At 67.6% G+C, this 55,383-nt stretch carries 55 protein-coding genes, 2 tRNA genes, 1 other RNA gene and 1 pseudogene (1 of these 59 only partly in view); 17 read left to right on the top strand and 42 right to left on the bottom strand.

Annotation, left to right across the window (positions count from 1 at the left end; all coding sequences use genetic code 11):
* Positions 1–170 precede the first annotated feature (170 nt).
* The 4 genes from ABT304_RS24260 to nth are packed head-to-tail and all read right to left on the bottom strand — an operon-like array spanning position 171 to position 3,401.
* The gene (locus ABT304_RS24260) at positions 171–1,349 is read right to left on the bottom strand and encodes a MarP family serine protease (RefSeq protein WP_350719140.1); all 1,179 of its coding nucleotides are present in this window, start codon (positions 1,347–1,349) and stop codon (positions 171–173) included.
* On the bottom strand, positions 1,346–2,041 hold the full coding sequence (locus ABT304_RS24265) for an NUDIX hydrolase (RefSeq protein ID WP_350719142.1): 696 nt from the start codon (positions 2,039–2,041) through the stop codon (positions 1,346–1,348). Before ABT304_RS24265 ends, ABT304_RS24260 begins: the two co-directional genes overlap by 4 nt.
* Positions 2,038–2,685: a TlpA family protein disulfide reductase gene (locus ABT304_RS24270; protein WP_350719143.1), complete on the bottom strand. Its 648-nt coding sequence runs from the start codon at positions 2,683–2,685 to the stop codon at positions 2,038–2,040. The genes ABT304_RS24265 and ABT304_RS24270 overlap by 4 nt, the downstream gene beginning before the upstream one ends.
* On the bottom strand, positions 2,685–3,401 hold the full coding sequence (gene nth / locus ABT304_RS24275) for an endonuclease III (RefSeq protein WP_350719145.1): 717 nt from the start codon (positions 3,399–3,401) through the stop codon (positions 2,685–2,687). The genes ABT304_RS24270 and nth overlap by 1 nt, the downstream gene beginning before the upstream one ends.
* A gap of 187 nt (positions 3,402–3,588) precedes the next feature.
* On the opposite strand from nth, the gene ABT304_RS24280 reads away from it, so the two are divergent.
* The 3 genes from ABT304_RS24280 to ABT304_RS24290 all read left to right on the top strand — a co-directional run bounded on the left by ABT304_RS24280 (position 3,589) and on the right by ABT304_RS24290 (position 6,228).
* Complete coding sequence (locus ABT304_RS24280) at positions 3,589–4,266, top strand: Crp/Fnr family transcriptional regulator (protein WP_008356269.1); 678 nt, start codon at positions 3,589–3,591, stop codon at positions 4,264–4,266.
* A 68-nt stretch (positions 4,267–4,334) separates the two neighbouring features.
* The gene (locus ABT304_RS24285) at positions 4,335–4,844 is read left to right on the top strand and encodes a SigE family RNA polymerase sigma factor (RefSeq protein ID WP_350719147.1); all 510 of its coding nucleotides are present in this window, start codon (positions 4,335–4,337) and stop codon (positions 4,842–4,844) included.
* A complete protein-coding gene (locus tag ABT304_RS24290; protein WP_350719149.1) occupies positions 4,837–6,228 on the top strand; it encodes a hypothetical protein in 1,392 nt (463 codons plus the stop codon). Before ABT304_RS24285 ends, ABT304_RS24290 begins: the two co-directional genes overlap by 8 nt.
* Here the strand turns inward: ABT304_RS24290 and ABT304_RS24295 are convergent.
* From ABT304_RS24295 to sp36, 5 genes are all read right to left on the bottom strand, one after another.
* Entirely contained in the window at positions 6,222–6,818 is a 597-nt protein-coding gene (locus tag ABT304_RS24295) for a YdeI/OmpD-associated family protein (RefSeq protein ID WP_350719151.1), read from the bottom strand. The two genes, ABT304_RS24290 and ABT304_RS24295, sit on opposite strands and share 7 nt — an antisense overlap.
* A gap of 17 nt (positions 6,819–6,835) precedes the next feature.
* The gene (locus ABT304_RS24300) at positions 6,836–7,630 is read right to left on the bottom strand and encodes an MBL fold metallo-hydrolase (RefSeq protein WP_350719153.1); all 795 of its coding nucleotides are present in this window, start codon (positions 7,628–7,630) and stop codon (positions 6,836–6,838) included.
* Complete coding sequence (locus ABT304_RS24305; protein WP_350719154.1) at positions 7,627–8,505, bottom strand: NUDIX hydrolase; 879 nt, start codon at positions 8,503–8,505, stop codon at positions 7,627–7,629. The genes ABT304_RS24300 and ABT304_RS24305 overlap by 4 nt, the downstream gene beginning before the upstream one ends.
* Before the next feature lie 73 nt (positions 8,506–8,578).
* On the bottom strand, positions 8,579–9,037 hold the full coding sequence (locus tag ABT304_RS24310; RefSeq protein WP_350719155.1) for a RidA family protein: 459 nt from the start codon (positions 9,035–9,037) through the stop codon (positions 8,579–8,581).
* A complete protein-coding gene (sp36, locus tag ABT304_RS24315; protein ID WP_141791386.1) occupies positions 9,034–9,189 on the bottom strand; it encodes a Sp36 family protein in 156 nt (51 codons plus the stop codon). Before sp36 ends, ABT304_RS24310 begins: the two co-directional genes overlap by 4 nt.
* 93 nt (positions 9,190–9,282) lie before the next feature.
* Here sp36 and ABT304_RS24320 point away from each other — a divergent pair, with 93 nt between their 5' ends.
* The 3 genes from ABT304_RS24320 to bagB are packed head-to-tail and all read left to right on the top strand — an operon-like array spanning position 9,283 to position 12,305.
* Positions 9,283–10,098 (top strand): maleylpyruvate isomerase family mycothiol-dependent enzyme, encoded by an 816-nt coding sequence (locus tag ABT304_RS24320; protein WP_350719157.1) that lies wholly within the window; start codon positions 9,283–9,285, stop codon positions 10,096–10,098.
* Positions 10,099–10,125: 27 nt separating this feature from the next.
* Positions 10,126–11,142: an ATPase BagA gene (gene bagA, locus ABT304_RS24325; protein WP_350719159.1), complete on the top strand. Its 1,017-nt coding sequence runs from the start codon at positions 10,126–10,128 to the stop codon at positions 11,140–11,142.
* Positions 11,139–12,305 carry an ArsA family ATPase gene (bagB, locus tag ABT304_RS24330; RefSeq protein WP_350719161.1) on the top strand — a complete coding sequence of 389 codons (1,167 nt, stop codon included), beginning with the start codon at positions 11,139–11,141 and terminating at the stop codon, positions 12,303–12,305. The genes bagA and bagB overlap by 4 nt, the downstream gene beginning before the upstream one ends.
* A 94-nt stretch (positions 12,306–12,399) precedes the next feature.
* Here the strand turns inward: bagB and ABT304_RS24335 are convergent, their stop codons facing one another.
* Positions 12,400–12,675: a WhiB family transcriptional regulator gene (locus tag ABT304_RS24335; RefSeq protein ID WP_045548985.1), complete on the bottom strand. Its 276-nt coding sequence runs from the start codon at positions 12,673–12,675 to the stop codon at positions 12,400–12,402.
* A gap of 226 nt (positions 12,676–12,901) precedes the next feature.
* Here ABT304_RS24335 and ABT304_RS24340 point away from each other — a divergent pair, with 226 nt between their 5' ends.
* Positions 12,902–15,343 (top strand): transglycosylase domain-containing protein, encoded by a 2,442-nt coding sequence (locus tag ABT304_RS24340; RefSeq protein WP_350719163.1) that lies wholly within the window; start codon positions 12,902–12,904, stop codon positions 15,341–15,343.
* 68 nt (positions 15,344–15,411) lie between these two features.
* On the opposite strand, the gene ABT304_RS24345 is transcribed toward ABT304_RS24340, so the two are convergent.
* A complete protein-coding gene (locus ABT304_RS24345) occupies positions 15,412–15,870 on the bottom strand; it encodes a GatB/YqeY domain-containing protein (RefSeq protein ID WP_201451160.1) in 459 nt (152 codons plus the stop codon).
* Between the two features lie 25 nt (positions 15,871–15,895).
* Here ABT304_RS24345 and ABT304_RS24350 point away from each other — a divergent pair, with 25 nt between their 5' ends.
* The 4 genes from ABT304_RS24350 to ABT304_RS24365 all read left to right on the top strand — a co-directional run bounded on the left by ABT304_RS24350 (position 15,896) and on the right by ABT304_RS24365 (position 18,264).
* On the top strand, positions 15,896–16,816 hold the full coding sequence (locus tag ABT304_RS24350) for a metallophosphoesterase (RefSeq protein WP_350719165.1): 921 nt from the start codon (positions 15,896–15,898) through the stop codon (positions 16,814–16,816).
* Between the two features lie 73 nt (positions 16,817–16,889).
* Positions 16,890–16,963, top strand: a tRNA-Pro gene (locus tag ABT304_RS24355).
* A 73-nt stretch (positions 16,964–17,036) separates the two neighbouring features.
* Positions 17,037–17,495, top strand: a complete 459-nt coding sequence (locus ABT304_RS24360; RefSeq protein WP_350719167.1) for a nitroreductase family deazaflavin-dependent oxidoreductase — start codon at positions 17,037–17,039, stop codon at positions 17,493–17,495.
* A gap of 37 nt (positions 17,496–17,532) precedes the next feature.
* Positions 17,533–18,264: an MFS transporter gene (locus ABT304_RS24365; protein ID WP_350719169.1), complete on the top strand. Its 732-nt coding sequence runs from the start codon at positions 17,533–17,535 to the stop codon at positions 18,262–18,264.
* Between the two features lie 106 nt (positions 18,265–18,370).
* Here ABT304_RS24365 and ABT304_RS24370 read toward each other — a convergent pair whose 3' ends face one another.
* The 7 genes and pseudogenes from ABT304_RS24370 to ABT304_RS24395 form a co-directional block, all read right to left on the bottom strand.
* Complete coding sequence (locus tag ABT304_RS24370; protein WP_350719171.1) at positions 18,371–19,417, bottom strand: aspartate-semialdehyde dehydrogenase; 1,047 nt, start codon at positions 19,415–19,417, stop codon at positions 18,371–18,373.
* Positions 19,414–19,971 (bottom strand): ACT domain-containing protein, encoded by a 558-nt coding sequence (locus ABT304_RS30875; RefSeq protein WP_502890426.1) that lies wholly within the window; start codon positions 19,969–19,971, stop codon positions 19,414–19,416. Before ABT304_RS30875 ends, ABT304_RS24370 begins: the two co-directional genes overlap by 4 nt.
* Positions 19,948–21,252, bottom strand: a pseudogene (locus ABT304_RS24375) (aspartate kinase); the annotation flags it as partial. The gene ABT304_RS30875 and the pseudogene ABT304_RS24375, both read right to left, overlap by 24 nt.
* Before the next feature lie 11 nt (positions 21,253–21,263).
* The gene (locus ABT304_RS24380) at positions 21,264–21,851 is read right to left on the bottom strand and encodes a DUF5063 domain-containing protein (RefSeq protein ID WP_160025786.1); all 588 of its coding nucleotides are present in this window, start codon (positions 21,849–21,851) and stop codon (positions 21,264–21,266) included.
* Positions 21,852–21,952: 101 nt separating this feature from the next.
* Positions 21,953–22,549 carry a recombination mediator RecR gene (gene recR / locus ABT304_RS24385; RefSeq protein ID WP_008356228.1) on the bottom strand — a complete coding sequence of 199 codons (597 nt, stop codon included), beginning with the start codon at positions 22,547–22,549 and terminating at the stop codon, positions 21,953–21,955.
* 33 nt (positions 22,550–22,582) lie between these two features.
* Positions 22,583–22,972 carry a YbaB/EbfC family nucleoid-associated protein gene (locus ABT304_RS24390; protein WP_160025787.1) on the bottom strand — a complete coding sequence of 130 codons (390 nt, stop codon included), beginning with the start codon at positions 22,970–22,972 and terminating at the stop codon, positions 22,583–22,585.
* Between the two features lie 10 nt (positions 22,973–22,982).
* Complete coding sequence (locus tag ABT304_RS24395; protein ID WP_502890427.1) at positions 22,983–25,151, bottom strand: DNA polymerase III subunit gamma and tau; 2,169 nt, start codon at positions 25,149–25,151, stop codon at positions 22,983–22,985.
* Positions 25,152–25,481: 330 nt separating this feature from the next.
* Between ABT304_RS24395 and ABT304_RS24400 the strand changes: the two genes are divergently transcribed.
* A complete protein-coding gene (locus tag ABT304_RS24400; protein ID WP_350719177.1) occupies positions 25,482–25,997 on the top strand; it encodes a DUF4328 domain-containing protein in 516 nt (171 codons plus the stop codon).
* Between the two features lie 11 nt (positions 25,998–26,008).
* On the opposite strand, the gene ffs is transcribed toward ABT304_RS24400, so the two are convergent.
* Positions 26,009–26,099: signal recognition particle sRNA small type (ffs, locus tag ABT304_RS24405), an RNA gene on the bottom strand.
* Between the two features lie 100 nt (positions 26,100–26,199).
* Between ffs and ABT304_RS24410 the strand changes: the two genes are divergently transcribed.
* Positions 26,200–26,287, top strand: a tRNA-Ser gene (locus tag ABT304_RS24410).
* 81 nt (positions 26,288–26,368) lie between these two features.
* Here ABT304_RS24410 and ABT304_RS24415 read toward each other — a convergent pair.
* Positions 26,369–26,779, bottom strand: a complete 411-nt coding sequence (locus ABT304_RS24415; RefSeq protein WP_350719179.1) for a RidA family protein — start codon at positions 26,777–26,779, stop codon at positions 26,369–26,371.
* Positions 26,780–26,856: 77 nt separating this feature from the next.
* On the opposite strand from ABT304_RS24415, the gene ABT304_RS24420 reads away from it, so the two are divergent.
* Positions 26,857–27,219 carry a winged helix-turn-helix transcriptional regulator gene (locus ABT304_RS24420; protein ID WP_350719180.1) on the top strand — a complete coding sequence of 121 codons (363 nt, stop codon included), beginning with the start codon at positions 26,857–26,859 and terminating at the stop codon, positions 27,217–27,219.
* Positions 27,220–27,223: 4 nt separating this feature from the next.
* Here ABT304_RS24420 and ABT304_RS24425 read toward each other — a convergent pair whose 3' ends face one another.
* The 6 genes from ABT304_RS24425 to ABT304_RS24450 form a co-directional block, all read right to left on the bottom strand.
* Positions 27,224–28,255, bottom strand: a complete 1,032-nt coding sequence (locus tag ABT304_RS24425; RefSeq protein ID WP_350719182.1) for a S8 family serine peptidase — start codon at positions 28,253–28,255, stop codon at positions 27,224–27,226.
* Between the two features lie 95 nt (positions 28,256–28,350).
* Positions 28,351–29,760 carry a type VII secretion protein EccB gene (locus tag ABT304_RS24430; RefSeq protein WP_350719184.1) on the bottom strand — a complete coding sequence of 470 codons (1,410 nt, stop codon included), beginning with the start codon at positions 29,758–29,760 and terminating at the stop codon, positions 28,351–28,353.
* A complete protein-coding gene (gene eccD / locus ABT304_RS24435; RefSeq protein ID WP_160025796.1) occupies positions 29,760–31,124 on the bottom strand; it encodes a type VII secretion integral membrane protein EccD in 1,365 nt (454 codons plus the stop codon). The genes ABT304_RS24430 and eccD overlap by 1 nt, the downstream gene beginning before the upstream one ends.
* A gap of 182 nt (positions 31,125–31,306) precedes the next feature.
* On the bottom strand, positions 31,307–31,600 hold the full coding sequence (locus tag ABT304_RS24440) for a WXG100 family type VII secretion target (RefSeq protein WP_160025797.1): 294 nt from the start codon (positions 31,598–31,600) through the stop codon (positions 31,307–31,309).
* 29 nt (positions 31,601–31,629) lie between these two features.
* A complete protein-coding gene (locus tag ABT304_RS24445) occupies positions 31,630–31,959 on the bottom strand; it encodes a WXG100 family type VII secretion target (RefSeq protein WP_160025798.1) in 330 nt (109 codons plus the stop codon).
* Positions 31,960–32,111: 152 nt separating this feature from the next.
* Positions 32,112–33,485: a ubiquitin family protein gene (locus ABT304_RS24450; protein WP_350719186.1), complete on the bottom strand. Its 1,374-nt coding sequence runs from the start codon at positions 33,483–33,485 to the stop codon at positions 32,112–32,114.
* Positions 33,486–33,659: 174 nt separating this feature from the next.
* Between ABT304_RS24450 and eccCa the strand changes: the two genes are divergently transcribed.
* The gene (eccCa, locus tag ABT304_RS24455; protein ID WP_350719188.1) at positions 33,660–37,691 is read left to right on the top strand and encodes a type VII secretion protein EccCa; all 4,032 of its coding nucleotides are present in this window, start codon (positions 33,660–33,662) and stop codon (positions 37,689–37,691) included.
* A gap of 66 nt (positions 37,692–37,757) precedes the next feature.
* On the opposite strand, the gene ABT304_RS24460 is transcribed toward eccCa, so the two are convergent.
* From ABT304_RS24460 to ABT304_RS24480, 5 genes are all read right to left on the bottom strand, one after another.
* A complete protein-coding gene (locus ABT304_RS24460; protein WP_350719189.1) occupies positions 37,758–39,875 on the bottom strand; it encodes a protein kinase domain-containing protein in 2,118 nt (705 codons plus the stop codon).
* A gap of 239 nt (positions 39,876–40,114) precedes the next feature.
* Positions 40,115–42,325, bottom strand: a complete 2,211-nt coding sequence (locus ABT304_RS24465) for a protein kinase domain-containing protein (protein WP_350719191.1) — start codon at positions 42,323–42,325, stop codon at positions 40,115–40,117.
* 57 nt (positions 42,326–42,382) lie between these two features.
* Positions 42,383–43,936 (bottom strand): ABC transporter substrate-binding protein, encoded by a 1,554-nt coding sequence (locus ABT304_RS24470; RefSeq protein ID WP_350719193.1) that lies wholly within the window; start codon positions 43,934–43,936, stop codon positions 42,383–42,385.
* A 270-nt stretch (positions 43,937–44,206) separates the two neighbouring features.
* The gene (locus ABT304_RS24475) at positions 44,207–44,842 is read right to left on the bottom strand and encodes a transcriptional regulator (RefSeq protein ID WP_350719195.1); all 636 of its coding nucleotides are present in this window, start codon (positions 44,840–44,842) and stop codon (positions 44,207–44,209) included.
* Positions 44,843–44,966: 124 nt separating this feature from the next.
* Positions 44,967–46,133 (bottom strand): hypothetical protein, encoded by a 1,167-nt coding sequence (locus ABT304_RS24480; RefSeq protein WP_350719197.1) that lies wholly within the window; start codon positions 46,131–46,133, stop codon positions 44,967–44,969.
* A 216-nt stretch (positions 46,134–46,349) separates the two neighbouring features.
* On the opposite strand from ABT304_RS24480, the gene ABT304_RS24485 reads away from it, so the two are divergent.
* Entirely contained in the window at positions 46,350–46,799 is a 450-nt protein-coding gene (locus ABT304_RS24485) for a DUF3592 domain-containing protein (protein ID WP_350719198.1), read from the top strand.
* On the opposite strand, the gene ABT304_RS24490 is transcribed toward ABT304_RS24485, so the two are convergent.
* The 7 genes from ABT304_RS24490 to ABT304_RS24520 form a co-directional block, all read right to left on the bottom strand.
* Complete coding sequence (locus tag ABT304_RS24490) at positions 46,796–47,635, bottom strand: hypothetical protein (protein ID WP_350719199.1); 840 nt, start codon at positions 47,633–47,635, stop codon at positions 46,796–46,798. The two genes, ABT304_RS24485 and ABT304_RS24490, sit on opposite strands and share 4 nt — an antisense overlap.
* A 34-nt stretch (positions 47,636–47,669) precedes the next feature.
* On the bottom strand, positions 47,670–48,299 hold the full coding sequence (locus tag ABT304_RS24495) for a protein TPRXL (protein WP_350719200.1): 630 nt from the start codon (positions 48,297–48,299) through the stop codon (positions 47,670–47,672).
* Position 48,300: 1 nt separating this feature from the next.
* Entirely contained in the window at positions 48,301–48,984 is a 684-nt protein-coding gene (locus ABT304_RS24500; protein ID WP_350719201.1) for a hypothetical protein, read from the bottom strand.
* Between the two features lie 34 nt (positions 48,985–49,018).
* Positions 49,019–49,651 (bottom strand): hypothetical protein, encoded by a 633-nt coding sequence (locus ABT304_RS24505; protein ID WP_350719203.1) that lies wholly within the window; start codon positions 49,649–49,651, stop codon positions 49,019–49,021.
* A 62-nt stretch (positions 49,652–49,713) separates the two neighbouring features.
* Positions 49,714–50,802 (bottom strand): hypothetical protein, encoded by a 1,089-nt coding sequence (locus ABT304_RS24510; RefSeq protein ID WP_350719205.1) that lies wholly within the window; start codon positions 50,800–50,802, stop codon positions 49,714–49,716.
* 86 nt (positions 50,803–50,888) lie between these two features.
* Positions 50,889–51,185, bottom strand: coding sequence for a flagellar protein FlgN (locus ABT304_RS24515; RefSeq protein ID WP_350719206.1), 297 nt, complete (start codon positions 51,183–51,185; stop codon positions 50,889–50,891).
* A gap of 107 nt (positions 51,186–51,292) precedes the next feature.
* Entirely contained in the window at positions 51,293–51,580 is a 288-nt protein-coding gene (locus ABT304_RS24520; RefSeq protein ID WP_008356172.1) for a WXG100 family type VII secretion target, read from the bottom strand.
* Positions 51,581–52,056: 476 nt separating this feature from the next.
* Here ABT304_RS24520 and ABT304_RS24525 point away from each other — a divergent pair, with 476 nt between their 5' ends.
* The gene (locus tag ABT304_RS24525) at positions 52,057–52,494 is read left to right on the top strand and encodes a DUF3592 domain-containing protein (RefSeq protein ID WP_350719208.1); all 438 of its coding nucleotides are present in this window, start codon (positions 52,057–52,059) and stop codon (positions 52,492–52,494) included.
* Positions 52,495–52,565: 71 nt separating this feature from the next.
* On the opposite strand, the gene ABT304_RS24530 is transcribed toward ABT304_RS24525, so the two are convergent.
* The 4 genes from ABT304_RS24530 to ABT304_RS24545 all read right to left on the bottom strand — a co-directional run.
* Positions 52,566–53,036, bottom strand: coding sequence for a hypothetical protein (locus ABT304_RS24530; RefSeq protein WP_350719209.1), 471 nt, complete (start codon positions 53,034–53,036; stop codon positions 52,566–52,568).
* Positions 53,036–53,656 (bottom strand): hypothetical protein, encoded by a 621-nt coding sequence (locus tag ABT304_RS24535; RefSeq protein ID WP_350719211.1) that lies wholly within the window; start codon positions 53,654–53,656, stop codon positions 53,036–53,038. The genes ABT304_RS24530 and ABT304_RS24535 overlap by 1 nt, the downstream gene beginning before the upstream one ends.
* Positions 53,646–54,179, bottom strand: a complete 534-nt coding sequence (locus ABT304_RS24540) for a hypothetical protein (RefSeq protein WP_350719212.1) — start codon at positions 54,177–54,179, stop codon at positions 53,646–53,648. Before ABT304_RS24540 ends, ABT304_RS24535 begins: the two co-directional genes overlap by 11 nt.
* Positions 54,180–54,311: 132 nt before the next feature.
* On the bottom strand, positions 54,312–55,383 hold the 3' portion of the coding sequence (locus ABT304_RS24545) for a hypothetical protein (protein ID WP_350719214.1). It continues 119 nt past the right edge of the window; the window shows 1,072 of its 1,191 coding nt (coding positions 120–1,191); its start codon lies beyond the right edge, outside the window; the stop codon is at positions 54,312–54,314.

Here is a 55,383-nt window from a genome sequence, read left to right on the forward strand (position 1 = left end):
CCGTTTCTCACCGACCCCCCCCCCCCGCCGCCCCCCCCGCCCCCCCCCCCCGCGGCGGCGCCCCCCCGGTGGGCGGCTTTTCAAAACGCTACGAACCCCGCCCGACGCAGGTGACGTCTCGGCCGACCTAGCCGACGTCTCGGCCGACCTAGCTGACGCCTCGGCGGGGGTCAGCCGGCGCAGGCTCCGGTGTCGACGGTGGCGGTCTGGGAGCGAGCCTCGCGGGCGATCTCGATGACCTGGTCGGTGGTGAGGGCGTAGCCGGTCTCGGAGTCGGTGACCGAGGCAGCGAAGACGACGCCGACGACGTCACCCTCGGAGTCGACGATGGGGCCTCCGGAGTTGCCGGGGCGGATGAGGCTGCGTACGGAGTAGACGTCTCGGATGACGGTGCCGACGCCGTAGATGTCGGGCGAGCGGAGGCGCTGCTCGGCACGGATACGACCGGGCTGTACGTCGAAGGGGCCGTCCTGCGGATAGCCCAGGACGGCGATCGGGTCCTCGGCACCGGCCGTGCGGTCGAACTCGAGGCGCTTGAGGTTGCCGCCACCCTCGAACTTCAGGACCGCGATGTCGATCTCGGGGTCGTAGTGGACGACCTTGGCGTCGTTGGCGCCATCACCGACGATGACGTTGGGGTCGTCGACGCCGGCGACGACGTGGGCGTTGGTCATCAGGTAGCCGCGGCCGATGACGAATCCGGTGCCCTCGACACCCTTGCCGCACTCGTTGGCGCCGCGAATCTTGAGGACCGACTCGCCGGCGCGTACGACATCGGGGTCGGTGAGCATGCGCCGCGGGCCGGGTCCGACCTCGACGATCCGCTCGCGGGCGAACGGCTCCAGGTAGCGCGGGAAGAACGAGGTGCCGACGACGTCGTTGAACGCGCTCAGCGCACGATCGGCAGGCGACGGCATGATCGAGTCGACCTTGGCCAGGATCGCCGAGCCGCGCACCGCGGGCGTGAGCCCGTTGATCTGTGCCCCCGAGACCGCGACCCCGAGAGCCCAGGCGACCACCAGCACGGCCGCGGCACTGAGCAGCGATCCGCCGAGGGCATCGACGATCCGGGCCGGCTGCCAGGTGATCTCGTCCCGCACGCGTACGCCGCCGTATTGCAGCACAGCCTGCCCGATGGACGCACACGCGATCACGACGAACAGGGCGCCGAGGGAGACCCACAACGACGGGGCCGCGCTGCCGAGCACCTTCGGGGCCAGCCAGATGCCGATGAAGCCGCCGAGCAGCAGTCCGCCGGTCGCGAAGGCGCCGGTGATGAAGCCCTGCCAGTAGCCCGAGAGCGCGTAGGCCCCGACGAGGATGATCAGGATCCAGTCAAGAAAGTTCACGGCTGATTCCGTTCGCGTCCCTGGAACATGTATTCGGGCAACTCCTTGATCGGGGCGTCCGGAATCTCCGTGATCCACCCGAGATAGGTGAAGAAACGGCTGATGATTCCACCTGTGAAGCCCCAGAGGATGACATCCTTCTCCGGTCCGATCAAGAACGCGGGCATCAGCCATTCGCTGCGGCCGGGCGCGCCGACCTGGATCCGGTGGGCCGGGTCGATGAGATCCGACAACGGCACCCGGTAGACCGCGTGGACCTCTTCGACCGAGCGCGTGGTGACCGGAGACGGCTCGCGCCACCACGCGATGATAGGCACCACGGCGTGGTTGGAGAACGGGATCCACAGCGCCGGGAGACGGCCGACAACGTCGACACCGGTCGGGTCGAGCCCGGTCTCCTCCCACGCCTCTCGCAGCGCCGCCTCCTCCGCGGTCTCCCCCGGATCGAGTCGGCCGCCGGGGAACGAGACCTGGCCGGGGTGCGAACGCATCGTGTGCGAGCGCTCGGTCAGCAGCAGATCGGGACCCGATGGTCCTTCACCGAAGAGCATCAGCACGGCCGACTCGCGGGCGCTGCCGTCGGCCGGCGGCAGGAACTGTGAAATGTCCTCGCCCTGGATCTGCTGCGCCGCCTCGGCGATCTCGTCGAACCACTCCGGCCGCGTCCCGTTGGCCGCCTGACGATCGCTCACAGCTCGATCCCCAGCTTCTTCTCGACGAGCTCCTTCACCTGGGCCGCACTGGTCATGCCACCCATCTGCAGCAGCTCGACCTCGCCGGAGGAGGACAGGACGTACGTCGCCGGCACCGCGCGCGCCGTGAGCGGCCCGCCTTGCAGCTCACCGCCCGGATCGGCGTACATCGGGAAGGTCACCCCACGCGAGATCGCCTCCTCGAGCGCGACTCCGGGGACCGTGTCCATGACGTCGATGCCGATCACCGGCACCTCGTCGCCGTAGCTCTCGTAGAAGCTCTGCAGCGCAGGCATCTCCTCCTTGCAGGGAGCGCAGAAGCCCTGGAAGAGGTTGATCACCATCGGTCCCTCGAACGACGCCAGGTCGGCCGACGAACCACCGCCGAGGCAGGGCAGCACGATCGACGGCAGCCCGCCGTCGTTGGCAGGCCCTTCCTCGCAGGCCTCCACCTTCGACGCCTTCTTGGCCGCGACCATCTCCGCGGTGGCGACGTTGACCTTGGAGGAGGACGGCTCGTCGGCCAGTGGCGCGCCGGACTGACCGCCCCCGCTCGAGGAGTCGGTGCCGCAACCGGCCAGGACGGCCAGCAGCAGGGCGGCTGCCGACGCGACCCGGGCTCGTCTCCCCAGGGCACGAACCATCAGTTGCGGCCCTCCGTGCGGACCAGCTTGGCCGCGGCAACAGGGTCGGTCGGCCCCTCGCCGTACGCAGGGCACAGCTGTGACACCGGACAGGCACCGCACGCGGGCTTCTGGGCGTGACAGATCCGCCGCCCGTGCCAGATCACATGGTGGGACAGCATGGTCCAGTCCCGCTTCTCGAAGAGCGCGCCGACCTCGTGCTCGACCTTGACCGGGTCCTTCTCGGTCGTCCAACCGAAGCGCCGCGAGAGCCGGCCGAAGTGTGTGTCGACGGTGATCCCCGGCTTGCCGAAGGCGTTGCCGAGCACCACGTTGGCGGTCTTGCGCCCGACACCGGGCAGCTTCACCAGCTGCTCCAGACGGTCAGGCACCTCGCCGTCGTACTCCTCCACCAGCACGGCGCTCAACTTCAACAGCGCGTCGGTCTTGGCGCGGAAGAAGCCGAGCGGCCCGACGAGCTGCTCCAGGTGCTCCCGGGGCGCCGCCGCCATCTCCTTCGCGGACGGGTAGGCCGCGAAGAGGGCGGGCGAGGCCAGGTTGACCCGCTTGTCCGTGGTCTGCGCGCTCAGCACGGTCACGACCAGGCATTCGAACGGATTGGTGAAGTCGAGCTCGGCCTTGGCATCCGGGTAGGTCTCACCGAGGATGCGGTCGATCCGACGGGCACGACGCACCAGACCCAGGCGCGTCTCAGTCGCAAACTTCTGGGCAGGCACGCAGCAAGGCTACGCGGCCGCACCGACAATCCCGATCCGGCCCGGAAGACGGCTAGCACAAACACCGCTCAACACATGCACTTTCTGCGCTTATCGGTGGGGGATGTGCACGTGTGAGACGTTCCACAGATAGGATTCCCGGTGTAATACCCGCGGATGTGGGGAAAATCCAGGAGGAATGGCCGCAATGGACAACGACGTACTCCGTCAGGCACCGCTCTTCAGCGCACTCGATGACGAGTCGATGACGGCCCTGCACGCCTCGATGGCAGAGTCGAAGCTCCGCCGCGGAGAGGTGCTCTTCCACGAGGGCGACTCCGGCGACAAGCTGTACGTCGTGATCGACGGCAAGGTGAAGCTCGGCCGCACCTCGTCCGACGGCCGCGAGAACCTGCTCGCCATCATGGGCCCCGGCCAGATGTTCGGTGAGCTCTCGCTCTTCGACCCCGGCCCCCGCTCGGCCACCGTCACCGCGGTCACCGACTCCGCCTTCGCGAGCCTGTCGCACGAGGACCTCCTCAAGTGGCTCGAGGGCCGTCCGGTTGTCGCCCGCGGTCTGCTCGCCCAGCTGGCCGGCCGCCTCCGCAAGGCCAACGACGTCGTCGCCGACCTCGTCTTCTCCGACGTCCCCGGCCGTGTCGCGAAGGCCCTGCTCGACCTCGCCGACCGCTTCGGCCGCACCGCCGACGACGGCGTCCACGTCCACCACGACCTCACCCAGGAGGAGCTCGCCCAGCTCGTCGGCGCCTCCCGCGAGACGGTCAACAAGGCCCTGGCCGACTTCGCCAGCCGCGGCTGGCTCCGCCTCGAGCCGCGCAGCGTGGTCATCATGGACATCGAGCGCATGGCCCGCCGCGCCCGCTGATTCTTTACCCTCCAACAGGCATCCGGCCTCCTTCCACCTGGCGTAACAGCAGGTGAAAGGAGGCCGAGATGCTTTTCAGATCAGACTCGGGTCAGGCGGAGTTCGATGAGTTCGTACGCTCCCGCGCCCAGGCGCTCTCCCGCACGGCGTACCTGCTGACCGGTGACGCCCACCTCGCCGAGGACCTCCTCCAGCAGGCGCTCCTGTCCGCAGCCAAGGCCTGGCACCGCATCGAAGGCCACCCCGAGCCGTACGTCCGGCGGATCCTCTACACCCAGAACATCTCCTGGTGGCGCCGGCGTCGCTTCGCGGAGACTCCGCTGGACACGCACGAGGCCACCACCGCGGCGCCGGAGACCGACGACCGAGATCTCCGGCTCAGCCTGGAACAGGCCCTTGCCCAGCTGACGCTGAAACAGCGCACGATCCTGGTGCTGCGCTACTTCGAAGACCTCACCGAGGCCCAGACCGCCGACATGCTCGGGCTCCACGTCGGCACCGTGAAGTCGACCGGCCGTAAGGCGCTCGACCGACTGCGCACCCTCGCCCCGCACCTCGAGGAGCTCATCAATGACTGACCAGAAGCTTCACGACGAGCTCTCCCGCATCGCCGACACGACACCCCCTCTTCGGGTTCCTGACGGCTTGTACGCACGCGGTCGCCGCATCCATCGCCGCTCGGTCGCGATCGTCGCGGCCTCCGTCACCGCGGCTGTCGCCCTCATCGTCGTCGGCTTCACCGGGCTCCCTGACCGACAGTCCGATGTCGCCCCGGCCGAGCGCAACGGCGACCTGGGCGTCCCCGAGATGGTCGAGACCGCGCCGGAGTGGTTGACCGAGCTCGACGGGCTCGGCTCGTACGCCCACGCCGACGTCATGGAGGACGACCTCGACCTCGGCGTCGGAGCCGTGGCGTACGTCCGGAGCAGCAGCGACGAGAACGGCAGCGTCCCGGTCGTGGTCGATGCCGCCACGGGCGGCTATCACGTGCTCGACCTGCCGGGGTTCGTCGGCAAGCAGGTGCGCGGCCAGGAGTCACACAGCGCCCTCGCGCTCTCGCCGGAGGGCAGCCACCTCGCCTGGGCATGGGCCGATCCCACCGACAGCGACACCACACCGCGTCCAGCCGGCGTGAAGGTCGCCGACCTGACCACCGGGGACGTACGCACCTGGAACATCTCCGCGCAGCACGACGCCGCGGTCTATGTGCACAACCTCGAGTGGTCCACCAACGGACAGTGGGTGCTGTGGCAGGGCTGGCAGATGCGGAGCTGGCGTGACGAGACCTTCGAGACCGAGACCTCCCGGGCCGGCGGCATCGGGCTCGGGGAGGACGGATTCCTCTTCACCGACGAGAGCTCCGCCGAGGCCGATCAGCAGAACAGGGAGCTCGGGTTGAGCCGGGAGGTCGAGTGGGCCATCTCGGACGACGGCACGATCGCCCGCCTCATCGAGAGCCATGTCGTCATGCAGGCTCCCGGGTCGGAGCCCGAGAACCGCCCGCTCACCCCGGCCGTCAGCGGGGAGTACACAGGCCTGGCCTTCCGAGGCACAGAGCTGTACGTCATCAAGCAGCCTTTCGGAACCGAGGTGCTGCCGGTGGACGGGACCTCACCCGGTCTGAAGACCGATGCGACCGGGTATCCGCGGCTCGTCGGCTGGATCGGCGGGAACCCGATCCTATGGCAGGAGATCGACGACAACCTCACCTCCTTCGACCGGTACCGGCCGACCGACGACATACCGTCGAGCGTCGTCGTGATGCACCGGCCGATAGCGAAGGGGGCGACGATCGCCTACCGGCTGATCGAACCGGGCGAGGTGAGGGCCACCGTCGTCCGCCCCGACCCGACCTGGCCCGAACCGTCCAGCGGCCTGGGCCTGCCGATGATCGGTCTCATCATCGCGGCCCTGTTCGCCCTCGTCCTCGCCCCATTCGTCCTACGGCGGCGCGGCTACTGAGGCCGCCGCTTCTGGGGATGGATCGTCTCGTGACGGGCGAGCATGGCGACGTACTCCTCGATCCTGCGCGCCCGCGCGGCCTCGGTCTTCAGGGAGGTGATGCGGTGGTAGAGGGCGTAGCGGTTCTGCGAGGTGAGGACGTCGTACATCGCCTGCGCCTCGGGCACCGCGGCGATCGCGGCGAGGAGCTCGGGCGGGGTCTCGGCGGTGGCCGGACCGGCGTACGCCGCCTCCCACCGCCCATCCGCCTTCGCCGCCTCCACAGCGGCCCGCCCGGCTGCGGTCATCCGGCCCTCGCGCTCGAGGCGGTCGATGTGCTCGACGTTCCTCAGTGACCAGCGGCTCTTCGGCCCACGCGGGGTGAACCGCTGGAACGACGACTGCTCGTCGCGCCGCCGGGCCTGACCGTCGATCCAGCCGAAGCAGAGCGCTTCGTCGAGCGCGGTCTGCCAGGTCAGCGTGGTCAGCGTGCCGCCCTTCTTGGTCAGAACCAGCCAGACGGCGGACGTGTCGGCATGGTGCTCCTCCAGCCAAGCCCGCCACGCGGGTGGGTCGGGAAGCAGGAGCTCGTCTCCGGACAGGATCGCCATGGGCCGAACAGTAGGCCTCAGCGCTCGGCGAGGTAAGCCAATTGCGCTCGCACCGAGAGCTCGGCGGCACCCCAGAGGACCTGGTCGACGTCGGCGTACACGACCTCGACGATCGCCCGCGGATCCGCGTCGGCAGGGGTGGCGCCGAGCCCGGAGAGTGCTTCCTCGACCTGGCCGAGGCGTTCGCGGCGGTGGGCGATGTAGTAGTCGAGCGCGCCGAGGGCGTTCCCGATGACCGGACCGTGGCCTGGCCAGACGCTGCCGACGCCGTGCTCGGAGGCGAGGGCGTGCAGGCGGTCGAGCGAGTCGAGATAGGCACCCAGCTCGCCGTCGGGATGAGCGACCACGGTCGTCCCACGCCCGAGGACGGTGTCGCCCGTCAGCACCGCCCCGTCGGCGGGCAGCCAGAAGGACAGCGAGTCCGAGGTGTGTCCGGGAGTCCCGACGACGCGGATCTCCAGGCCGTCGACCTCGATGACGTCACCGTCGCCGAGCCCCTCGGTCCCGAGCCGGTATTCAGGATCAAGAGCGCGTACGCCGGCCCCGACCCGCTCGGCGAAGGCCCGTGCCGCCTCGGAGTGGTCGTAGTGATGATGGGTCAGCAGCACCGTCGCCACCTCGCCGGCGGCCTCCGCGACGGCGTCGAGATGCCCCTCGTCGAGAGGCCCGGGGTCGATCACGACGGACCGGCGCGCACCCGGCTCGCGCAGCACCCAGGTGTTGGTGCCGTCGAGCGACATGATCCCGGGGTTGGGCGCGAGGATGCACTGCCCACGCTCGCCGAATGCCCCGCCCGACCAGGACTCGTTCATGAGTGCTTCCTTCCGGCGACGAGGGAGGCGTGCAGGGGCATCATCGACAGGGTGTGGCCGCCGTCGACCTCGGTCACGGTCGGGGTGAACATCGTCAGCACACGCTCCGCGGCGTCAGCGAGGACCTCGTCCTCGGACCCGAGCGAGGTGACCTCGAGACAGTTGAGATAGGTCGGCGGCATCATCGCCAGCTCGCCGGCCTCGACCTGGGCGACCGCCTCGGCGGTGCTCAACCAGAGCACCGACGACGACTCGCTGGACACGTCCCGTGTCACCTGGCCCTCGGGGAGGCGCGCGACGAAGAACCAGGTCGCGAAGCGCTTCGGCTCGAAGACGGGCGTCGTCCAGGCGGCCCATGGCCCGAGCAGGTCCGTACGCAGCACCAGCCCGCGCCGGGTCAGCAGCTCGGTCAACGACAGCGAGCGTGATTCCAGGGCGGCCCGGTCGGCCTCCCAGTCGTCGCCCGAGACGTCGTCGACGACGGAGTCGCCCGAAGCTCCCGCGAGCAGCACTCCGCACTCCTCGAACGTCTCCCGCACCGCCGCGGCGACCAGCGCCCGTGCGCGGGACTCGTCGACCCCGAGCCGGTGCGCCCACTCAGCGGCGGACGGCCCGGCCCAGCAGGAGTCGGGCAGCTCGGCGTCGCGTACGTCCACGCCGCCGCCGGGAAAGACGGCCATCCCGGCGGCGAAACCCATCGTCAGCTGCCGGCGCAGCAGGTAGACCTCGGGGCCAGAGGATCCAGAGCCTGGCCGAAGCAGCAGCACCGTCGCCGCATCGCGCGGCTCGACCGGGGTGCGTACGCCCTGGGCGTACTCCCCGGCCAACGCCACGATGTCGTCACCAAGCCGGACTGGAGGGATCGGGATACGCACGTTCGTCACTGTAGCGACGCTCACACCGGCGCCCTACCCCCATCCGAGCCTCAGACCGAGACCCAGACCAGGCTCAGACCTCGACGATGATCTCCACCTCGACGGGAGCGTCGAGCGGCAGCACGGGCACGCCGACGGCGGACCGGGTATGGCGCCCAGCGTCACCGAAGACCTTGCCGAGCAGCTCGGAGGCACCGTTGGCGATGCCCGGCTGGCCGGTGAAGTCAGGAGTGGAGGCGACGAAGCAGGTCACCTTGACGACCCGCTTGACCAGCGACAGATCGCCGATCTCGGCCTTCACCGCGGCGAGCGCGTTGAGCGCGCACTGCTGCGCAGCCGCCACGCCCTCCTCGGGCGAGACGTCACCACCGAGCTTGCCGGTGGACAGGAGCGCGCCGTCCTTCATCGGCAGCTGCCCCGAGGTGAAGACGTAGTCGCCGGTGCGGAGCGCCGGGATGTAGGCCGCCACCGGCGGCACGACGTCCGGCACGCTCAGCCCGAGCTCGGCCAGGACCTCCTCGGGCCCGCTCACTCCGAGACCGCCCGCTTGAAGAAGCCGACGTAGTTGCCGGTGCCGTTGTCGAGGATGGAGACGAGCTCCCACCCGTCGGCACCGAAGTTGTTGAGGATCTGCGCCGCAGCGTGGTTGAGGATCGGCGCTACCTGGTACTCCCACTTGGTCATATCGGCACCCTACTTCGCGGACCCGTGGACTGGTTTCCCGGCGACTTGGTTGGACCTTCCAACCGAGGTCCCCGGCCCACTATGGTCAGGTCCGTGACTTCCGCAGAGCAGCTGAAGACGTACGTCGACACCTGGTGGTCCTCCGTTCAGGACCTACTCACGCTCCTGGAGGAGCTCTCCGAGACCGACTGGGACCAGCCGACCGACCTCCCCAGCTGGGACGTACGCGCCATCGCCTCCCATGTCGCTCACCTCGAGGGACTCACCGCCGGCGCGCCCCGCGAGGACGCCGCCGTACCCGAGTCGGACCACATCAAGTCGCCGATGGGCCAGTTCACCGAGATCGGCGTGATCACCCGACGCGACGCCGAGCCGGCGAGCATCATCGACGAGATCCGCCGCTACACCGCCGTACGTCACGACGAGCTGCTCGCCTCTCCGCCCGAGGACCCCGCGGCGCCGGCCTCCGGCATCTTCGGTGCGCTCGGGTGGACGACCGGCAAGCTCCTCCGCAACCGGCCGCTCGACCTCTGGCTGCACGAGCAGGACATCCGCCGCGCCACCGGCCGCCCGGGCAACCTCGACACACCCGGCGCCCTCCACACCGCCGACTACCTCCTCGAAGGCGTCGGGTTCGTGCTCGCCAAGAAGGCCGCCTGCGCCCCCGGCACCTCCGTCGTCGTCGAGGTCGAGGGCCACGCGCCCTACGCGTTCACCGTTACCAAGGAGGGCAAGGGAGTCCCGGTGGCCGCCCCTGTCAGCGCCCCCACCGTCACCCTCTCCACTGACCGGGAGACGTACGTCCTCCTCACCGGCGGCCGCGCCTCCGGCGACCCCGCCAAGGTCGAGATCACCGGCGACACCGCGATCGGCACCAAGATCGTCGAGAACCTCAACATCACCCCTTGATGGTGCGACCCCGTTAGAGTCGCTTTCATGAGTTCTGACTGGCCCCATGTGCAGCTGCATGTGGTGACCGGCAAGGGCGGCACGGGCAAGTCGACCGTGGCTGCGGCCCTGGCGCTCGGGCTGGCCTCGCACGGAAAGAACGTCCTGCTGTGCGAGGTCGAGGGCCGCCAGGGGGTGGCCCGGATGTTCGACGTCGACCCGCTGCCCTACGCCGAGACCCGCATCGCAACCGGGCTGCGGCTGCGGGCGCGATCCGGTGCCGACGCCGAGCCGGGCAACGTCTACGCCCTGCATATCGCCCCCGAGGAAGCCCTCCTCGAATACCTCAAGATGTACTACAAGCTCGGCCCGGCCGGCCGCGCCCTCGACCGCTTCGGCGTGATCGAGTTCGCGACCACGATCGCGCCCGGTGTCCGGGACGTACTGCTCACCGGCAAGCTCTTCGAAGCCGTCCAGCGCAACAGTCGCAACAAGGGCGCCCGGACCTACGACGCCGTCGTGCTCGACGCTCCCCCGACCGGCCGGATCACGAGCTTCCTCAACGTGTCCGAGTCGGTCGCGGGCCTGGCCAAGGTCGGCCCGATCAAGAACCAGGCGGACACGATGATGACCCTGTTCCGCTCCCGGCGCACCGCGGTCCATCTGGTCACGCTGCTGGAGGAGATGCCGGTCCAGGAGACCGCCGACGGCATCAGCGAGCTGCGCGCCGCCGGGCTGCCGGTCGGCGGCGTCATCGTCAACCAGGTACGCCCTCGCGACCTCCCCGACGAGTCCCTCGTCCCCGCCCTCGCCGGCTCCCTCGACGGCGAGCTGATCGCCGAGGACCTCAAGCGCGCCGGCGTCGAACCCGACCCCGCCCTGATCTCCGCCCTCACCGACGGAGCGAAGGAGTACGCCGAGCGCCGAGCCCTCGAGGACGCCCAGCGTGACCTCGTCGCCGGCCTCGGGGTGCCCACCTACGAGCTCAACCGGATCGCCGGCGGCATCGACATCGGCGGGCTTTACGAGCTCGCGGCCGAGCTCAAGGATCAGGGGCTCGCATGACGTCACATCCACGCGTCGGCCCGCTGGCCGCCCACGCGAACGACACCCGACAGCTCGAGGTCGACCGGCTGCTCGACGACCGCGACACCCACATCATCGTTTGCTGCGGCAGTGGTGGCGTGGGCAAGACGACCACGTCGGCGGCCCTTGCGCTCAGAGCGGCCGAGCGCGGACGCAAGGTGGTCGTGCTGACGATCGATCCGGCGCGACGCCTCGCCCAGTCGATGGGCATCGAGCGGCTCGACAACACGCCCCGCCCGGTTCCCGGCATCGGACCGGGCACCCTCGACGCGATGATGCTCGACATGAAGCGCACCTTCGACGAGGTCGTCGAGTCGCAGGCCAGCCCCGAGAAGGCGCAGCAGATCCTCAACAACCAGTTCTACATCGCGCTGAGCTCCAGCTTCGCGGGCACGCAGGAGTACATGGCGATGGAGAAGCTCGGCCAGCTCTACCGCGACGCCTTCGCCCACAACGGCGGCAACGGCGACTACGACCTGATCGTCGTCGACACGCCCCCGAGCCGCAGCGCCCTCGACTTCCTCGACGCCCCCGAGCGCCTCTCCAGCTTCCTCGACGGCCGCTTCATCCGGCTCATGCTGGCCCCCGCAAAGGGACCGGTCCGGCTGATGTCGGCCGGGATCAACATCGTCACCAACGCGCTCAAGAAGGTCCTCGGCGGGCAGATGCTCACCGACCTGCAGACCTTCGTCACCGCGCTCGACACCGTCTTCGGCGGGTTCCGGCAACGGGCCCAGGAGACGTACGCACTGCTCCAGGCCGACGAGACCGCCTTCCTCGTCATCGCCGCCCCCGAGCCCGACGCGCTCCGCGAGGCCGCCTACTTCGTCGAGCGGCTCTCCGGAGACCGGATGCCGCTCCAGGGCCTGGTCGTCAACCGGGCCACTCTGCCCGACGACGCCTCGCTCACCGCGGCCGCGGCCGGCGCCGCCTCGGAGCGCCTCCCCGACGCGCCGCTCACCGCCGGGCTGCTGCGGCTCCATGCCGACCGCGCGCTCCTGGTCGAGCGCCAGAACCAGCTGCGCGAGCGCTTCGCGGTCGCCCATCCTCAGGTGCCGACCGCCGTCGTGCCGGCACTGCCCGGTGACGTACACGATCTCGACGGGCTCCGCGAGATCGGCCGGCTGCTGGCCCAGGGCTGAGCACCTGAAAACGGGGTCGAGCCAGGACGTACGTGACGTACGTCCTGGCTCAGACCAAGATCTTCAGCGACTCACTCGAGTAGGGGACGAGGTGTCACTCCACGGAGGCACGGGTGCGCGCGGCCTCGAGCACGGCGCGCCAGGAGGCGTTCGGGCTGCGGCGGAGCAGCGCACGACGCTCGCGCTCGGTCATGCCGCCCCAGACACCCCACTCGATCTGGTTGTCGAGCGCCTCGGCGAGGCATTCGGTGCGGACGACGCAGCCGGAGCAGACCATCTTGGCCTTGTTCTGCTCGGCTCCACGTACGAAGAGCTCGTCGGGCTCGTTCTCACGACAGGCGGCCTGTAGCGACCATTCATCTACCCACATGGTGTGCCATCCCTTCATCGGAGCGCTTCGCCCTCCCCATATTGATGACGTGGCGCCCGTGCGGACTAAAGGTTAAGGACTCGACCCGGTCGAGTGACACACCCTTCTGGCCCAAAGTACGTAGTCCGAAATGACTAGGAGGGGTCCTGGGACCCATTTTTGCCTCCCTGTCCGGCGCCGATTGCGAATCATGTGCTATTAGCCGCCATCACCTACGATGACCAGCATGTCTTCGCCGTCGCTGCGCCCGCAGACCGTGCTCAAGCATCTCGCCGTCATGTGCGGGGTCGCAGCCGTCCTCGGCGTCGTCGCCGCGGGTCTCGCCATCCCCTTCGCCGGTGTGGCCGGGATCGCGGCCAAGGAGACGGCCGAGAAGATGGACTCGCTGCCGCAGGCCTTCGAGGTCGACGACATGTCCCAGACGACCAAGATCGTCGACCGCAAGGGCAACCTGATCACGACGCTCTACGACCAGAACCGCGTCTACCGTCCGCTCGACCAGATCTCGTCCAACATGACGAAGGCGCTGCTGGCGATCGAGGACTACCGCTTCTACCAGCACGGCGCGATGGACCTCAAGGGCACGCTGCGCGCGCTGATCACCAACCAGGCCAGCGACTCGGTGCAGGGTGGTTCCTCGATCACCCAGCAGCTGGTGAAGACCACGCTGGTCTACTCCGCGAAGACCGAGGCCGAGCGCAAGGCGGCCATCGAGAAGTCGACCGCCCGCAAGATCCGCGAGCTGCGCTACGCGATCGCGCTGGAGGAGAAGCACTCCAAGGACTGGATCCTCGAGCGCTACCTCAACGCTGCCTACTTCGGCGACGGCGCGTACGGCGTCCAGGCCGCCGCCAAGCACTACTTCAACGTCAACGCCTCCGAGCTCAACTGGCAGCAGTCGGCGATGCTGGCCGGAATGGTGAAGAACCCCACCGGCTACGACCCGACCAACTACCCCGACGCCACCATCGCCCGCCGCAACGTCGTCGTCGACCGGATGGCCGCGCTCAAGGTCGTCTCCCGTCCCGAGGCGGAGAAGCTGAAGGACGCCAGCCTCGGCCTGAACGTCCAGAAGCAGCGCAACGGCTGCCTCGGCTCGTCCGCGGAGTTCTTCTGCGACTACGTGATCAAGTGGCTGCTCAAGGACCCGGCCTTCGGTGAGACGGAGACCGACCGGCTCGCGCTGATCAAGTCCGGCGGTCTGACCATCAAGACCACGCTCGACCAGCGCTTCCAGGACGCCGCTCAGGAGTCGGTCGAGGATCACGTGTACGCCACCGACCAGGCCATCGGCGCCCTGGCCATGGTCGAGCCCGGCACCGGTCGGGTCCGGGCGCTCGCCCAGTCCCGTCCGATGGGTGACAACAAGAAGAAGGGCCAGTCCTACCTCAACTACCTGGTCCCGAAGGAGAAGTCGGGCGACTCCAACGGCTTCCAGGCCGGGTCGACCTTCAAGGCCTTCACCCTGGCCGCTGCCATCGAGCAGGGCTTCCCGCTCAAGCAGAAGATCAACTCGCCCGAGGAGCTGACCCTCAACCAGTCCACCTTCGCCGGCTGCCCCGGCGACGGCAACCGGATCGGCGCCCACACCTTCCACAACTCCACCACCTCTGGCATGAAGGACGCCTACACCGGCACCCGGGAGTCGGTGAACACGTTCTACGCCCAACTCTTCCAGCTCACTGGCATGTGCACGCCCTACAAGATGGCGCAGAAGATGGGCGTCAAGCTGACCGCCCCGTTCGGAATCGCGCCCGAAGACGGTCACATCTGCAAGGCCGGAGAGATCGCGGACTGCCAGGGCGCCGAGCGCGTGCCCACCTTCACCCTCGGGGTCGTAGACGTCAGCCCCCTGGAGATGGCCGAGGCGTACGCGACGTTCGGCGCTCGCGGCAAGCACTGCGACTCGGTGCCGGTCAACGAGATCCTCGACGCCAACGGCAAGCTGCTCAAGAAGTACGAGCCGACCTGCCAGCAGGCGATGGCCAAGGGCACCGCCGACGCGGTCAACGACATCCTCCGCGGTGTGATGGAGCCCGGTGGCTTCGGCCAGAACCTTGCGCTATCGGTTCCCAGCGCAGGCAAGACCGGCACCACGCAGGACAACAAGGCGGTGTGGCTGATGGGCTACACGCCGCGGCTCGCGACCGCTTCGATGATCGCCGGTGCCAACTCGGCGGGCACGCCGCTCAGCCTCAACGGCCAGGTCGTCGGCGGCAGCTACGTCTACGAGGCGGCGGGCTCGACGACCGCCGGTCCGATGTGGGGCGGCGCGATGCAGGTGATCGACAAGTACCTCAAGTGGGTGGACTTCGAGGAGCCCGACCCGAACGTGATCGCAGGAAACACGGTCGACGTCCCCTGGGTCGGCGGCATGACCGTCGAGAAGGCGACGAAGGTCCTGCGGAGCGCCGGCTTCCAGGTTCAGCTCGGCCCGGAGGCCTACTCCGAGTACGACAAGGGCTTGGTCGCCTTCACCACCCCCTCCGGCGACGCCGCCGAGGGTTCGCCGATCACGATCTACACCTCACTGGGCCCGGAGCCGAAGCCCGACCCCAAGCCCGACAAGAAGAAGCAGCCCGAGCGGAAGCCCGGCCGCGGCGATGAAGAGAGACCCGCCACGGTCGAGGAAGAGCCCGACTTCGGCTGGGAGTGGCCGACCGGCTGACGCCCAGCGCAGAAAACGACGCGTGGCCCCACCGATCCGGTGGGGCCACAGTCGTTCTCGGGCTGCCGTCAGGCGAGCTGCTTGCGCACCTCCGCGGCCACGGCGCCACCGTCGGCCTTGCCCTTGGTCTGCGGGGTCAGGATGCCCATGACCTTGCCCATGGCGCGCATCCCCTCGTCGGCGGCACCGGTCTGGGCGATGGCCTTGCTGACCAGGTCGGAGATCTCCTCGGCGCTCAGCTGAGCGGGCAGGTACTCGGTGATCACCGCGGCCTCAGCGGTCTCCTTCTCGGCCTGCTCGGCGCGACCGCCGTCGGCGAAGGCGGTGGCCGCCTCGCGGCGCTTCTTGGCCTCGCGGGTGAGGATCGTGATGATCTCGTCGTCGGTGAGCTCCTTGGCCTCCTTGCCGGCGACCTCGGCCTCGGTGATCGAGGCCATGACCATGCGCAGCGTGCCGGCACGCTCCTTGTCACGGGCCTTCATCGCGGAGGTCAGGTCGGTCCTCAGCTGGTCCTTCAGAGTGCTCATGGAACCATTGTGGCAGGGTTGAGCCATGCGGCTCGCCTCAGTAATCGGCCCAGTAGTCGGCACCGGGCTCGCCACCGGCGCGGCCATGACGGCGTACGCCTTGTGGGAGGCCCGTCAATACACGCTGCGCCATGTCGGACTGCCGGTGCTCCCCGAGGGCGCGGACCCGCTGCGGGTGCTGCATCTCTCCGACATGCACGTGGTCCCGTCGCAGCACAAGAAGCTCGACTGGATCGCATCGCTGGCTTCCCTGAAGCCGGACCTGGTCGTCGACACCGGTGACAACCTGGCCCACCAGCGGGCGGTGCCGTCGATCGTCAACGCCCTCGGCACGCTGCTCGACGTACCGGGTGTCTTCGTGCACGGCTCCAACGACTACTACGAGCCACGGCTGCGCAACCCGATCGGCTACCTGCTGCCCGACAACGGCAAGCGGCAGACGAACGTGCCCGAGCTCCCCTGGCGTGACCTGTCCGCGTCCTTCACCAAGGCCGGCTGGCTGGACCTCACCAACACGCGTACGTCGCTGACCGTCAAGGGCATCGAGTTCGCCTTCGCGGGCGTCGACGACCCCCACCTCCGCCTCGACGACCTGTCCGCCGTCGCCGGCCCCGCGGACGCGTCCGCGGACGTACGCCTCGGGGTCGCGCACGCTCCCTATCTGCGGGTCCTGGACCAGTTCACCGCCGACGGCTACGACGCGATCCTGGCCGGCCACACCCACGGCGGCCAGATCTGCCTGCCGGGCGGGCGAGCCCTGGCCACCAACTGCGATCTCGACCCCGCCCGCGTACGCGGCCTGCACACTCACACCCACGGCGGACGGCAGGCGTGGCTGCACGTCTCGGCCGGCCTCGGCACCTCGCCCTACACCCGGATCCGCATCGCGTGCCGCCCCGAGGCGACACTCCTGACGCTCACGCCGCGCGGGGCGTCTCGTCGGTAGGGGCCGATTACGGATCGGGGGAGTCTCTGGGCTATGCTCATTCCTCGTTGGACCGTTTGTTCGGTGCAGCATTCGGGTTGTAGCGCAGCTTGGTAGCGCACCTCGTTCGGGACGAGGGGGCCGCAGGTTCAAATCCTGTCAACCCGACATCGAGCTCAGGCTCGGAGATCGCAAGATCTCCGAGCCTGATCCCGTTTTCCGGCCCAGTAGAGTCGACGCCATGAGCTTCGACACGCGCAACGGCACCCGTGGCGCCAAGCAGCCCTCGGCCAACCTCCTCCTGAAGCTGGGCAACAAGCTGATGATGAGCCGAGCCCGCAAGAGCAGCGGCACCACGGCCGGGATGCGTCTGCTCGTGCTCACCACGATCGGCAAGAAGAGCGGCGAGCCCCGCTCGACACCGCTCGCCTGGTTCCCGGGCGACGACGGCACCTGGCTGATCGTCGCCTCGGCAGCCGGCGGGCCGAGGAACCCGGCCTGGTATTACAACCTCGCCGCCAACCCGGATCGGGTCACCATCGAGCTCGGCGGCGAGACCATCTCGGTGGTCGCCGAGCAGCTGCACGGCGAGGAGCGCGCCCGCGCGTGGGCTGCGATCGTCGAGTCGGCCGCCAACTTCGGGAGCTACGAGGAGAAGACCGACCGCGAGATCCCGGTCATCCGTCTCACCCGCGCCTGAGTTCAAATGTGACGCGCGGCATGCGAAACTGCCCCTCATGAGCAACGACCCCACCGACAAGCTCGCCGCGCCGTCGTTCGGTTTCAAGAAGAAGCGTGGGGGCACGAAGCCGGCGAACGCCAAGCCCGAGAAGACCCAGCCCGCGAAGACTCAGCCCCAGAAGACCCAGGCCCCGAAGGCTCGGGTCGAGAAGGCACCGGTCGAGACTGCTGCGGTCGAAACGGCCTCCGCGGAGAAGACCCAGGTGCTGGAGAAGACGGCACCGCCCGTCCTAGCGCCCGAGCCGCCTGCGAAGAAGTCCCCGGAGAAGCAGAAGGCGCAGAAGCCGCCCAAGCCCGCGAAGGAACCGAGGGCACCCAAGCAGCCCAAGGACCCGAGCCAGCGACGGATCAATCTCGGCACCCCGTCGGGCCTCTCCGCGGCCGTCATGATCGGCGCCATCGTCGGTGCGTTCATGGCCCTGGCGGTCTGGTTCAGCGGCACCGTCAGCCAGTGGACACGAGGCACCTCGTCGCTCGGCGACAAGGGAGCGATCATCCTTATCGCCGTCTTCGCCCTCGCGATCATCGTCGGCGGCTACCTCCTCCGCCTCGCCGGCGCCCGCTCCCCCTTCACGATCAGCTTCCTCGGATCAGCGCTCGTCGCCGTACTCTCGATGCTCTTCCTCACCGACCTCTTCGTCCACGCCTGGGGAGTGATCATCGTGGTGATCCTCGCCGCCGCCGCGTACGCCCTCGCCTACTGGGTCACCACCAACTACATCGACTGACAAGCGCAGCCGAAGCGTCGCCCCCGTCGGTCGACACGTCACGTACGTCGGCCGAGGTGGCATCTGAGTGCCACCTCGGCCGACCGGACTGACGTCTCGGGTTGGGTCAGAGGGCGGCGGCGACCAACTCGGCGAGCTGGACGGTGTTGAGCGCGGCGCCCTTGCGGAGGTTGTCGTTGGAGATGAACAGGGCGAGACCGCGGTTGTCGGGAACACCCTCGTCCTGACGGATGCGGCCGACGTAGGAGGGGTCCTTGCCGGCGGCGTACAGAGGCGTGGGTACGTCGCGGAGCTCGACGCCCGGGGCGTTCGCGAGGATCTCGGTGGCGCGCTCGGGGGTCAGGGGCGAGGAGAACTCGGCGTTGACCGCGAGCGAGTGCCCGGTGACGACCGGGACGCGGACGCAGATGCCGGAGACCCGCAGGTCGGGCAGCGAGAGGATCTTGCGGGACTCGTTGCGGAGCTTCTGCTCCTCGTCGGTCTCGTTCAGGCCGTCGTCGACCAGCGAACCGGCGTAGGGAAGGACGTTGTAGGCGATCGTCTCGACGTACTTCTCCGGCTCCGGGAACGTGATCGCGGAGCCGTCGTAGGCGAGCTCGCGGGCCTTGTCACCGGCAGCCGCGATCTCGCCGACCAGCTCCTCGACGCCGGCGACGCCGGAGCCCGAGACCGCCTGGTAGGTCGATACGACGAGCCGCTCGAGGCCGGCTTCGTCGTGGAGCGCCTTGAGGGCCGGCATCGCGGCCATCGTGGTGCAGTTGGGGTTGGCGATGATGCCCTGGCGGGCCGCGATGACGCCGTCCATCGCCGAGGGGTTGACCTCGGAGACGACCAGCGGGATCGACGGGTCCTTGCGCCAGGCCGAGGAGTTGTCGATGACGATCACACCGGCGTCGGCGAACTTCGGCGCCAGCGCCTTCGAGGTGGCGCCCCCGGCGGAGAAGATCGCGATGTCGAGGCCCGAGGGGTCAGCCGTGGCGGCGTCCTCGACGACAACCGAGCGGTCACCGAACTCGATGGTCTTGCCCGCCGATCGCGCCGAGGCGAAGAAACGGACCTCGCCGAGCGGGAAGCCGCGCTCGAGCAGGATCTGGCGTACGGCGACGCCCACCTGTCCGGTCGCTCCCACAATTCCCAGGTTGATGGTGCTCATCGGCCGGTCCCTCCATAGACGATGGCCTCTACGTCGCTGTCGAGGCCGAATGCTTTGTGTGTCGCGCGCACGGCGCGGTCGAGGTCGTCGGCGCTGACGAGCACCGAGACGCGGATCTCCGAGGTCGACACCATCCTGATCAGGACCCCCTCGGCGGCGAGCGCGGCGAAGAACTTCGCCGTGATCCCCGGATGCGTACGCATCCCGGCACCGACGATCGAGAGCTTGCCGATCTGCTCGTCGGCGACCGGGTCGGCGAACCCGACCTCACCCTGGATGTCGCCGAGCGCCGCGCGGGCCCTCTTGACGTCGGTACGCGGCAGCGTGAACGAGATGTCCGTGCGCCGGGTCTTCTCCGCGGACACGTTCTGGACGATCATGTCGATGTTGATGCCGTTGTCGGCGAGAGTGTCGAAGATGCGGGCGGCCTCACCGGGCTCGTCGGTGACGCCGGCGACGGTGATCTTGGCTTCGCCGCGGTCGTGGGCAACGCCGACGATCTCCGGGGTGTCGCCGTTGGCGTCGGCGCCGTAGGAGACCTTCTCGACCTCCACGTCGCTGAACCTCTCCGCGGCGGCCTGCACGGCGCGGTCGACCTCGTCGTCGCCGACGACGACCGAGACCCGGACCTCCGAGGTGGAGATCATCTGGATGTTGACGCCCGCCTGTGCGATCGCGGAGAAGAAGTCGGCGATCTTCTTCGGCTGGGTGCGCAGCCCGGCACCGATCAGGGAGACCTTGCCCATCCGGGGCTCGGTGTTCACCCGCTCGAAGCCGAGCTCACCGCGCGCCTGCTCCAGCACCTTCCCGGCCCGCTCGGCGTCGTCGCGGGGCAGCGTGAACGTGATGTCGGTGCGATCGGTGCCGGCCGCCGACGAGTCCTGGACCACCATGTCGACGTTGATGCCCACCCCGGCGATGATCTCGAAGACCTTCGCCGCGGCGCCCACCTCGTCGGGTGCGTTGACGACCGTGATCTTGGCCTGGCTGCGGTCGTGGGCGATGGCGGCGACGATCGGCGCCTCCATCCCGGCGTCGGCGCTGCGCTGGTGGTCGGCGTGCGGCGAGACCGCGTCGATGCTGCCCTTGACCACGGTGCCGTTGAGGGTGGAGAAGGAGGAGCGTACGTGGATCGGGAGGCTGTGGCGCCGGGCGAACTCCACCGAGCGCAGGTGGAGCACCTTCGCCCCGGAGGCCGCCAGCTCGAGCATCTCCTCGAAGGCGACCGAGCTCAGCTTGCGGGCGGTCGGGACGATCCGCGGGTCGGCGGTGAAGACGCCGTCGACGTCGGTGTAGATCTCACAGACGTCGGCGTCCAGCGCCACCGCCAGCGCGACCGCGGTGGTGTCGGTGCCGCCACGGCCCAGCGTGGTGATGTCCTTCGTGTCCTTGGAGACGCCCTGGAAGCCGGCCACGATCGCGATCGCACCGTCGGCGAGCGCTGCCTGGATCCGCTCCGGGGTGATGCTGAGGATCTTGGCGCGCCCGTGCTGCGCGTCGGTGATCAGCCCGGCCTGCGACCCGGTGAAGGACCGAGCCTCGTACGCCAGCCCGCGCTCGTTCGCGACGTCGTTGATCGCCATCGCCAGCAGCGCCATCGACTGCCGCTCGCCGGAGGTGAGCAGCATGTCGAACTCACGCGCGTGCGCGGTCGCGTCGGGCGAGACCTTGTTGGCCAGGTCGATCAGCTCGTCGGTGGTGTCGCCCATGGCAGAGACGGCCACGACCACGTCGTGGCCCTGCTCTTTGGTCGCGACCACTCGCTGAGCAACGCGCTTGATGCCTGCAGCGTCCGCGACCGAGCTGCCACCGTACTTCTGAACGACGATTCCCACGGCGGGAAAGTCTACGTTGCCGATGCGGCCGTCTTCTCCAGCATCTCATCAGCGGCAGCCAGGTCCTCGTCCTCACCGGTGAACGGCTCGGAGTCGAGGCGGTCGTGAGCGACCACGGTGAGCAGTGCGTTGAGCACGGCACCGGCCAGGTTGCCCCAGTTGTTGACGTAGCTGAACTGCCACCACCACAGCGCCTCGTCGACGTCGCCGAGACGGTAGTGACGCAGGCCGTACTCCAGGTCGGTCACCAGACTGGCGACGTCGTCGGAGATCTGGCTGTCGACCACGTCCGGGCTGTACGGATCGAAGACGAAGCTGTAGGTGTCGATGTCCCCGAACATCTCGGCAAGCCCCATCCGGAGCTCATCGACGTCGGCTTCCATGCCCACGTCGGGCTGGAACTCCTCACGAGGCTCGAAGTCCTGCTGGGCGCCCAGTCGCGCGCCCGCCAGCAGGATCTGGCTCACTTCGAGCAGCAGCATCGGGACGGCGCTGCCACCATCGCCGTCCGCAGCGATCGCGCGCACCGAGAGCAGAAAGCTCTCCACCGAGTCGGCGATGCTGGTGGCGAAGTCCTTGCCGGTCAAGTCGTTCGTCATGACGGCCCCCTTCCCGAGGTCCCTTGAATCGTCAGGCTACCGCCGAAGTCGCGGCCTGACGAGGGTAAAGAGTCGGCTCTTAGGGATCGCACAGGTAACGGCTACTCAGCCGCCCGGCGTCCGGCGAAGGCGCGGCCGAGGGTGACCTCGTCGGCGTACTCCAGATCGCCACCGACCGGGAGACCGCTGGCCAGACGGGTGACCTTCAGTCCGAGCGGGCTCAGCTGACGGGTCAGGTAGGTCGCCGTCGCCTCGCCCTCGAGGTTGGGGTCCGTGGCGAGGATCACCTCGGTGATCCCCGGGTCGTTGAGCCGCTGGACGAGCTCACGGATGCGCAGCTGGTCGGGCCCGATCCCGTCGATCGGGCTGATCGCACCGCCGAGCACGTGATAGCGCCCGCGGAACTCGCGGGTGCGTTCGATCGCGACGACGTCCTTGTACTCCTCGACCACGCACAGCACCGACTGCTCGCGACGGGGGTCGCGACAGATCCGGCAGGTCTCCTCCTCGGAGACGTTGAAGCAGACCGAGCAGAACTTCACCTTCGCCTTGACCTCGTTGAGGATCGAGGCCAGCCGATGTACGTCGGCGGGGTCAGCCTGGAGCAGATGGAACGCGATCCGCTGGGCACTCTTCGGGCCTACGCCCGGCAGCCGTCCCAGCTCGTCGATGAGGTCTTGGACCACACCCTCGTACAACTTGGTTATCGCCTGTCTCTAGCTGTGCGTATCTCAGAACCCGAGCTTGAACGGCGGCTCGCCGCCGCCGGGGGCACCGGGGCCGCCGAGGCCGCCCGCGAGCGGGCCCATCGCCTCACCGGCGAGCTCGTCGGCCTTGCCCTTGGCCTCGCGGTAGGCAGCGACGATCACGGCGCCGAGGTCCTCGAGGTCGTCGGGGTTGCTGCCGTCGAACTCGCCCTGCTTGATCTCCACGCCGACCAGCTCGCCGGTGCCGGTGAGCTTCACGGTCACGGCACCACCGGCGACGGTGCCGTCGACGATCGTCTCGGCGAGCTTCTCCTGGGCGTCGACGATCTGGCTCTGCAGCGCCTGGGCCTGCTGCATGATCGCGTTGAGGTCGAAGCCGCCCTCGCCGCCGAGGCCTTCGAGTGGGTTCGTCATCTGTGCCGTCCTAGTTGTGAGGAATCTCTTCGATCATCGTTGCACCCAGCTCCTGAGCGAGCAGGGCCTCGGCGCCCATCGCAGCCGGCCCGTCGTAGGCCTGATCGTCGGGGTTGACCGCGGCGTCCGCCTCGGCCAGGCGAGCCACTGTGTCGTCGACCGGAGGCTCGTAGTCGGCCGCACGCGTCGGCCGGATGGCCCCCCGGGCCAGCGCGATCGCTCCTGGGTCGGCCGGCTGAGTCGCCGACGTCGCGGGCGGCTCCGGCGGGGCCGGGGGCTGGTCGGAGGGCGGCGGCTCGGCGGCCCAGTCGGGCGGTGGCGCCTGCTCGTTCCATGAGGCCTCCGGCGGCTGTTGCTGCTGGGTGGGCTCCTGGGGCTGGCTCGGCTGCGGCGTCGGCGGCGCCTGCCGCTGCGGGGACCCCTGGCCGCCGCCCGCGACGATCGCCTCGATCTTCGGCTGGATGCCGATCACGTTGACCAGCGCCTGCCCGAGGATCGGCTCGTGCCCGCCGGTCGCGAACCGGTCGCGGAGGCCCGGCGAGGCGAACCCGAGGGTGAGCACACCGTCGCGGAAGTCGACCACCTGAGCGTTCTGGCCCACCAGCGACCAGGTCGCCCGGCGCAGGCCCTTGGTCTGCGCGATCACGTCGTCCCACAGGCGGCGAACGTCGACGTTGCCCATCCCGCCCGGCGATTGAGCCGGAGGCTGTATCTGGGGCTGTGCCTGAGGCTGGGCCGGTGGTTGCGACTGAGGCTGGCTCGGCGGCTCAGGAGCGGCCGGCGCCTGCTGGGAAGGCATCTCCGCGGCCGGGGCGGGCTCGCGGGCCGGCTCGGGGGTCTGAGCGTACGCCGGGACCGGCTCGGGCTGCGGCGCCGCCGGAGCGACCGTCTCGTGCCCCGGCGCACCGACCGACGGCTTGAGCACCGGCCGGTCCTGAGCGGGGGCAGGCGCCGCCGGAGCAGCGGCCACCGTCGGCGTACCGCTGATCTCGATCCGCCTCTCCAGACGGTCCAGCCGAGCCGCAAGACCGTCGGCACCGTCGGCCGCGGGCAGCAGCACCCGGGCACAGATCAGCTCGAGCAGAAGTCGGGGGGCGGTCGCGCCGCGCATCTCGGTCAGACCGGTGGCGACCGCGTCAGCGGCTCGCGACAGATCGTGTGGTCCGAAGCGCCCGGCCTGGGCGACCAGCCGCTCGCCGCCGTCCTCGGAGACGTCGATGAGCCCGGTCGCGGGCGCGTCCGGGACCGCCTTGACGATGACGAGGTCACGCAGCCGCCGCAGCAGGTCCTCGGTGAACCGCCGCGGGTCCTGGCCGGTCTCGATGATCTTGTCGATGACACCGAAGACCGCAGCGCCGTCATGGGCGGCGAAGGCGTCGACGACCTCATCCAGCAGCGCGTCCGGGGTGTAGCCGAGAAGCCCCGCGGCAAGCTCGTACGTCACGCCCTCAGGCCCCGCGCCACCGAGCAGCTGGTCCATGACCGAGAGGCTGTCGCGCATCGACCCGGCGCCCGCGCGCGCGACCAGCGGCAGCGCGGCCGGCTCGACGTTGATGCCCTCCTTCTCGCACAGCGTCGAGATGTAGTCGGAGACCAGCTTGGGCGGGAAGAGGCGGAACGGATAGTGATGGGTGCGCGACCGGATCGTCGGGATGACCTTCTCCGGCTCGGTCGTCGCGAAGATGAACCGCAGATGCTCCGGCGGCTCCTCGACGAGCTTGAGCAGCGCGTTGAAGCCCTGCGTCGAGACCATGTGGGCCTCGTCGATGATGTAGACCTTGTAGCGGCTCTTCACCGGCGCGAAGAACGCCTTCTCCCGCAGGTCACGAGCGTCGTCGACACCACCGTGCGACGCCGCGTCGATCTCGATCACGTCGATGCTGCCAGGCCCGCCGCGCGCCAGGTCCCGGCACGACTCGCACTCCCCGCACGGATCCGCGATCGGCGCCTTCTCGCAGTTCAGCGCCCGCGCCAGGATCCGCGCCGAGGTCGTCTTGCCGCAGCCGCGTGGCCCGGAGAAGAGGTACGCATGGTTGACCCGGTTGCCCGCCAGCGCATTGCGCAGCGGGCCGGTGACGTGATCTTGGCCGATGACCTCGGCAAACGTCTCCGGCCGGTAGCGGCGGTAGAGAGCTAGCGGTGCGTCCACCCCATGAACCCTAACGATCCCCACCGACAGTCGGTAGCCGCCGGGCGCCGGCGAGCCCGTCGAACTGAGCAAAGTGGTCATCTCGCCGTCCCCTCGGCTCCGATCGTGACGCGTTCGTGACGGCATCGGCGGTTGCCACGACGCCCATGGCGCACCCTGAGGTCACCGAGCCATGTTCAGAAAGGACGTTCGATGAGCAATCCGTACGGCACTCCACCACCCTTCCCGAATCAACCCGTACCAGCCCCGCGCCAGCAGGTCCCGACCAGTCCTCGTGGTCTGGCCACCGCCTCGATCTGGCTCGCCGTAGCCCTCACTGCCGTCGTGGTCATCACGGCCGCGGTCTCGTATCCCGTGTCCATGGCAGTCAACGACACGATAACGAGCGCGACCCCGTCGACCTCGACATGGATCTGGGTCAGCACGTCCATCGCCCTGGGATTCGCGCTGATCGCGGTCCTGCTCTCGCTCTACATCGTGGGGTGCCTGTGGCTGCTGCGGAGCTATGACTTCGCGAAGGTCATCAATCCCACGTTCCACATGAGGCGCAGCCGGGCATGGGTGTGGCTTGGCTGGTGGGTGCCGATCGTGTCGCTCTGGTTCCCGCTCCAAGTCGTTGATGACGTACGCCGCGCCACCGCCAAGAACCAGCCCCACTCCTCCCTCGCCATCTGGTGGACAGCCTGGCTGGTTGCCATCTTTGCGGCAAACCTGTCGGGGAGGATCTTCAACAGCGACGACGTCCTGTCCCGTGACGCGATCATCATCGTCGCGATGATCGATGCGCTGTCCGCCGTCGCGCTCGTGATCGCCTGCGTCAACTGGATCTCGATCATCCGGGGCATCACTCGAGACCAGGAGATGGCTCGGGGCTGATCCAGGCATGAAAAGGCCCCCCACGTACCCAACAGAGCTCGCTTATCCTTGCTGCCTTCCGGCCCTGGGGAGGTTCGACAAGATGTCGCCACATGGGGGGTTGCGGAAGAGTCTAGACGAGTCCGCTCGCCGATCCCAAAGCACACCCGCTGGCCGTCCGCCGATTTCCCCGATGCTCGCGGAGCCGCGTAGGATCCCTCACGGATCTGTCGCCTAGTGGCCTATGGCGCACGGCTGGAATCCGTGTTGGGTTAACGCCCTCGGGGGTTCGAATCCCCCCAGATCCGCCAGCAGGAAACCTTGGTTGACCTGCAAGAACGCCGGACCGGAAGCGCAAGCTCCGGACCGGCGTTCTGCATTCACCGAACTGATCAGTCCAGGATCGCGTGCGCCTCGACCTCGACGAGCACGTCGGGCTCGAACAGATAGTCCACACCGATAGCGGACAGCGGCGGCAGCGGTTGCGGGATGCCGAGCTCGTCGATGACGCTCTCGAGCCCGGCGACGAAGTCGTCGTACTTGTCCGGGGTCCAGCCGGTGACGAAGAACCGGAGGCGTACGACGTCGGCGAAGGTCGCGCCGGCACCGGCCAGCCCGCGGGCGGTGTTGCGCAGGGCGTGGGCGAGCTGGCCGGCGAGGTCGCCCGGGGCGACGCCACGTCCGAGCTCGTCCCGGGCGATCTGTCCGGCGACGTGGATGTGGCGGGTGCCGGTGGCGACGGAGACGTGGTGGTAGGGCACGGGCTGGAACATGCCTTCGGGGGTGAGCAGATCGACGGACACGATGAGATTCCTTTCGAGGGTTAAGGTTTCTCATGTGTACTTGGTATCCAGAGGACACTTCAACGAGACTAGGTGTCATGCCGGATACCCCGAGCCCACTTCGCCTGACCCAGGAGCATCGCGAGCTCCTCGACCAGCTCCTCGACAAGTGGTCGCTCCAGGTGCTCGACACGCTGTGCGAGCGGCCGCGCCGCTTCAACGAGCTGCGTCAGGCGATCCCGGCGATCACCCAGAAGTCACTCACCACCGCGCTCCGCCGCCTGGAGCGCAACGGCATGGTCGAGCGCGTGGTGCTGAGCACCCGCCCGGTCGCGGTGGAATACCGCATCACCCCGCTGGGCAGCACCCTGCAGGACCTCATCGACCGGCTCTACCACTGGACGACCACGACCCTGCCCGAGGTCGAAGCAGCACGCGAGGCCTTCGACCGCTCGGTCTGAGGCGCTACATCGAGCTCTTGCGCCGCGCGAACAGCGGCCGCAGGACCAGGCCGAGACCGAGCGCACCGCCGCCGGCGATCCCCCACCAGATCGCGTTCTCGCGGACGGTCACAAGGGGATCCGCCTTCTCGCGGGCCATCGGCGCCTGATCGACCTCGGGCGGCTTGGTCGTCTCCTTGTCGAGCGGCCGGACGATGGCGTCGTACGCATTCACCACGCCGGCACCCCAGTAACGACTTCCTTGACCTTCTTGCCCGGAAGTCGTTGCGTATAGACGGTCGATGACCTGCTCGGCCGTCCAACTCTTGTTGGCAGACCAGATCAAGGCGAGTACGCCGCTGACCTCTGCCGCCGCGAACGACGTCGTGATCGTGTCGACCCAGCATGGCTTTCCGAACAGCGTCTTCGAAGGCGCGCCGAAGGTCGGGGCCGTGACGTCGGTGTTGGAGTTGGGCAGCACGGTGGATTCGGGGTCCGATGCCCATGTGCCGGACGCGCTGACGGTCACCACCGGATCAGGGGCTTTGGGAAAGATGCTCGCAGCGACGTCCGGTCCCTCTTTGCGGGTGACCTCTGACCAGTCGGAGGCCATGACGACGATCGCGCCCTTCTTCACCAAGGTGTCGACCGCCTTGTCCATGGCGGGACTCTCCTGGGCTGCGGGCAGGCCGATATCGACGATCAGACGGGTGGTGTTTCCTCTGGCCAGCTGGTTGAGCGCGGCGGTCAGCTTCGCCACCTCGACCGTCGACTTCTCCTGGCCGACCTTGAGAACTGGGTGGTCGCTGATCTGTGCCTTGGGTGCGATCTCGGAGATCAGCCCAGCAGCGACCGTCCCGCGATAGTCCTGGGCCTTGCTGGAGATGCCGGAGTCGACGACCGCGATCTTCACGCCTCCGCCCTGGTCACTGACCTGCTGCGCGTCAGCGATCCGCATGATGGCGAACGGGGCAACGGCGCTGGGCACCGGAGCGTCCTTGGCGTCCGCGGGCTGCGGCACTCCGCCACCGGTGTTCTGCGAATAGTCGCTGCACATCGGCCTCTCCTCAGCGGCGTGCGCCGGACTGGCGCCGCCCAGCACCGTCAGACCACTCGCGAGAGCGGCGACTGCGACACCTACCCGCAGCAGCCTCACTGGGCGGGCAGGCACTGGTCCTCCTGGCCCGGTTCGAAGCCGGGCGGGCACAGCGCCATCTCGGTGGAGAGTGCCGCGCCTACCGGGAGCAGTCGCAGCCACGTACCTGGAATGAGCGGTCCGGAGTCAGGGGTCAGACCGAGGCGGCCGACCGTGAGTGGGCCGTCGACCGTGTTGGCTGTCGCGCGACCATCGATGAGATAGGGCGTTGCGCTCTTCTTCTCGAGGTCTTCACCGTTGGCGGCGTAGACGAAAGCGCCCTTGCCGGGGTCGACACGCGCCTCGGTCAGGTTGTCGGCCTCCGGGGGGCTCGCCGGCCACGCGTTCTCACCTGGCTCGATGCCGAGCCGGACGGTGGTGTCGCCTCCAGTCTCGAGCCGAGCACAGGCCGCACCGGTTGCTGGGTCGAGCGTCGACCTCGGCCAGAAGGTGGACACTTCCAGACGCTCGCCGTCGATGTTCGGCTGCGAGTCCAATGCCTGCAGGTTGATCTTGTCGCCAAAGGCGATGTCGTAGACCTCGCTGGCGAAGTCCTCCAGACGAATCCAACCGCTCTCCGTCATGAGATAGTCCTTGGCCAGATAGTTGCCCTTGGTGCCGATCGGGTACTCCTCGCCCTCGACCGTTTGCCCCGCCTTGGTGTAAGCGCTCCCGAAGGAACCGCCGGTCAGGGCTCCACCCGCGGGGAAGAGGTTCACCCAGGACTGAGGCACTGTGGGAGTCGAGACCGGCCCCGTGAAGATGCGGTCGGCGTACGTCTCCGCGTCGCCCTCGACCTTGTAGCTGTACGCCTGCGTGTCGCCGTCTACGTTGGTGCTGTCCGCGATGAGGTAGGTGCCCTCAGCCGTCTGCACCATGAAACCGGCGCGATCGGCTCCCTGCACGTCAGGTTTGGCCGAGATGTTCAGGAACGTGCCTGCATCGTCAGCCGTGCAGGCTGTCCAACCGGTCTTGATGAAGTCCGCCTCGGTCGGCAGCTCCTCGGGGACGTTCGGACCGGAGATGCCGATCGTCGCCTTGGGGAACTCCTTGTCGATCTCCTCCTGGTCGATGACCTTGGACTTCTTCTCCAGGTCGAGCCCGAGGATGAGCTGGGCGCTGGCGAGGTTGACGACCGGGTGCAGTTCCTTGGCCTTGTCCGGGCCGGTGACGACGTAGCGCGCACCGCCCTTGGTGACGATCAGGCCGTCCTCGTCGGCCCAGCCGGTCGCGGCCTTGGGCGAGAGGAAGTGGGCGACGGCGCCGCCGGCGATGAGCAGCACGGCGAGCACGACGCCACCGAAGACGGAGCGGCCCGGCCGGGCCGGCTCCACCTCGCGCCCGCCGGGGGCGCCGGAGAGGAACGCGGAGACGAGCCGGCGGCGGCTGAAGGCATGGGCCTCTACGAGGTCCTTCTTGCTGGCCATCAGAAACCAGCCACCGCGGCGCTGAAGAGGCCCGAGGCGAGCACCATCAGCGGCAGCATCGCGAGCAGGCAGGCGGTCTCGGCGACATCGGCGAGGCGACCACGACGGATCGAGCCCACGTCGGGGACCAGCGTCAGGACCAGGAGTACGCCACCCGCAGCCGCCAGCACGACGGCGGTCGTCGGCCGCCAGGACTCGTGGTAGACGAGCAGCGCGGCACCGATCGCGAGCAGGCCGGCGATCCCGGAGACCAGCCCGACGAGCACCTCAGAGCCCGTCCGATACTGCCGGGTGCGCAGCATCAGCACGACGCACGCGGCGAGAGCCAGCAGCGTGCCGAAGAGGCCGAGCCGCACCACGAACGGCGAGGTCAGCACGACCAGGACGCCGACGGAGAGGGAGATCGCGACCAGGATCTCGTGGGCGACCTTGGCGTCGACCCTGACCTGGTCGGCCCGGATCTCGTCCGGGTCGAGGTTGATGTCCTCGTCGGAGTAGAGCTGGGGGACGTCGGTCTTGGTCGTGCTCAGCGCGAGCCACGGGAAGAAGCTGCCGGCCAGCACCACGACGACCAGCACGATCCCGAGCACGACACCGGCCTGCCAGCCGGTCATGCTCAGCAGCATGCCGGCCACCAGGAAGACCCCGCCGACGAGCGCACCCGGCATCGCCAGCATCCGGGCCTCGCCGAGGCCGAGGAAGCCGATCGCGGCGGCGAGCATCGCGCCCGCGCCGGCGAAGGCCAGCGGCATCCCGACGCCACCATCGAGGGAGGCCGAGCCGATCAGGAAGCCGGCGACCGCGCCGTAGACCTCACCGATCCACACCGCGGCGATCGCGGCGTCGTTCTCGGCCTCGAGCCGGGAGAGCACGATCGCACCTCCGGCGAGGACGATGCCGATCACCCCGGCCGCGACACCGGCGAGCATCGACGGCGCCTGCGTCCACAGCGCACCGGCGCCGAGGAGCAGCAGCAGCGCGGCGGCCAGCAGTGACGTACGTCGTCCTGCTTCCGGCTTCCAGGGGGCCATCTCGCTCTCGACGACGTCGGTCATCGCCTCGACCACGTCGTCGTAGACCCGCGGCGGCTTGTCGTCGATGCCGGCGCTCACGGTGAGTACGCCACCGTCCTCGACGCCTTGCGGGATCAGGCCGAGGTCACCGGCGAGCTTGCGGCCGTCGGCGAGCACGACGCGGTAGCCGGCGTACGCCGTCTGCGGGTCGAGCAACCCGACGCTTCGCGCGAGCTCCGGCACGAGCTCCGCCACGGGAACCGAGCCCGGCAGCACCAGATCCATCCGACGTGTGCCGGAGGCGACTGTGACCCGGACCAGCCCAGTGGGCGCCACCTGCGCCTGCGTCATTTCACGAACTCCTCGCGTCGTGCCTGTGCCCGAGACGAACCGACCGAATGTCCCGAGAGATAGACGTACATCGTGCCCGCTGAGTCAGACAGCGAACATCAGCGCTGACTTTGCCATAAAACCAGCGACGAGGGGACCGGTGCCCCGCACCGGTCCCCTCGTGTTGTCTGTGTGCTGAAAGCTCAGCCGCCGAAGCCGCCGGCACCGCGCATGTCAGCATCGTGCATGCGCGCCTGCGACTCGTTGACGAACTTGCTGCTGCGGTCGAGCGCGCCACCCAGCTCACGGATGGTCCCGTTCCACTTGGCCTGAGCCTGGTTGTAGGCGTTGGCCGCCTCACCGGTGAAGTTCTCCTGGAGGCCCAGGATGTACCTCTCGAGCTCATCGAGGGCGCCGTCCATCTCCTTCACGCCCTTGATCAGCACGTCCACGATCGAGCCCATGGCGCCGTGGTTAACAACAATCTCTTCGCCCATGACAGTTCCTTTTCAGTCTGTTGCGTCGATCAGAACGAGTACTTGGTGCCCTCGACCTGGCTGCTGATGGAGCTGGTCTGCCCCGCAACATCCTGGTCGGCGTCGGACCCCAGCTGGCGGGCCTTGGTGAGACCGGCGGTGAGCTGGTCGAGGGCCGTGGTGATCTCGCGGGCCTTCTCGTTGTAGGTGTTCATGAGCTGCTGGAACGCGTTGCCGCCAGCGCCCTTCCACCCGGAGGCCCCAGCAGACTGAGCCTCGGAGACCGTGCGGGAGTTGATGTTCTCCAGCTTGGCCTTCGTCTCCTCGATGAACTTGACGGCGGACTCGATCGCCTGCCCTTGCTTGATCTCACTGCTCATGGTGCTGTCCTTCCACCGGCGGAACCGGTTCCTAGGTTGATACCTGTTGGAGCCCGGCTCCCGATGGGCTCCCCCGAGGTCCGGACAATGTGTTCTTACCCCGTCTCCGGAGTTCTAAACACAAATCTCTGAACTTTTTTCGGCCCTGCTGTCTAGCCGTTGAAACCCGATTCCCACAGGTGTCTGAAGAACCCCGAGGAAACCACGAACGAAGCGATGACGGCCGCGCCGCACAGCGACTCCGCCCAGTCGGCCCGAGACGCCCACTTCGCCGAGCGCCAGCCCCGGCCGGTCGCGATCGCCGCGATGATGACGGCGAACCCGATCACCACGACTCCCAGACCGAACCAGGAGACCAACTCCGGGTCGGCCCAGCCTACGAAGGCACGGACCCCGACCGCCAGCGCAATAACCCCGGCGACCCGGAGTACGCCACGAGGCAGCCAGTAGCGATAGCTGCGCGCCGCGAGCAGGATCACGAAGGCACCGGCCAGCAGGATCAGCCAGCCACCGATCCGGTCCACGTCGTCCGTCGCGGTCGCCACCAGCGCCAGTCCGCTCACCGCGATCACGGCGAGCACCGCCCAGGAGGCCGCTACCAGGGTGCGGGCGCCGCGATCGGCCACCGCGGTGACCTCGTCGATCGGGACCGTCGCCTTGCCGGAGGTGGTCTTGGCCCGTGCCGACCAGGCGGTCACGGACAGCTTCGAGACGTCGAGGAGATAGGAGTCAGGGACGTCGACGGCGTACGACGGGACGATCCGCGCCGCCAGCGCGGCGGCCGCGAACAGGATCGACCACGGCACCTGCGGCGAGGTGCCGAGCAGGGCGCACAGCGCGGTCACCACGAAGACGACGACGCCGGTAGTCGTCCAGATCTTCAGCGCCTCGTCGACGCCGTCGACGAGCGACCGCGAGATGGTCGCGACGACCGCGGCGCTCAACCCGGCCACGCCGACCGCCATGGGCAGCGTCTCGGGCGCCGGGTCGACGGTGATGACGAAGGCGGCCCCGGCGGCGAAGGCCGGAGCGGCGATCGCTCGGCGCGCTGCGTACGGACCCGCGGGGATGATGCCGATCAAGGCGCCGAGCGCGAGCAGACCGGCGATGGCCAGTCGCTGCCAGCCGTCGGCCTGAGCACCGAACCCGGCCGCGCCGACCGCCAGGAGGGTGGCCAGACCGACCCAGTAGAACGAGAAGCTGCCTGCGCGGACCGGGGCGGCCGTCTCCACGACCTCGCGGCGCGCGTAGGCCTGAGTGGGCGGCGAGTCGGCGGCGAGCAGGGCGCCGGAGGTGATGCCGCGGGAGGCGAGCGACGCGTCCGGCTTGATCACCTCGCCACGACGATCGCGCAGCACCGGGGCCGCGGGCAGGCCGACGGCCGTCGCGTACTCTCTCGCCAGGTCCGAGGCGTGCGCATCGGAAGGAACGACGATGTCGACCACTCCGGCGGTGCCGTGGACCGTGACCGCCAGGCCGCCTGCTGCGAGCGCCGGCACTACGGCATCGGCCGTCTGAGTGGGCATGACACCTCCCGGATGCGTGATGACCCTGTGACAGAGTTCCACATCGGAAGCTCCACCGCCCGTTTTACCCGACCGGCACGGTTAAGGGTAGTAGCCGGGTAGCGGGCACTCTAAGATCCTGACCACCTGCGGCATCCGGGCCCGCGGGGCACTGAACCAGTCTCAGGGGGACACGTGACCATCGCTGCGACAGCCAGCGGTACCCGCACCGAGGAGCCGGAGGTCCCCGAAGGGGAGCTGGCTCTGAATGCTCCGCCGGCTATCGAAGAGGGCGAGGGTGTCGGGGGCATCCTGATGAACGCCATCCCCATGCTCGGTGGCCTCGGGTCGATCGTGCTCATCGCGACGATGCAGTCGGGCGCGGGCGGGTCCCCGCCGATCCAGCGCTACATCGCAGCCGGCATGTTCCTCTTCGCGACGCTCGGCTTCATCTTCGTGCAGATCGACCGGCAGCGTAAGCAGAAGCAGAAGCAGGTCGGTGGGCAGCGTACGGACTACCTGCGCTACCTGGCCGGCGTCCGGCAGTCGGCGCGCAGGGCCGGTGAGCAGCAGCGCAAGGCGCTCACCTGGCACTATCCGGCGCCGTCGTCGCTGCCCGCGATCGCCGAGGAGCGCAGCCGGCTGTGGGAGCGCTCGAACACCCACAAGCGCTATCTCGACGTCCGCTACGGCGTCGCGCACCAGCCCCTGGCCCTCACGCTGGTGCCGCCCCAGCAGACCCCGATCGACCAGGTCGACCCGGCCTCGGCGAGCGCGCTGCACCGGCTGCTGACCGTCCACCGGGTCCAGCCCGACCTGCCGGCCGCGACCAACCTGCGCGGCTTCGACAAGATGGAGATCTGCGGCAACGAGGACCAGGCCCGGGCGCTCGCCCGCGCGCTGATCTGCGGGATGACGGCCTTCCACTCACCGGAGCAGCTGGTCGTCGCCGTACTCACCTCCGAGCGCAACCTGGCCGAGTGGGACTGGGTCAAGTGGCTCCCGCACGCACAGAGCGGCCGCGAGGTCGACGCCGTGGGGCCGCGCCGCATGGTGGTCACCAACATCAACGACCTCGGCGCCCTGCTTCCGACCGAGGTCGGCGAGCGCGCCCGCTGGGGCACCGACGACCGGATCCCTTCGCCGCAGGTCGTGGTCATCGTCGACGGCGGCTCCGTCCCGCCGGGCAACCACGTGCTGCCGGACGACGGCATCCAGGGCGTCACGGTCATCGACCTGCCGACCCACTGGGACGAGCTGTTCGACTCCAGCCGGGTGCGGTTCCTGATCGACGACGAGGAGCCCGACGAGAACAACACGGTCTCCGGCTACCAGGTACGCGTACGCATGGACCCGGTCCGTCTGCGGGTGGACCAGATGAGCATGGCCGACGCCGAGGCCTACGCCCGCCGTCTGACCGCGCTCTACACGGTGTCTCCGGAGGGCTCCGACGCCGCTGCCGAGACCCCGCAGGACACCGAGATCGCGGCCCCGAAGGACTACATGGCGCTGCTCGGTCTGGGCGACGTACGCTCCTTCGACCCGGACGTCGCCTGGCGTCCCCGCGCCAACCGCGACCGGCTGCGCGTGCCGGTCGGCGTCGGCGAGGCCGGCCAGCAGATCTACATGGACATCAAGGAGTCGGCCCAGCAGGGAATGGGGCCGCACGGCCTCGTCATCGGCGCCACCGGTTCCGGTAAGTCGGAGTTCCTCCGCACCCTCGTCCTCGGTCTGGTGCTCACCCACCCGCCGGAGGTCCTCAACCTGGTGCTCGTCGACTTCAAGGGTGGTGCGACCTTCGCCGGGATGGCGGGCATGCCGCACGTCTCCGCGGTGATCACCAACCTCGAGGGCGAGCTCACGCTCGTCGACCGTATGCAGGACGCGCTCTCCGGTGAGATGACCCGCCGCCAGGAGCTCCTGCGCGAGGCCGGCAACTTCTCCTCGCTGAAGGACTACGAGAAGGCCCGTACGCAGGATCCCTCGATGGATCCGCTGCCATCGCTGTTCATCGTGGTCGACGAGTTCTCCGAGATGCTCTCGGCCAAGCCCGAGTTCATCGACCTGTTCGTCGCGATCGGTCGACTGGGCCGATCCCTCGGCATCCACCTGCTGCTCGCCTCGCAGCGTCTCGAGGAGGGCCGCCTGCGCGGTCTCGACTCCCACCTCTCCTACCGCGTCGGCCTGCGTACGTTCTCCGCGCAGGAGTCGCGGACCGTGCTCGGTGTGCCGGACGCCTACGAGCTACCGGCGGTCCCCGGTCTCGGTTACCTGAAGCCCGACCCGACCAACATGCAGCGGTTCCGGGCTGCGTACGTCTCGGGGCCGCCGGCCGCGGGGTCGCGGATCCGCCGCGACGAGGGCGGCAAGCTGCAGGGCATCTTCCCGTTCTCGATCGCCGAGGTGAAGCAGCTGGCGATGCCGGTCGAGGAGGAGGAGCGTCCGGCCACCCCGGTCGTCGGCGCGGACGGCGTCGAGAAGTCGATGCTCGACATCGCCGTCGACCGGATGACCGGCCACGGCACCCCGGCCCACCAGGTCTGGCTGCCGCCGCTCGACATCCCCGACACCCTCGACACGCTGATGCCCGACCTGACCACCTCGCCCGAGCTCGGTCTGCACTCGCCGGCCTGGAAGCGCCTCGGCGGACTGGTGGTGCCGCTCGGCATCGTCGACAAGCCGCGTGAGCAGCTGCGCGACACCCTCACGGTCGACCTGCGCGGGGCCGCCGGTCACGTCGCGGTCATCGGTGCCCCTCGCACCGGTAAGTCGACCACGCTCCGCACCATCGTCACCTCGATGTCGTTGACCATGACGCCGCAGGAGGTGCAGTTCTTCGTCCTCGACTTCGGTGGCGGCACGTTCGCACCGCTGGCCAAGCTCCCGCACGTCTCCGGTGTCGGCACCCGTTCCGAGCCCGATGTCGTACGCCGCGTCCTGGCCGAGATCTCCGGCATCATCGACCGCCGCGAGGCCTACTTCCGGGCGCAGGGCATCGACTCGATCGAGACCTACCGCACCCGCCGCGCTCGTGGCCAGGCCGACGACGGCTGGGGCGACGTCTTCCTCGTCATCGACGGGTGGGGCACGCTGCGCGCCGACTTCGACGACCTCGAGTACGCCATCCAGGAGATCGCTCCGCGTGGCCTGACCTTCGGTGTCCACATCGTCGCGTCGGCCGGTCGCTGGGCCGAGTTCCGCTCCTCGATGCGCGACGTCTTCGGCACCAAGCTCGAGCTCCGTCTGGGCGACCCGATGGACTCCGAGCTGGACCGCAAGCTCGCCGCCCTGGTGCCGACCGGTCGCCCGGGTCGAGGCATCGTGAAGGAGAAGCTCCACTTCCTCAGCGCCCTGCCCCGCATGGACGGCGACGGCTCGGCGGCGACGCTGGGCGACGGCGTCGACGACCTGATCTCCCGGATCTCCGCGGGCTGGCAGGGTCCTGCCGGCCCGAAGCTGCGGCTGCTGCCGGAGAGGATCACGATCGAACGGATCCGCGAGCAGGCCGGGGTCACCGACGAGAAGCCCGGTAAGCGACTGCTCCTGGGAATCAACGAGAAGGAGCTGGCTCCGGTCGGTCTCAACCCCGACACCGAGCCCCACCTGCTCGTCTTCGGCGACGGCCAGTCCGGCAAGTCGACGCTGCTCCGCAACATCGCCCGCGAGATCATGCGGACGCATTCGCCGAAGGAAGCCCAGATCGCGGTGGTCGACTACCGGCGCTCGATGCTCGGCGAGATCCCGGACGACTACCTGGTCAGCTACCTCACCTCGGCGACGCAGGCGACGCCGGCGCTGAGTGACCTGGCGGACTACCTGTCGAAGCGGATCCCCGGCCCCGACGTCACGCCCGAACAGCTGCGCAACCGGTCCTGGTGGACGGGTGCGGACCTGTTCCTGCTGGTCGACGACTACGACCTGGTCGCCACCCAGCAGGGCTCGCCGGTCGCTCCCCTGCAGCCGCTGATGGCCCAGGCGCGCGACGTCGGCCTGCACGTCATCATCGCCCGCCGCTCGGGTGGAGCCTCGCGGTCGCTCTACGAGTCCGTCATCCAGTCGATGCGCGATCTGGCCATGCCCGGCCTGCTGCTCTCCGGCAACCCGGACGAGGGTCCGCTCGTCGGCAACCTGAAGCCGGTCCCGACGCGACCGGGCCGAGGTCGTCTGGTCACTCGCGACCGGGGTATCGAGGTCGTCCAGCTGGCGTGGAGCGAGTCCTCGGTGTAGCTCGCCCCTCCGACCGAGACAGCGGCCCGCGACCTGATCCAGGTCGCGGGCCGCTGCAGTCGTGATCTAGAGAGTCCCGGTCCCGTTGTTGTTGGACGCCTTGCGCAACGGGGGGTGGGTCTCGAACTGGTCGGCGCCAGGCATCTCCCAGGTCTCGACGGTGAACCCGTCCTTGCCGGAGATCATGACCGACGCCTTGTTGAGATACTCGTAGTCCCCGTCACCGGCGCGCAGCGGGTTGACCAGGTCGTCGCGGCCGTCGCCGTTGACGTCGGCCGCTGCGGGGATCTGAGACCCGCTGAGGGCGTCGTCGTTCCTGACCGGGTCGTCGATGTCCCACGCCGGCTCGTGCACGAACTTCTTGCCCTCGGGGTCGTAGGAGTAGACGCGGAAGACCCACTTCTGGTCCGCGACCTCCTGGGTGATCATCTCGTCCTTCCCGTCACCGGTGACGTCGGCGAAGATCGGCGTCTCGGCGGACCGGTCGCCGTCGGGCCCGGGCAGGTCGAGCTCGGTCTTGGTGAGCTTCGAGCCCTGGCTCATCAGCAGGACCGCCGCGGCGGGGGAGGTTTCCCTGGCACCCATGACGATGTCGGCCCCCTTGTCGCCATCGAGGTCACCGACCTCGAAGTTGACGTCGAACGTGGTGCCCTTCCAGGGACCGGTGTACCAGTCGGCGCTCTTGGCCCAGGTGTTGTCGGCCTTGCTCAGCATGACCGTGACGTGGAACTTCAGGTCCTCGAGCTTTCCGAGCTCAGCGTCGTCCGCGGGCAGCTTGGTTCCGTTGCCGACGGAGATCATGCCGATGTCGTCGCGGCCGTCACCGTTGAAGTCGGCACAGAACATGGCCAGACGCTTGCCCGAAGCAGGCACCTGGATGGAGCCGTCCGGTTGGTTCTTGGAGTTCGACTCGACGTTGAACGTCGATCCGACGCCGGACAGCTGGACCACATCGACCCGCCCATCGGCGTCCAGGTCACCGAGCAGGTTGCCGAAACGGAGGCCCTCGGCGGTGCCGGTCTTGAACGCCTTGCCCGTCGAGGCGAACAGAGTCGCGGCGTTGGTGTCCCAGTTGTAGTTGATGTCGCCGAACGGCGCGCCGAGCACCAGGTCGCCCAACCGGTCTCCGGTGATGTCGCCGCGTACGGCCGGCTTGGGCTTCGCAGGAGTGTTCTCCGTGGTCGTGAGCGTGATCCCGAGCGCGGCACCACCGGCGACGAGGACCGCCGCGGCCGCCCCGGCAGCAACCCACCACTTGGTCTTGGCGCGTTTGAGGGTGACCGTGGCGCCGGAGGCGAACCCCATCTGGCGCCCCGCCATGGCCGCGAACCGGTCCCGGACGCGAACCGCGTCGCTGGACCGTTCGGCCGGATCCTTCGTGAGCAGGCCGCCCTGGCCGGAAAGCAGGTCGTTGGCCTGAAGCGTGAAGTCGTCCCTTCCGGGCAACGTGGGGATCGGCTGGGAGCTGTGGGCCATCGCCGTCTCGACGTCGTTCGCCCCGGTGAAGGGCACCTCGCCGGTGACCAGCTCGTAGAACAGGCAGCCCAGCGAGTAGAGATCGGTCGCCGGGCTGGCCGGTGCACCCATCGCGCGTTCGGGCGCGAGATAGTCCCAGGCGCCGGAATGGATGCCAGGCCGGGCCGTCGCGGAGTCGTCGGCGCGCGCGGCCGCGAAGTCCGAGAGATAGGCGTACGGCGGGTTGTTGCCGTCACGCAGCAGGATGTTCGACGGCTTCACGTCGCCGTGCACGACCCCGACCTCGGGCGAGTGGATCGCCGCCAGGCCATCGGCGATCTGGGCGCAGATGTCGGCGGCCATGGGGCCAGGGAGCCGACCACGAGCCTTCAGCAGTGAGCCGAGATCGCCGCCGTCGGCATACTGCGAGACCAGGTACGGAGCACCGTCGCCGGTCCGGCCGTTGGTGTAGACACCCATGATGTGGGGCGAGTCGAGCTTGGCCATCAACGTGGCCTGCTTGTCGAACCGGGACACGAACTCGGGGTCACGGGCGCTCCGCCCGAGGAGCACCTTGATGGCGACGGCTCGGTTGAGCCGGGTGTCGGTCGCCCGGTAGACGACCGCGCTGTCGTTGGACGCCACCTGCTGCTCGAGCCGGTAGGGCCCGATCATCCCGGGGGTGTCCTGCTGCGCGGGCGGTGGAGGCGGCGCGGGCTGTGACGGCACCTGCGTCGGCGCCAGTGTCGGCGCCTGCGTCGGTGCCGGAGGCGCCGGAGGGCCCGGGGGTGGCGGGGGTGGCGTCCGGGCCGGCGGGGGTGGGGGCGGCGGAGGCGGCGTACTCGTCGGCCCGCTGGGTCGAGCGATCCGCGGCCGGATCGTGGTCTTGTCGGGATCGTCGACGGGCGGGCGCTCGAAGGAAGGCTGGGGCCCGCGAGGGTTGTTGTCAGGGATTCCTGTGGAATCGCTCATCCGAGAGTTCCTCCCATGAGGTTGTAGCGGCGCACGTCTTCCGGCGAGTTCTTCCACGTCGCCAGCTCGTGGCCCGGGAACGTGCCCTCCTTCGAGGCCAACGCCACATAGAACGTGTAGGGGCTGTCGCTGGTGTCCTGGGAGGCCGCAACGACGTCGGACCGCCCGTCCCCGTTCACATCGGCGAGTGTCACGGGATACCTGCTGACGGTCTTGAGGGTGTTGCGTGGTTTAGGGAGCTTTCCGCGCGTGGCGATCGAGAACTCGGCCACGTCATCGCTGAAGGTCCCGACCGTGATCGTCTGGCCCTCGCCTCGGCCGGACTCCCCGACGACGATCTCGTCCAGGCCGTCGCCGTCGACGTCACCAGCGAGGAACGAGCTGATTCCCTGGTGCTTGAAGGGGAACGACTTGGCCGCGGCAACGGTGGCTCCATCCCCCTGGTAGAGGTCCAGCTCCGACGTTCCCGTCGTGAGCGTCTTGTTCTCAGGTTCACCCGGAACTCGCTTCAGCACCACGAGGTCGGCCTTCTCGTCGCCGGTGAACTCACCCACCACGACCTGCTCCCTGTCCTCAGCCGGATAGGCCGCGAACTGCGTCGGCTCCGCGAACCCTGATCCCGTGCCGCGATAGACCCAGATGGCGCCGTCGCCGACCGTTCTACCTTGCCTGTCGAGGTCAGGGTCCGGGTTGCCGAAGGTCGTCGCCATGAACAGATCGGCTACGCCATCACCATCGAAGTCGTCGGTGCCCAGGTCGTAGTAGAACGTCGACCCAGCCATCTCCTTGCCCTGCTCGACGACCCCCGCGGGAGCCTTGAGGGATCCCTCCAGATCACCGTGGAAGTTGAAGCCCTTCTCGCTCCGTACGAAGGTGATGAACGAGTTCTTCCCGTCGCCGGTGAAGTCGGCGCAGAGCGGGAACACCTCGCTCCCGTCGTTGTCCTCCGGAAGCGCGGGGTCGTCGTACGTGACGGCCTTCGACGGGGTCAGCGTGCGGCCGTCCGACTTCCAGGTGACCACGTCGACACCCTTGCCGTCGGGGTTCTGGACATTGGTGACCACGTCCCCGAACTTGTCGCCGTTCACGTCCGCGTACGCAGCGCCCTTGACGGTCGGCACGATGGGCTCGGGCCCGTGCTCGACCCAGGGCTGGGTGATCGCGAGAGCACCACCGACCCCGAGGGCGGCCACCCCGACCATCGCCGCACCGACCCGCAGCGGGGTGATCCTGGACGGCCGCGCGGCCTCCTCGATCAGGATGGCCTCGCTCTCGGACGGCGCCCGGAGGGCCGCGACCGGGATCGGCGCAGGGTTGGGGTCGGTCATCGACGGCGCGGGCACGAGCTGACCGGGCGCGGTGATCTCGCGCAGCTTCAGCAGGTCGTCCTTGAAGACCGCCGCGCTCTGGTAGCGGCTCCGGCGGTCCTTCGCCATCGAGAGCTGCAGGATCCGGTTGGCTTCCCTGGTCCACTCGTCGGTGCCGACGAACTGCGGGATCGGTGCGTTCTGGTGGGCCATCGCCACCTGCACGGCCGCACCCGAGTAGGGGATCTTGCCGGTCAGCGTGAACCACAGCATGCAGCCGGCCGCGTAGATGTCTCGCGACGGCTCCGGCGAGATCGGCCGGCCCTGCGCGTCCCGCTCGTCGCGGATGTACTCGGGCGCCAGGTAGTTCCAGGTGCCGGTGATCCCGCCGGCAGGCGAGTCGGAGGACGAGGTCGCGATCCCGAAGTCGCACAGGTACGCGAACGGGTCGAGCGGGCTCGCGGGGTTGCGTACGAGCACGTTCGACGGCTTGACGTCCTGGTGGATGATCCCCGCCTGGTGGGCGTCGTGAAGCGCCCCCGCCACCTGGGCGTTCACCAGGCACGCCAGGTGCGGCGCCAACGGCCCGTTGCCGCGTACGAGTCCGGTCACATCACCGCCCTTGATGAACTGGGTGACGATGAACGGGCTGCCGTGCTGCTCGCCGATGTCGTAGATCGCGATGATGTGGGGCGACCTGATCTGCGCCAGGGTCTGCCCCTCGCGGATGAACATGTCGATGAACTGTCGGTCGGCGAGGTGGGCATGCACCATCTTCAGGGCGACCTGCCGTTCGAGCTTGGTGTCGAAGGCGTCATAGACCACGCCCATTCCACCCTCACCAAGAATGCGATCCAGGCGGTAGTGGCCGAACACTGCCCCGGGATGAAGCGTCGTCATGCCCGCACCCTATTCAAGGGTGGCGGAAACCAACCACTCCAATGCGCTAAAAGTCGCCTACTTCTTGGTCGGCGACCATTCCACGATGGTCGAGACCAGCGGCGCGACCTGTCCGGAGCGCGGACGTACGCTGTCGACCTTCTTGTCGATCACCGTCACGGTCGGGTTCATCACGATCGGCACGACGATCGAATCCCGGACCAGCGTCTTCTCGATCTGGACGCGTACGTCGCGAGCCTCGTAGGGATCCGCGGTGCGGGCCAGCTCGCTGATGAGGCGGTCGCGCTCGCGGTCGCCGCCGCCGGTCGCGTTCTGGCTGCCCTTGCTACCCCACTGCGCCGAGATCTCCTCCGGCGTCTGCGGAACCGGGATCCGGACGAGCGCAGCGTCCCACTTGTTGCCGGAGATCACCTTGTCGGCCGAAGGCACCCCACAGTCGGTGGTGCCCCAGCCCTCGTCGTCCACGACGTTCGAGATGGTGTCGTAGGCACCTGAGGCGAACGCGCTCGACTTGTCGTAGGAGATGCACACCTTGGCGCCGCGCGGGGCCGCCGCGTCCTCGGAGGCCTTGAACTTCGTGGAGAACCCGGAGTCCTCGGTCGCGATCTGGTAGCCCTCGCCACCCGGCGGGAACAGCACGACGTCGGTGGCTTCGTACGCCTCTGCCCACTCGCCGGCGCCGCCCTCGGCGATGTCGCCTCGGGGCACTGCCCGCAGGTACGCCGTGCGCGTGTCCTTGCGCTTGAACAGGCCCCGGTCGCTGCGGAGGATCAGCGCCCACATGGTGCCGTCGTTGGCGTTCTCGACGGCGTAGTCGCGGCGCTCGAGGTCACGCACCTGCTTCCGGTTGGCCTTGGTCGGGGTGACCTGGACGACGTCGACCTTCTCCCCCAGGCTGTCCAGGCCGTCGGAGCCGGCCGGGGTGAGGCGTACCTGCTCGTAGGTCGGCCTGGCCTCACCTGCGTATTCCGGGTTGGCCTCCAGGTCGACCTCCTGACCACCCTCGCCGGCCGAGATCTTCGAGATCCGGTAGGGACCGCTGGAGAGCAGCGCCTCCTCGGACGCCTTGCCGTTCTCGGCGACCGTGAAGGACGAGGTCCACGCCTCCGCGATCTTGGTGAGCTTGGCAGTGTCGGACTCCTCGATAGCGGTCTCGACGACCTCCTTGGCCTCGATCGGGTCCTCGATCTTCAGGGCCTTCTGCCCGACGACGTGCGCCGGCACGGCCACGTCCAGGGCCGTACGCCAGTCGACCACAGGCACCACCAGCGGGACCTCGATGGCGCGGGCGCCCTCGTCGACCTCGGGGATGTAGGCGCTCTTGGTCAGACCGGTCGGCACCGCGCCGAAGTCGACCGTGCCGTCCGGGCTCCCCTCCTTCGGGGTGCGGAAGTAGCCCGAGGTCGCGGCCCAGGCGAGCATGAGGTCGGCGGTGTCGATCGGCACCCCGTCGGACCAGGTCGGCTCGGCCAGGTCGTAGCGCACCCGGGCCTGCTTGTCGCCCTCCATGGTGACCTTGCCGAAGGTCTCGTCCATCTCGACGGTGTCGTCGACCAGGGTGCCGAAGGCTCCGCGGGTCAGCGAGGCGATGTCGAGGTTTCCGTCGGTCACGCTCGCCGCGCTCGCTGGATTGGTGCTCGTCAAGGACTCCGTCCACGCGACGGCGACCTCAGAACCCTCCTCGACCGAGGCGGGGAGGTCACCCGAACAGGCGGTGGCGACAAGCGCCAGGCTGGCAACGGAAACGAGTCCCGCTCGACGACGTGCCCCAGGATGCACTTCAAGTCCCCTCTCCGAGACAACGGACGCCCAGATCCTAACGAGCCTGAGCGGAGACCTGCCATCGACATGGCAGGTCTCCGCTCCCACGGCGTCATCAACTCACGAGGCGGGGATCTCGACCTGCTCCGTGAACTCGGCGATGGTCTTGTCCGAGCCGATCACCTTCGCGCCGTCGCGCTCGTACTCGATGAGGTACGTGTCAGCCTTCTCCTCGACCTGGAAGGCGATCCAGCCGGTGTGCTCGCCACCGTCGCGACGCTGCACGTCCTCGAGCGGCGTGCGCTTCGCAGCTGTCAGCTCCTCGGCCATCAGGCGGGTGTCGGCGCTCTCGAAGTCGGCGCCCTTGTCCCAAGAGATCTCGAAGTTCCCGTCCGAGATGCGACCGCCGTACTCCGTGCCGGGCTTGATCTTCACCTGGAGCAGCACGACCTCGCCGCCCTCGGCGATCAGGTCGGCCTCCTCCGTGGACGGGAAGTCGCGGACCGCGGAGATGACCTCGATCGTGTCGCCCATGTCGGGGTCCTTGAGCGTCTTCCCGATCTTGACCTCCTTCTCCTCACCCGCTGGTGCTGCGGACGGAGACTCGGAAGCCGGCGCGCTGGACTCGACCTCGGCCGCCGTGTCTGCGTCAGAGTCGGCCGCCTCGGAGCCGCACCCGGTCAATGCGAGCGCGAGGCCGAGGCTGAGGCCGGCGGCGGCCGATCGACAGGTCCGGACGGTGGTGCGAGTGCGCATGAAGAAGCCTTTCAACAGTGAATGTTCCCGAGATCGAGAGGTACGCGTCACCCTGGCAACCGGAGCCCCTTCCGGTCGGTCTTTACTTCGGCGTGTCGCGTGGTGACCTTCGTGACACCACGCTCTACTCCCCGTTCTCGGCCAACCACTCCGGGTTGATCGCCAGTGCGGTGACCTGGACGTCCTTGGTCGGGAAGTCGACGTCCTCCAGGTCCACGTCGAGCGCCACGGAGGTCTTCCAGGACGCCAGATCAGTACGCAGCAGGCTCAGCTCGGTCAGTTCCGTCCAGACGCGATCGCTGCGCCGGGACCTCGACCACTTGCGCTCGTGGAGCTCGCTGTCATCGGCGACCGTGTAGACCGCGCTCGACGCGTACGTCAGCACCTCGGCGTCCATCCCGACGTAACCCTCCAGGTAACCGACCTCACGCGCCTGAATCGGCGCCGTCCCGGTCGTCGGCAACGGCGCGCTCCACATCCTGTGGTCGACGACCCAGAAGAGCTGACCGTCGGAGACCGTCATTCGATCCGGTCCGCCGATACGCGATGAGTTGTCGTCTGCCGGATAGACGATCTCGTGGTCGACAGCGACGTTCGTCGCAGGGGTTGCCTTCGCGGTGTTCCAGACGCGCACGAAGTGCTGGTCATCGTCGTTCTCCCACCCCTCGTAGACGATGCCGTCGACACAGGGCGACGTGGTGCCAGGGAAGGCCGAGGGCTCCACGGTGCTCAGGATGTCCGCCCCGTCGTGCGGATAGGCGGACGTCAACGCGGCACGGTCCCACTGGCTCTCCGGGATGGACTCGGTGTCGTCCTCGAAGGCCTTGGTGTCGGTGCCTCGTCCCGAGGAGAAGACACGTTCGCCGCACACGGCGGCAGTAGACGTCTGACCGTACGGCGAAACCCGCGTCGTCGCCTTGCCGCTCTCTCCGTCGATGTACGTCACGAACGGATCCTTGGACCCGTCCTCGGGGCTGAACCCGACCAACGTCCCCGCCCCGACCGGCACTCGGTACCACTCATGCTGCGTCTCGTGCTCGTTCCCACCGCTCGTCCGCTCGTTCGCGGTCAACCCGGTCTCATCGATCACGTAGTCGTGGCTCCGGTCGGACGTGGTGATCCCGTTCTCCGTCCAGGAGATCGCGGCGCCCTCGACCTCTTCGAGCTCGATCGCACGCGTCTTTCCCTCCTGGGAGACCAGCACGAGGTAGCTGGAGTCCTCGCCGCCTTCCTTCACCCGCAGCGCCAAGACCGCGTCTCCGGTCGCGAAGTCCTTCGGCGGTGGGCCCACCGGACCACACCCGGAAAGCAGGGCCGCCGAAGCCACCGCCATCGCCGTCACACGTCGAGTCAACGCACACATCCCGTCGTCAGTAGATGAGTCAGAAGGCGCCACAGCGGAGGCCCCCGAGATTCCGAGCGGGGATACGGTACGCGCACAGCCACCGCCGCACCCCACCGCCCCGGCCGAGGCTCGGCCTACCGATCAAGAACGGACGTCTCGCAGATGAAGGATCTCCTCGGAGCACTCGCCGTGGCACTGATCGGCGCCGTGATCTGTGCCTCGGGCTATCTGAACTTCCGTGGCGCCATGAAGCGAGCGCGGGACAGTCGCCGCTGGTCTCGAACCAGTGCCCACGTCACCAAGGCGTGGAAGCAGACTGTCAGCGGCGCAGCAGGCGACATGATGCACCACGTCAACTACACCTTCACCGCGCCCGAGACCGGCGGCAGCTACTACGGCCACAGCGAGCACGGCCCCCAGGGCGTCGAGACCGGAGACGACATCGAGGTGATGTACGACCCCAAGGCTCCCTATAACAACGAACTACCCATGGCCCGTTTCGCGCTGTCGTTCTTCCCGCTCGCGTTCGGATTCCTTGCGGTCTTCGGAGCGGTCCTCTCAATCAGCTGCCTCGCCGCGGCGACCGTGATCATCGCCGACCTGATCGGTTAACGCACCTGGTTGTCGTTCTCATCGAACTCGCGCCAGCCGACGTGGCGGTACTCGAGCACCCGACGCCACTCCCGCTGATCGAGCCCGTCGAGCTCGGACCAGTAACCCAGTGGCATCTCCCGAAGTCGGATCCGGTCACCTTCATCGACATCGACAAGCCGGCGATGGATCAGAACATCGAGAAGGCGGTCTCGTGCGACGCTGGCCCGGTGTCGCTTGTCCGAGCTTCGCGGTCCACGCCGCGGTGGCTTCCGGCTCTTTGCCCGACCTTCAGGCCTGGATGTCAGCTCCAGGACCAGATTGGCCAGCCCCAAGATCGCCGCGCCAAGCACGAGGACGGACAGCCACGGCATCACCGGGAGGTCCAAGACCAGCAGCAAGACGTACGTCGCCAACGACGCGACCGCGGTGGCCGCGGCAAGCGCAACGCCGCCCACGCTGCGTCGTCGTGTCTGCCACCAGACGGACAGCGCGGTGCCGACTACGAGGATGGCAGCGGCGAAGGCGATCCGAGCCAGCCACAACAGCCCCTCCGCACCCGTCTCCTGACGGCTGGCCAGCGCAACCAGCACCAATCCCAGGACGGACGCACCGAGCAGCGGAAGGGCGGCGAGCGCGAGCAGCCCCATGGCCATAGCACCGACGGCGTTCAACAGGAACCGGCCCGGCAGCGGTGGGTAGCTCCGCGCCAACACCGCGGCCTCGGCCTCGGCCCAGCTGAACGGCTGCGAGAAGCGGGCCGTACGCGCCCACCCATCGACCGCCTGACGAGCCCACTCCTCGCGGGCTTCGTCGGTCTTGCGGGCCCACGCCGTCAACGCCTTAGGCGCAGCCATCAGCAGTCCATCCCGAGATCGATCAACTCTGCAGTCAAGCCCGCGGCGGCGACCAGCGAAGGGTCGAGGCACATACGTCGAACGCCGTCTTCCAGCCCACGAACAACGGGTCTGTCGCCGCCATCTCGACAGGACGCGCGACCGAAGCCGTCAACTGCAGGCCGCGGCGGTGATTGGAGCCCGGGATCGGTGTCACGTACACCATCGAGGTCATGACGATCGAGCCGCCTTGGAGCTCCTTCGTCGACTCCCGTTCGAAGCGGATGAACCGCTTGTCGCCGAAGAGCGGCTTGGCGTCGTACGTCTGGATCGCGTGTGTCACATAGCCATCGAGGCTCTCGCCGTTGGGCGCGCGCCGGATGGTCGCGAACATGGAGCCCGGGATGTAGACGTCGCCGGTCGGCGCCCCGGTGGGCGCGAAGTAGGCGATCACGTTCTGCTGCTTCATGAGCGAGAACGCCTGATCCATCTGCATCCGAAGGTGCGCGTGCAGATCGGGCCGATTGGCCTCCATGCAGCGCCGCTTCATCTCGGCGTCGATCGCTTCCCGGTCAGAGGCGTCCGGGACGTGACGCTCCCAACCGTCGAGAAGCTTCAGGTGAAACTCCGGGTCCTTGCTGGCACCCAGCATCTCCCGCAACGAGCCTGCGCCGATTCCTGACACGTCAAGCCTTTCCGTCAGCACTCGCAGTCAGCGGACTGCTGTTCAGTGCATCGAATTCTTCGTAGGACACGATCGAACGGGAGCGAAGCGTGGTCAGCGCCTGATGCCTCAAGGCGAGAAGCACCTCCATCTCGTCCGAGGTCAGTGCGTTGACGTCGACCGCGGGTGGCTTCTCCTTCGAGTAGAGCCGGAACTCCGCGACGATCACCGAGATCCCGAACGCCAGGAGCAACAACGGCGCCATCACGAGGGGGAACCGCGGATATGCATCCGGGTCGCTCATGAGGATCAGGACCAGGAGGACGACGGTCGAGACCAGTACGAAGACCGAGAACCCGAACAGGGACCGATCCCACTGCCGATGAGTCGACCGGACCCACGGCACGAAGTGGTAGAGCAGAGCAAGGAATCCGAGCGCGCATCCGATGTAGACGCACGGAACCTCGAAACCCGGCGAGAAGTCCTCGGAGAGCTTCCTCGCACCTCCGCCACTGGCAAAGATCGCCACGGCGAACAGCGGTCCGGCCAGACCGATGAGCGCGACCCAGTACATCAACTTGGCAGCAAGGTTCGCCGCACCCGAGCGGCGACGCTTCCTCTCGGCTGACTCCAGCTCGATCTGCGCGTAGTCCAGAACGACTCGATTCAGCTCGTTGATGTCGAAGCGATCGAAGTTGCTGTGCACCGTTGCCCAGTTTCCTGGATCGATCGCTGCCGCCTTAGGCATTGGAAACGTGCTCCCATTCGTCAACGTGGTTTCGTGTGAGACCCGGAACCGGGCTGGCCTCGAAGGGTCGGCCGTCCGGGTCGAGGAGAGAAAGGCTCGAGAGAATGATCGGCATCTGAGTGATCGTGAGCTGGAACGCCAACGGCAGACCGGACTCCACGATCAGTCCCACACCACCGGCGTCGCCGCTGAAGGCATAGACCGCGGTGGAGAGGTGTAGATCATGTCCGTCGATGCTCTCGTCCCGCGATGCGACGCACTTGATGCCGGGGCCGATCGCCGCACCGATGCACTCATCGACGTCGAAACCCGACTTCTCCCAGGCCTTGACGTCGAGGTCACCAGCCTCGGCAAGGACCACTCTGACGCGGCTGACGATCGGGACCGTCATCGGCCAGTGAAGCATGGTGACCAGCCTGCCCGGCTCACCGAGGCTGGCCAGGGAATCCGTCAGGATGCGGCGTACGTCCTCGTCCGACCGCCGGCTCGCGTTGTTGCCGAACCACTCGCGGACGCGGGCACACTCGGTCGACACCCACGCGTCGGCGCCCTCTCCCAGTTCACTGGGAACCAGCGTCCATTCACGTTGTGGATGGATTCCTTCAGCTCGCCACGTTCCGACCACGGTCGTCCTCCGATTTGATTACAAGCTCCGAGCAGCACACGTCAGTATGGACGATCGATCGCTCAGGCGAAGATGTCGACGGCCGAGTCCGGCAGGCCCTGGATCGTGTTCACAGTGCTGTAGAAGGAGTTGGTCTGCTTCGCCAACGCCCCCTGGATGTCGAGGCCAGCGGCCCACATCCTGCTGTACGAGCTGATACGCGTGAAGTCACCGACGTCGAGACCGGCGTGAAGGCTGGTCATGATGTCCGGGAACGCCTTGAACTTGACGGCGTCACCAACGCCGCCTGCGGCCTTGTACGCAGTTGAGAACTTGGCGAACTTGGACGCGTCGCCCAAGGCAGTGAGCGCATCGGCCATCTTTCCGAACTTGCCGAACGGTACGACGTCGAGAACCGCCAACACGAGGTCGATGCCCGAGCACTTTCCGGCACAGAACTGGATGGTCTTCGCGAGGAGAACCAGCGCCGATACCGCCATCGCGATGGCCGCAAGTGGTCCGGCGATGAACAGGGCCGCCACGAAGAGCACCAGCGCAACGATCTCGAGGACGGCGATGATGTCATCGAGGACCTCCCAGAAGCCGTCCTCGATCTTGCCCGACATCTCGTTACCGATACCGCTGACGGCAGCGTCGTACGCGTCCTCCCAGGAGTCGTAGTAGCCGTCCCAGGTCTCGGCGGCGTTCTCCCAGTCCTTGCGGGCCTGGTCCTTCGCCTCCTCGGCGTCTTCCTCCTGCTGCGCCTCCGGGCTGCCCTCCTTCGGACCCGCGCCCGGAAGGTGGTTCGGCGCACCCTCCATGCTGTCGAACTTGGCCCACAGGTCCTGGCAGGTGTCGACCTGCGACCTGATCAGCGGCTGCCACTGCTGAAGCTCTTCACCGTACTTCGCGATGATCGGGCCCACCGGCGTGTACAGCGCGCTGGCCTCTTCGAGCGTCTTGTAGGAGTCGCCGATCTTGTCCTGAAGCTTTTCGATGGCCTTGCCGTCCATCTCGCCGTTGGCGAGATCATGCTCGGAGATCTTCTTCAGCTCTTCGTAACAGGACTTCATCATCTCGCCCAGACGCTCGATGGCGTCGCCGCGCTCGATGATGCCCGAGGGGTTGCCCTCGACGGTCTTGATCTCTCTGCCCTTAGGGGATGAATCCATGGCTCATGTGCTCCTTCGTCGAGCCCGTCAGGTGTCCTGAATCGTCCGTTGCACACGGGCGCCGCGTCGCGGGCCGGGTGGACGTCCTACTTGGTCTGGAACTGAAGAGCGGTCTCGCTGTCCCAGTTCTCGAAACCGTCGACTACGCCTTTGACGTGCTCGTGGAGCTCCTTCAGGCTGTCCTTGAGTTCGTCGCGCTTGTCATCCCAGCGCTCCTCGAAGTCCTGCGCCTTGTCTCGGAGGTCGCCGCGGCCGTACGGGTTGCCGATGTCCGCCTCGAGCGCTTCCGACTGGCTCGTCGCATTCTCGAACTCGCTCACGATCGAGTCCAACTGCGTCGCGATTCTCGAGAGTGTCTCGATCTTGATCTTGACGTCCGCCACCGCGCTCCCCTTCGATCTTCGTCAATCTGCCCGGTCAAAAGTTGCCGAAATGTCGCTTCGGGCGGGGCGATCGCTCTCGCGTCGCCCCGCCCAACCAAGCGAGTGGATCAGCCGCCGGCGAGCTGGCTGTCCAGGTCCTGGATCGCCGTGGCCATGTCACGCAGAGCCTGAGCCATGTCCTCGACACCAGCAATGGCGTCCTTCAGACCCGTGGTCATCTCCGTGTAGCCGTCCTGGAACTTACCGGACGCCTTCTCCGTCTTGAACCCGTCCTGAACGAGCTCGTCGACGTAACCCTGGCACTCGTCCAGAGCGGACTCGATCGTGTCCTTGCCCTGGTCGAGCTTGTCGGCGGTGCCGGTCATCTCGTCGTATGTTGCCCCGAAGTCACTCATCGATCATTGCCTTTCCCGCGATTTCATTGCAGGACGCCCCCTCGGGACGCCGGTCGTCACGGTATTGCACGCGACGCGGAGTAGTGAAGCGCAAATCGCGAATCGTTGTCACCTTCATACATAAGCGCCGCTCCTCCTTGACGCCACCGCCAAGGTTGCTTTGACAACTGCAACTCACGATCCCGGGGAAATGCCCGTACGGCCCAGCCGCAACAGGCGCAGATGGCCCAACTGACCCCGCTCCGTCCGCTTCACCCATCAGCCAACCAACCATTACCGGGAGTTCGACCAATTGTCTCGGATCAGGCTCGGCGACAAGGCCGCCGCCGAACGGCCCGCACCACCGAGCGGGTGACCACAAGGCAGATCCGGGCCCAGCAATCGCCCTCGGCCCTGGGACGCACGGTCATGCGGAAGCTCGTACGCTCAAGTGGGACAATCATTGGACTGACGGACACCAGACGAAGGAGAAAACGGTGCAGGAGACCGAACGCCAGATCATCATGTTGGCCATAGCCATCGCGGCGTTCGCAATCGCATGTCTTCCCGCGATCCTCTACCTTCGCGAACGACACACGCTTGAGACGTGGGATCGAGGCACTGCCCGGATTCAACTCACCTTCGTCGAAAAGCAACAAACAACCAGCGGCGCGATGACGGATTCCAGGAGCGCCAGGTATGTGTTCCGCACCCCGGACGGCCAAGTCTACGAGGGCGTCGGCAAGGTCAACGGCCTACCCATGGTCGGCGAAGAGGTTGGGGTCAGATACCACCCGAGGAACCCGGAGAAGAGCAGTATCTACACCATCCCTAAGACTACGTGGTACGTACTCGGCGTCCCTTGGACCGTCGCCTTCCTCGCCTTCGCTGGCTTACTTCTGTCCGACGCACTCTGGAGCACGATGTCGAACTGACGTTCAAGTCTGCTGGTTCGAATGGGCATGCGCCGCGTCCCACTCTTCATTCATGAGCCACAACACAATCGTCACTCAACTTCCTTTCGCGCCGAAAAGAGCATAAACGCCAAGGGAATTCCGACGGCGCCGGCAACGGTAAACCACACCATTCCAACGTAGTTGAACACGCTATCGGCGTTGCCGCCGGCGATGTCGACAATCCACCATAGCCCGCGGATCAGCGCAAGGACGGCGAACGCCAACAGAAGCAAGATCCGAAAACCAGCGCTACGTTCCGCAATAACCGTCTTCTCGCCGTGCGCAAGGCGGTATGTCGTCACGCCAAGGTAAATTGCGAAAATGCCGAGAGCAACGCTTCCCAAGAGGGACACAGGCCCCGACACTTCATAGTCGGATGCAGAGGGTACGATCAATGCGGTTAGCGACTGGAATGCAAGGAGAATAACGATTCCGAAAGCTACACACCAATGGAAAAAGAACCGCCCCAGTTTGAATGTTGCGCCCTGAGGTCCAATTTGACTCGACACGTTACCTTCCATCAGTTCGGCTTTACCCAGCGTACGCTAGCTACAATTAGATCGAGCAAGTCCTTCTGCGCGCGCAAGCGCTCCGAGCCTTTTGGCAGGCCGGCCGGTCGCACAAGCGAGGCCACAAGCTCAAGCGCCTTCAACCGCCGCGATCCCGGTACCGGCGTCAGGTAGGTAATCGAGTGATTGACGAAACGTCCCTCACCCAACCTAACCTCAACCGCGTCCTCATAGCGCAGCGTACGCGGATCGTCCAGTAGCGGTTGCGCCCCACGCTCGCGGATCAGCGACCGAACAAGACCATCCAACGGTTGCCCGTCTTCGGAGCGTCGATAACGAGCAATGATCGAGGCAGCCATCCTGGGCGATTCTGCCGGCGCGTCGATGGGCGCAAAGAACGCGAACGCCCCTGAGTTGCGCATCTTGTCGAACGAATCGCGCAGAGCGGGACCTAGAACCGCGTATGTCTGCGGCTGATGCGCCTGCATCAAGTTGCGTTTCATGGACGCTTCAAAGTCGCGGAATGTTTCATCCGATACGTCGCGCCTCGACCATCCCACAGGGAGCTCAACGAGGAACTCTGGCTGCGGATCCATGTTGAGCATCGACCGCAAGTCGAGCTTATCGGGCATCCTCCACCAACTCCCAAGGCTTCTCATTGAGCACATTCGCGGGCGTACGCCCGACGAACTTCCCGCCGTCCGGCCGGAACACTCGAAACGCGTTCTTGAGGACATCCAGTCCTGGCATGGCTCCTGCAATCAGGGCAGGAAAGCTCTGCTCGAGGCTGAATACCATCGCGGCATCATCATCAGCAAAGATCAGGTCCACCGAATGGAGGGTAACCTCCCCGCCGGCATCCTCGACCACATGCTTGGTAGAGAACTGGATCCCCGTCCCGAGTTCCTTGGATTCGACGACGTGAATGGCCGCTCCAGCGACTTCGGTGAAATCAGGGACGGAACCGCCGTCGACCAGACAGACGCGACATGTCAGGACGGCGGGACCTGGCAGAGGCCACACTTGGAAAGTTGCAACAGAGGGCAGCGCGGGCTCGTCCTGAACCCCGTACTCAAGGATCCCGCGCAGCATTTCCTCAGGCGTGGCCGACCCGTCCCAACGCGGAACACCGACGAGCCCGTTGACCTGCACCATGGCAGACTCAACCCAAGCATCTGCTTCAGCGCTAGTCATTCGGCTCGGAATGTGGAACCACCCAGGCTCCCGAAAGTCTTCGACGACCTGAACTCCCCAGCGATCAAGGTCACTCATGTGTCACTCGCATATCTAGAAGACCAACCCAGCTGTGTCCGGAACACTCACGCTCGGGAAACCCAGGTTCCCAGACCAGCCGTTGATGCTCAAGAGGTTACCGATGCCATTGCCGCCCGCAACGTACGAGCTCATTGATGTCACGATGTTGGTTTGGCTCAGCGTCATTGGACCCATGCCGATCGACTTGGCGAGCAAACCGTCCGCAACACCAGCTACCCCGCCCGTCGACCCCGTGGCCAAAAACTTCCCCACGGTGCTCAGGCCGCCGGCCTTCCACGCGCCGATCAAACTGTCGTCGGACATCTTCAGCAGACCGGTAAAGGACGGCACGGCGTTCTTGAACATCGCGACGCCCAGCTTTTCTCCTGTCAACGACATCCTTCCTAGCGACCCAGCAACGTTGCCTGCCTTGGTGACCGGAATGATACTTAACGCCGTTATCGCGACATCTAGCCAGTCCGCCTCACCGTTGGCCACCTGCCCAACTGTGACAGCCGTAGCGAGCACACCGAGCCCGACCCCCAGCCAGACGAGCGCACCAATGCCCGTGCACAAGGCAGCGATGGCGACGATGGTACCGACGACCTTGAGGACATCTGCCCAGTCCGACCAGGCACTGTCTTCGATGCTCCCTGCGGTCTTGTCCTCGATGCCGTTTGCCGCGGTCTCGAAGGCGTCTTCCCAAGTATCGTAATGGGCGTCGAACTCCGTGGCCTTGTCGATGAAGTCCTGATAAGCCTGAGCCTTCGCCTGATTCTCGGCAGCCTCTTCCTTATCGGTGCCCCCGATGCCCAGCAGACCACCCTCTTCTTCGGTCTGACTGTCCTCTTTATCGCCAGGCAACGAGAAGTAGTGGTCGTACCGGTCCTGCGCATCATTGACGGCTGTCTCGATCTTACCCTGGATGTCTTCGAGGGCATCGCCATAAGCCTTGATCACTGGCCCGACCGGCTTGTACAATTCTCCGGCCTGCTTGAGAGTCTCATGAGAATCGCCGATCGATTCACGAAGGGCATTGATCGCCTTACCCTTCATCGAGTCTCCCCCGAGGGCGTTGTCGGCGATGTTCTGCAGCACCAAGGCA

This window comes from Nocardioides sp. NPDC000445 (genome assembly GCF_040300245.1).
Taxonomy (GTDB): domain Bacteria; phylum Actinomycetota; class Actinomycetes; order Propionibacteriales; family Nocardioidaceae; genus Nocardioides.

What these genes read in the sequence shown, in the direction of transcription:
- ABT304_RS24510 (WP_350719205.1), bottom strand. Translation starts at nt 50,802, where the DNA reads ATGGATTCATCCCCTAAGGGCAGAGAGATCAAGACCGTCGAGGGCAAC.
- ABT304_RS24540 (WP_350719212.1), bottom strand. Translation starts at nt 54,179, where the DNA reads ATGGTGCAGGTCAACGGGCTCGTCGGTGTTCCGCGTTGGGACGGGTCG.
- ABT304_RS24280 (WP_008356269.1), top strand. Translation starts at nt 3,589, where the DNA reads ATGGACAACGACGTACTCCGTCAGGCACCGCTCTTCAGCGCACTCGAT.
- ABT304_RS24445 (WP_160025798.1), bottom strand. Translation starts at nt 31,959, where the DNA reads ATGAGCAGTGAGATCAAGCAAGGGCAGGCGATCGAGTCCGCCGTCAAG.
- ABT304_RS24490 (WP_350719199.1), bottom strand. Translation starts at nt 47,635, where the DNA reads ATGGCTGCGCCTAAGGCGTTGACGGCGTGGGCCCGCAAGACCGACGAA.
- ABT304_RS24420 (WP_350719180.1), top strand. Translation starts at nt 26,857, where the DNA reads ATGCCGGATACCCCGAGCCCACTTCGCCTGACCCAGGAGCATCGCGAG.
- ABT304_RS24400 (WP_350719177.1), top strand. Translation starts at nt 25,482, where the DNA reads ATGGCAGTCAACGACACGATAACGAGCGCGACCCCGTCGACCTCGACA.
- ABT304_RS24300 (WP_350719153.1), bottom strand. Translation starts at nt 7,630, where the DNA reads ATGAACGAGTCCTGGTCGGGCGGGGCATTCGGCGAGCGTGGGCAGTGC.
- ABT304_RS24530 (WP_350719209.1), bottom strand. Translation starts at nt 53,036, where the DNA reads ATGGAAGGTAACGTGTCGAGTCAAATTGGACCTCAGGGCGCAACATTC.
- ABT304_RS24365 (WP_350719169.1), top strand. Translation starts at nt 17,533, where the DNA reads ATGAGCAACGACCCCACCGACAAGCTCGCCGCGCCGTCGTTCGGTTTC.
- ABT304_RS24285 (WP_350719147.1), top strand. Translation starts at nt 4,335, where the DNA reads ATGCTTTTCAGATCAGACTCGGGTCAGGCGGAGTTCGATGAGTTCGTA.
- ABT304_RS24425 (WP_350719182.1), bottom strand. Translation starts at nt 28,255, where the DNA reads ATGTGCAGCGACTATTCGCAGAACACCGGTGGCGGAGTGCCGCAGCCC.
- bagA (WP_350719159.1), top strand. Translation starts at nt 10,126, where the DNA reads ATGAGTTCTGACTGGCCCCATGTGCAGCTGCATGTGGTGACCGGCAAG.
- ABT304_RS24380 (WP_160025786.1), bottom strand. Translation starts at nt 21,851, where the DNA reads ATGACGAACGACTTGACCGGCAAGGACTTCGCCACCAGCATCGCCGAC.
- ABT304_RS24360 (WP_350719167.1), top strand. Translation starts at nt 17,037, where the DNA reads ATGAGCTTCGACACGCGCAACGGCACCCGTGGCGCCAAGCAGCCCTCG.
- ABT304_RS24535 (WP_350719211.1), bottom strand. Translation starts at nt 53,656, where the DNA reads ATGCCCGATAAGCTCGACTTGCGGTCGATGCTCAACATGGATCCGCAG.
- ABT304_RS24390 (WP_160025787.1), bottom strand. Translation starts at nt 22,972, where the DNA reads ATGACGAACCCACTCGAAGGCCTCGGCGGCGAGGGCGGCTTCGACCTC.
- ABT304_RS24290 (WP_350719149.1), top strand. Translation starts at nt 4,837, where the DNA reads ATGACTGACCAGAAGCTTCACGACGAGCTCTCCCGCATCGCCGACACG.
- ABT304_RS24485 (WP_350719198.1), top strand. Translation starts at nt 46,350, where the DNA reads ATGAAGGATCTCCTCGGAGCACTCGCCGTGGCACTGATCGGCGCCGTG.
- bagB (WP_350719161.1), top strand. Translation starts at nt 11,139, where the DNA reads ATGACGTCACATCCACGCGTCGGCCCGCTGGCCGCCCACGCGAACGAC.
- ABT304_RS24295 (WP_350719151.1), bottom strand. Translation starts at nt 6,818, where the DNA reads ATGGCGATCCTGTCCGGAGACGAGCTCCTGCTTCCCGACCCACCCGCG.
- ABT304_RS24335 (WP_045548985.1), bottom strand. Translation starts at nt 12,675, where the DNA reads ATGTGGGTAGATGAATGGTCGCTACAGGCCGCCTGTCGTGAGAACGAG.
- ABT304_RS24450 (WP_350719186.1), bottom strand. Translation starts at nt 33,485, where the DNA reads ATGCCCACTCAGACGGCCGATGCCGTAGTGCCGGCGCTCGCAGCAGGC.
- sp36 (WP_141791386.1), bottom strand. Translation starts at nt 9,189, where the DNA reads ATGACCAAGTGGGAGTACCAGGTAGCGCCGATCCTCAACCACGCTGCG.
- ABT304_RS24440 (WP_160025797.1), bottom strand. Translation starts at nt 31,600, where the DNA reads ATGGGCGAAGAGATTGTTGTTAACCACGGCGCCATGGGCTCGATCGTG.
- ABT304_RS24475 (WP_350719195.1), bottom strand. Translation starts at nt 44,842, where the DNA reads ATGCGCACTCGCACCACCGTCCGGACCTGTCGATCGGCCGCCGCCGGC.
- ABT304_RS24340 (WP_350719163.1), top strand. Translation starts at nt 12,902, where the DNA reads ATGTCTTCGCCGTCGCTGCGCCCGCAGACCGTGCTCAAGCATCTCGCC.
- ABT304_RS24345 (WP_201451160.1), bottom strand. Translation starts at nt 15,870, where the DNA reads ATGAGCACTCTGAAGGACCAGCTGAGGACCGACCTGACCTCCGCGATG.
- ABT304_RS24350 (WP_350719165.1), top strand. Translation starts at nt 15,896, where the DNA reads ATGCGGCTCGCCTCAGTAATCGGCCCAGTAGTCGGCACCGGGCTCGCC.
- ABT304_RS24430 (WP_350719184.1), bottom strand. Translation starts at nt 29,760, where the DNA reads ATGGCCAGCAAGAAGGACCTCGTAGAGGCCCATGCCTTCAGCCGCCGC.
- ABT304_RS24465 (WP_350719191.1), bottom strand. Translation starts at nt 42,325, where the DNA reads ATGACGACGCTTCATCCCGGGGCAGTGTTCGGCCACTACCGCCTGGAT.
- ABT304_RS24520 (WP_008356172.1), bottom strand. Translation starts at nt 51,580, where the DNA reads ATGAGTGACTTCGGGGCAACATACGACGAGATGACCGGCACCGCCGAC.
- eccD (WP_160025796.1), bottom strand. Translation starts at nt 31,124, where the DNA reads ATGACGCAGGCGCAGGTGGCGCCCACTGGGCTGGTCCGGGTCACAGTC.
- ABT304_RS24370 (WP_350719171.1), bottom strand. Translation starts at nt 19,417, where the DNA reads ATGAGCACCATCAACCTGGGAATTGTGGGAGCGACCGGACAGGTGGGC.
- ABT304_RS24270 (WP_350719143.1), bottom strand. Translation starts at nt 2,685, where the DNA reads ATGGTTCGTGCCCTGGGGAGACGAGCCCGGGTCGCGTCGGCAGCCGCC.